The organism is Bradyrhizobium sp. T-1 (assembly GCF_053592855.1).
The window spans coordinates 4,779,683-4,834,932 of sequence record NZ_CM132115.1 but is presented as its reverse complement, the minus strand read 5'-3'; the positions used below and the strand labels follow the sequence as shown (position 1 = coordinate 4,834,932).

The 55,250-nt window shown below is 64.3% G+C and carries 58 protein-coding genes and 1 pseudogene (3 of these 59 only partly in view); 37 read left to right on the top strand and 22 right to left on the bottom strand.

The window, feature by feature from the left end; genetic code table 11:
• A protein-coding gene (locus tag ACWAT4_RS23510) for a hypothetical protein (RefSeq protein ID WP_212299323.1) crosses the window boundary here: on the bottom strand, positions 1-521 show its 5' portion. 28 nt of this gene lie to the left of the window's left edge; 521 of the gene's 549 nt are visible here — the first part of the coding sequence; the start codon lies at positions 519-521; its stop codon lies beyond the left edge, outside the window.
• 246 nt (positions 522-767) lie between these two features.
• Here ACWAT4_RS23510 and ACWAT4_RS23505 point away from each other — a divergent pair, with 246 nt between their 5' ends.
• From ACWAT4_RS23505 to ACWAT4_RS23480, 6 genes are all read left to right on the top strand, one after another.
• Positions 768-1,952, top strand: coding sequence for a serine hydrolase domain-containing protein (locus tag ACWAT4_RS23505; RefSeq protein ID WP_449728166.1), 1,185 nt, complete (start codon positions 768-770; stop codon positions 1,950-1,952).
• Between the two features lie 95 nt (positions 1,953-2,047).
• On the top strand, positions 2,048-2,257 hold the full coding sequence (locus tag ACWAT4_RS23500) for a YgaP family membrane protein (RefSeq protein WP_212299325.1): 210 nt from the start codon (positions 2,048-2,050) through the stop codon (positions 2,255-2,257).
• Complete coding sequence (locus tag ACWAT4_RS23495; RefSeq protein WP_449728165.1) at positions 2,254-2,775, top strand: RNA polymerase sigma factor; 522 nt, start codon at positions 2,254-2,256, stop codon at positions 2,773-2,775. Before ACWAT4_RS23500 ends, ACWAT4_RS23495 begins: the two co-directional genes overlap by 4 nt.
• Before the next feature lie 3 nt (positions 2,776-2,778).
• Positions 2,779-3,126 carry a carboxymuconolactone decarboxylase family protein gene (locus tag ACWAT4_RS23490; protein ID WP_212427967.1) on the top strand — a complete coding sequence of 116 codons (348 nt, stop codon included), beginning with the start codon at positions 2,779-2,781 and terminating at the stop codon, positions 3,124-3,126.
• Between the two features lie 31 nt (positions 3,127-3,157).
• Positions 3,158-3,823, top strand: a complete 666-nt coding sequence (locus ACWAT4_RS23485) for a DUF429 domain-containing protein (RefSeq protein WP_449728164.1) — start codon at positions 3,158-3,160, stop codon at positions 3,821-3,823.
• Positions 3,824-4,193: 370 nt separating this feature from the next.
• Positions 4,194-4,898 (top strand): glutathione S-transferase family protein, encoded by a 705-nt coding sequence (locus tag ACWAT4_RS23480; RefSeq protein WP_212299329.1) that lies wholly within the window; start codon positions 4,194-4,196, stop codon positions 4,896-4,898.
• Between the two features lie 2 nt (positions 4,899-4,900).
• Here ACWAT4_RS23480 and ACWAT4_RS23475 read toward each other — a convergent pair whose 3' ends face one another.
• From ACWAT4_RS23475 to ACWAT4_RS23465, 3 genes are all read right to left on the bottom strand, one after another.
• A complete protein-coding gene (locus tag ACWAT4_RS23475) occupies positions 4,901-5,683 on the bottom strand; it encodes a sulfite exporter TauE/SafE family protein (protein WP_449728163.1) in 783 nt (260 codons plus the stop codon).
• 3 nt (positions 5,684-5,686) lie between these two features.
• Positions 5,687-6,319, bottom strand: a complete 633-nt coding sequence (locus ACWAT4_RS23470) for a TetR/AcrR family transcriptional regulator (RefSeq protein ID WP_212427971.1) — start codon at positions 6,317-6,319, stop codon at positions 5,687-5,689.
• 185 nt (positions 6,320-6,504) lie between these two features.
• Positions 6,505-6,876, bottom strand: coding sequence for a tRNA-binding protein (locus ACWAT4_RS23465; RefSeq protein ID WP_212427972.1), 372 nt, complete (start codon positions 6,874-6,876; stop codon positions 6,505-6,507).
• A gap of 100 nt (positions 6,877-6,976) precedes the next feature.
• Here ACWAT4_RS23465 and ACWAT4_RS23460 point away from each other — a divergent pair, with 100 nt between their 5' ends.
• Entirely contained in the window at positions 6,977-7,342 is a 366-nt protein-coding gene (locus ACWAT4_RS23460; RefSeq protein WP_449728162.1) for an ArsC family reductase, read from the top strand.
• 7 nt (positions 7,343-7,349) lie between these two features.
• Here the strand turns inward: ACWAT4_RS23460 and ACWAT4_RS23455 are convergent, their stop codons facing one another.
• Positions 7,350-8,000, bottom strand: coding sequence for a hypothetical protein (locus tag ACWAT4_RS23455; protein WP_449728161.1), 651 nt, complete (start codon positions 7,998-8,000; stop codon positions 7,350-7,352).
• Between the two features lie 338 nt (positions 8,001-8,338).
• On the opposite strand from ACWAT4_RS23455, the gene ACWAT4_RS23450 reads away from it, so the two are divergent.
• The 7 genes from ACWAT4_RS23450 to ACWAT4_RS23420 all read left to right on the top strand — a co-directional run bounded on the left by ACWAT4_RS23450 (position 8,339) and on the right by ACWAT4_RS23420 (position 14,935).
• The gene (locus ACWAT4_RS23450) at positions 8,339-9,094 is read left to right on the top strand and encodes an ABC transporter ATP-binding protein (RefSeq protein ID WP_212299335.1); all 756 of its coding nucleotides are present in this window, start codon (positions 8,339-8,341) and stop codon (positions 9,092-9,094) included.
• The gene (locus ACWAT4_RS23445) at positions 9,087-9,833 is read left to right on the top strand and encodes an ABC transporter ATP-binding protein (RefSeq protein ID WP_212427975.1); all 747 of its coding nucleotides are present in this window, start codon (positions 9,087-9,089) and stop codon (positions 9,831-9,833) included. The genes ACWAT4_RS23450 and ACWAT4_RS23445 overlap by 8 nt, the downstream gene beginning before the upstream one ends.
• A 61-nt stretch (positions 9,834-9,894) precedes the next feature.
• Positions 9,895-11,115 carry an ABC transporter substrate-binding protein gene (locus tag ACWAT4_RS23440; RefSeq protein ID WP_212427976.1) on the top strand — a complete coding sequence of 407 codons (1,221 nt, stop codon included), beginning with the start codon at positions 9,895-9,897 and terminating at the stop codon, positions 11,113-11,115.
• A gap of 166 nt (positions 11,116-11,281) precedes the next feature.
• Positions 11,282-12,145 (top strand): branched-chain amino acid ABC transporter permease, encoded by an 864-nt coding sequence (locus tag ACWAT4_RS23435; RefSeq protein WP_027557529.1) that lies wholly within the window; start codon positions 11,282-11,284, stop codon positions 12,143-12,145.
• Between the two features lies 1 nt (position 12,146).
• Positions 12,147-13,115: a branched-chain amino acid ABC transporter permease gene (locus ACWAT4_RS23430; protein WP_212299338.1), complete on the top strand. Its 969-nt coding sequence runs from the start codon at positions 12,147-12,149 to the stop codon at positions 13,113-13,115.
• 157 nt (positions 13,116-13,272) lie between these two features.
• Entirely contained in the window at positions 13,273-13,917 is a 645-nt protein-coding gene (locus ACWAT4_RS23425; protein WP_212299339.1) for a DUF47 domain-containing protein, read from the top strand.
• A gap of 13 nt (positions 13,918-13,930) precedes the next feature.
• Positions 13,931-14,935, top strand: coding sequence for an inorganic phosphate transporter (locus ACWAT4_RS23420; protein ID WP_449728160.1), 1,005 nt, complete (start codon positions 13,931-13,933; stop codon positions 14,933-14,935).
• Here the strand turns inward: ACWAT4_RS23420 and sugE are convergent.
• On the bottom strand, positions 14,928-15,242 hold the full coding sequence (gene sugE, locus ACWAT4_RS23415; RefSeq protein WP_212299341.1) for a quaternary ammonium compound efflux SMR transporter SugE: 315 nt from the start codon (positions 15,240-15,242) through the stop codon (positions 14,928-14,930). The two genes, ACWAT4_RS23420 and sugE, sit on opposite strands and share 8 nt — an antisense overlap.
• Positions 15,243-15,414: 172 nt before the next feature.
• Between sugE and ACWAT4_RS23410 the strand changes: the two genes are divergently transcribed.
• The 8 genes from ACWAT4_RS23410 (at position 15,415) to ACWAT4_RS23375 (ending at position 24,160) form a co-directional block, all read left to right on the top strand.
• A complete protein-coding gene (locus ACWAT4_RS23410; protein WP_212299342.1) occupies positions 15,415-17,034 on the top strand; it encodes a peptide chain release factor 3 in 1,620 nt (539 codons plus the stop codon).
• Positions 17,035-17,137: 103 nt separating this feature from the next.
• Complete coding sequence (locus tag ACWAT4_RS23405) at positions 17,138-17,716, top strand: hypothetical protein (RefSeq protein WP_212427977.1); 579 nt, start codon at positions 17,138-17,140, stop codon at positions 17,714-17,716.
• A gap of 71 nt (positions 17,717-17,787) precedes the next feature.
• Positions 17,788-18,372: an NnrU family protein gene (locus tag ACWAT4_RS23400; protein WP_212299344.1), complete on the top strand. Its 585-nt coding sequence runs from the start codon at positions 17,788-17,790 to the stop codon at positions 18,370-18,372.
• A gap of 73 nt (positions 18,373-18,445) precedes the next feature.
• Positions 18,446-20,041 carry a class I adenylate-forming enzyme family protein gene (locus ACWAT4_RS23395; RefSeq protein ID WP_449728159.1) on the top strand — a complete coding sequence of 532 codons (1,596 nt, stop codon included), beginning with the start codon at positions 18,446-18,448 and terminating at the stop codon, positions 20,039-20,041.
• Between the two features lie 170 nt (positions 20,042-20,211).
• Positions 20,212-20,865 (top strand): tetratricopeptide repeat protein, encoded by a 654-nt coding sequence (locus tag ACWAT4_RS23390; protein ID WP_212443720.1) that lies wholly within the window; start codon positions 20,212-20,214, stop codon positions 20,863-20,865.
• A 60-nt stretch (positions 20,866-20,925) separates the two neighbouring features.
• Positions 20,926-21,480 (top strand): hypothetical protein, encoded by a 555-nt coding sequence (locus ACWAT4_RS23385; RefSeq protein ID WP_449728158.1) that lies wholly within the window; start codon positions 20,926-20,928, stop codon positions 21,478-21,480.
• 50 nt (positions 21,481-21,530) lie between these two features.
• Entirely contained in the window at positions 21,531-22,913 is a 1,383-nt protein-coding gene (der, locus tag ACWAT4_RS23380) for a ribosome biogenesis GTPase Der (protein WP_449728157.1), read from the top strand.
• Entirely contained in the window at positions 22,910-24,160 is a 1,251-nt protein-coding gene (locus ACWAT4_RS23375; protein ID WP_449728156.1) for a TCR/Tet family MFS transporter, read from the top strand. Before der ends, ACWAT4_RS23375 begins: the two co-directional genes overlap by 4 nt.
• A 69-nt stretch (positions 24,161-24,229) precedes the next feature.
• Here ACWAT4_RS23375 and ACWAT4_RS23370 read toward each other — a convergent pair whose 3' ends face one another.
• The 5 genes from ACWAT4_RS23370 to radA all read right to left on the bottom strand — a co-directional run bounded on the left by ACWAT4_RS23370 (position 24,230) and on the right by radA (position 30,375).
• Positions 24,230-25,459, bottom strand: a complete 1,230-nt coding sequence (locus ACWAT4_RS23370; protein WP_212299350.1) for an ABC transporter substrate-binding protein — start codon at positions 25,457-25,459, stop codon at positions 24,230-24,232.
• A gap of 221 nt (positions 25,460-25,680) precedes the next feature.
• The gene (locus ACWAT4_RS23365) at positions 25,681-26,421 is read right to left on the bottom strand and encodes an SDR family NAD(P)-dependent oxidoreductase (protein WP_449728155.1); all 741 of its coding nucleotides are present in this window, start codon (positions 26,419-26,421) and stop codon (positions 25,681-25,683) included.
• Between the two features lie 166 nt (positions 26,422-26,587).
• On the bottom strand, positions 26,588-28,099 hold the full coding sequence (gene purF, locus ACWAT4_RS23360) for an amidophosphoribosyltransferase (RefSeq protein WP_212299352.1): 1,512 nt from the start codon (positions 28,097-28,099) through the stop codon (positions 26,588-26,590).
• A 29-nt stretch (positions 28,100-28,128) separates the two neighbouring features.
• Positions 28,129-28,758 carry a CvpA family protein gene (locus tag ACWAT4_RS23355; protein ID WP_027535210.1) on the bottom strand — a complete coding sequence of 210 codons (630 nt, stop codon included), beginning with the start codon at positions 28,756-28,758 and terminating at the stop codon, positions 28,129-28,131.
• Between the two features lie 168 nt (positions 28,759-28,926).
• Entirely contained in the window at positions 28,927-30,375 is a 1,449-nt protein-coding gene (gene radA, locus ACWAT4_RS23350) for a DNA repair protein RadA (protein WP_212299353.1), read from the bottom strand.
• Between the two features lie 202 nt (positions 30,376-30,577).
• On the opposite strand from radA, the gene ACWAT4_RS23345 reads away from it, so the two are divergent.
• Both ACWAT4_RS23345 and ACWAT4_RS23340 read left to right on the top strand, forming a co-directional pair.
• Complete coding sequence (locus tag ACWAT4_RS23345) at positions 30,578-31,735, top strand: ABC transporter substrate-binding protein (RefSeq protein WP_212443716.1); 1,158 nt, start codon at positions 30,578-30,580, stop codon at positions 31,733-31,735.
• Complete coding sequence (locus tag ACWAT4_RS23340) at positions 31,735-33,789, top strand: putative bifunctional diguanylate cyclase/phosphodiesterase (RefSeq protein WP_449731249.1); 2,055 nt, start codon at positions 31,735-31,737, stop codon at positions 33,787-33,789. The genes ACWAT4_RS23345 and ACWAT4_RS23340 overlap by 1 nt, the downstream gene beginning before the upstream one ends.
• A gap of 3 nt (positions 33,790-33,792) precedes the next feature.
• On the opposite strand, the gene ACWAT4_RS23335 is transcribed toward ACWAT4_RS23340, so the two are convergent.
• Positions 33,793-34,518, bottom strand: coding sequence for a sulfite exporter TauE/SafE family protein (locus ACWAT4_RS23335; RefSeq protein WP_212443715.1), 726 nt, complete (start codon positions 34,516-34,518; stop codon positions 33,793-33,795).
• Positions 34,519-34,775: 257 nt separating this feature from the next.
• Between ACWAT4_RS23335 and ACWAT4_RS23330 the strand changes: the two genes are divergently transcribed.
• Complete coding sequence (locus tag ACWAT4_RS23330; protein ID WP_212299356.1) at positions 34,776-35,144, top strand: GFA family protein; 369 nt, start codon at positions 34,776-34,778, stop codon at positions 35,142-35,144.
• A 43-nt stretch (positions 35,145-35,187) separates the two neighbouring features.
• Here ACWAT4_RS23330 and ACWAT4_RS23325 read toward each other — a convergent pair whose 3' ends face one another.
• Positions 35,188-35,958, bottom strand: a complete 771-nt coding sequence (locus ACWAT4_RS23325) for an exodeoxyribonuclease III (RefSeq protein WP_212299357.1) — start codon at positions 35,956-35,958, stop codon at positions 35,188-35,190.
• A gap of 38 nt (positions 35,959-35,996) precedes the next feature.
• On the opposite strand from ACWAT4_RS23325, the gene ACWAT4_RS23320 reads away from it, so the two are divergent.
• A complete protein-coding gene (locus ACWAT4_RS23320; RefSeq protein WP_212427989.1) occupies positions 35,997-36,218 on the top strand; it encodes a cysteine rich repeat-containing protein in 222 nt (73 codons plus the stop codon).
• A 12-nt stretch (positions 36,219-36,230) separates the two neighbouring features.
• Here the strand turns inward: ACWAT4_RS23320 and alr are convergent, their stop codons facing one another.
• The 3 genes from alr to ACWAT4_RS23305 form a co-directional block, all read right to left on the bottom strand.
• The gene (gene alr / locus ACWAT4_RS23315) at positions 36,231-37,490 is read right to left on the bottom strand and encodes an alanine racemase (protein ID WP_449728154.1); all 1,260 of its coding nucleotides are present in this window, start codon (positions 37,488-37,490) and stop codon (positions 36,231-36,233) included.
• Between the two features lie 64 nt (positions 37,491-37,554).
• Complete coding sequence (locus ACWAT4_RS23310) at positions 37,555-39,066, bottom strand: replicative DNA helicase (RefSeq protein WP_212299360.1); 1,512 nt, start codon at positions 39,064-39,066, stop codon at positions 37,555-37,557.
• A 751-nt stretch (positions 39,067-39,817) separates the two neighbouring features.
• The gene (locus ACWAT4_RS23305; RefSeq protein ID WP_212299361.1) at positions 39,818-41,068 is read right to left on the bottom strand and encodes an SAM-dependent methyltransferase; all 1,251 of its coding nucleotides are present in this window, start codon (positions 41,066-41,068) and stop codon (positions 39,818-39,820) included.
• 273 nt (positions 41,069-41,341) lie between these two features.
• On the opposite strand from ACWAT4_RS23305, the gene ACWAT4_RS23300 reads away from it, so the two are divergent.
• Together ACWAT4_RS23300 and ACWAT4_RS23295 are read left to right on the top strand one after the other, a co-directional pair.
• Positions 41,342-42,349, top strand: coding sequence for a hypothetical protein (locus tag ACWAT4_RS23300; protein ID WP_449728153.1), 1,008 nt, complete (start codon positions 41,342-41,344; stop codon positions 42,347-42,349).
• A gap of 4 nt (positions 42,350-42,353) precedes the next feature.
• Positions 42,354-42,563 (top strand): annotated as a pseudogene (locus tag ACWAT4_RS23295) (hotdog family protein); the annotation flags it as partial.
• Positions 42,564-42,600: 37 nt separating this feature from the next.
• Here ACWAT4_RS23295 and rplI read toward each other — a convergent pair.
• The 5 genes from rplI to rpsF all read right to left on the bottom strand — a co-directional run bounded on the left by rplI (position 42,601) and on the right by rpsF (position 46,187).
• Positions 42,601-43,200, bottom strand: a complete 600-nt coding sequence (gene rplI / locus ACWAT4_RS23290) for a 50S ribosomal protein L9 (protein ID WP_449728152.1) — start codon at positions 43,198-43,200, stop codon at positions 42,601-42,603.
• Between the two features lie 48 nt (positions 43,201-43,248).
• Positions 43,249-44,217, bottom strand: a complete 969-nt coding sequence (locus tag ACWAT4_RS23285; RefSeq protein ID WP_212299365.1) for a DUF2232 domain-containing protein — start codon at positions 44,215-44,217, stop codon at positions 43,249-43,251.
• Positions 44,218-44,499: 282 nt separating this feature from the next.
• On the bottom strand, positions 44,500-45,162 hold the full coding sequence (locus ACWAT4_RS23280; protein WP_449728151.1) for a PEP-CTERM sorting domain-containing protein: 663 nt from the start codon (positions 45,160-45,162) through the stop codon (positions 44,500-44,502).
• 285 nt (positions 45,163-45,447) lie between these two features.
• Positions 45,448-45,687: a 30S ribosomal protein S18 gene (gene rpsR / locus ACWAT4_RS23275; protein ID WP_007592020.1), complete on the bottom strand. Its 240-nt coding sequence runs from the start codon at positions 45,685-45,687 to the stop codon at positions 45,448-45,450.
• 5 nt (positions 45,688-45,692) lie between these two features.
• Positions 45,693-46,187, bottom strand: coding sequence for a 30S ribosomal protein S6 (rpsF, locus tag ACWAT4_RS23270; protein ID WP_057757987.1), 495 nt, complete (start codon positions 46,185-46,187; stop codon positions 45,693-45,695).
• A gap of 334 nt (positions 46,188-46,521) precedes the next feature.
• Here rpsF and ACWAT4_RS23265 point away from each other — a divergent pair, with 334 nt between their 5' ends.
• From ACWAT4_RS23265 to gmk, 9 genes are all read left to right on the top strand, one after another.
• Entirely contained in the window at positions 46,522-47,226 is a 705-nt protein-coding gene (locus ACWAT4_RS23265) for a TetR/AcrR family transcriptional regulator C-terminal domain-containing protein (RefSeq protein WP_449728150.1), read from the top strand.
• A 3-nt stretch (positions 47,227-47,229) separates the two neighbouring features.
• Positions 47,230-48,255, top strand: a complete 1,026-nt coding sequence (locus ACWAT4_RS23260) for a fatty acid desaturase family protein (protein ID WP_212299370.1) — start codon at positions 47,230-47,232, stop codon at positions 48,253-48,255.
• A 329-nt stretch (positions 48,256-48,584) separates the two neighbouring features.
• On the top strand, positions 48,585-49,544 hold the full coding sequence (gene fabD / locus ACWAT4_RS23255; RefSeq protein ID WP_212299371.1) for an ACP S-malonyltransferase: 960 nt from the start codon (positions 48,585-48,587) through the stop codon (positions 49,542-49,544).
• 12 nt (positions 49,545-49,556) lie between these two features.
• Entirely contained in the window at positions 49,557-50,294 is a 738-nt protein-coding gene (gene fabG / locus ACWAT4_RS23250) for a 3-oxoacyl-[acyl-carrier-protein] reductase (RefSeq protein ID WP_212299372.1), read from the top strand.
• Positions 50,295-50,604: 310 nt separating this feature from the next.
• Positions 50,605-50,844 (top strand): acyl carrier protein, encoded by a 240-nt coding sequence (locus ACWAT4_RS23245; protein WP_008130699.1) that lies wholly within the window; start codon positions 50,605-50,607, stop codon positions 50,842-50,844.
• A gap of 108 nt (positions 50,845-50,952) precedes the next feature.
• Positions 50,953-52,218, top strand: a complete 1,266-nt coding sequence (fabF, locus tag ACWAT4_RS23240; RefSeq protein ID WP_212299373.1) for a beta-ketoacyl-ACP synthase II — start codon at positions 50,953-50,955, stop codon at positions 52,216-52,218.
• A gap of 124 nt (positions 52,219-52,342) precedes the next feature.
• Entirely contained in the window at positions 52,343-53,617 is a 1,275-nt protein-coding gene (gene mltG / locus ACWAT4_RS23235) for an endolytic transglycosylase MltG (RefSeq protein ID WP_212443703.1), read from the top strand.
• 138 nt (positions 53,618-53,755) lie between these two features.
• The gene (locus ACWAT4_RS23230; protein WP_449731248.1) at positions 53,756-54,643 is read left to right on the top strand and encodes a YicC/YloC family endoribonuclease; all 888 of its coding nucleotides are present in this window, start codon (positions 53,756-53,758) and stop codon (positions 54,641-54,643) included.
• Positions 54,644-54,646: 3 nt separating this feature from the next.
• On the top strand, positions 54,647-55,250 hold the 5' portion of the coding sequence (gene gmk, locus ACWAT4_RS23225) for a guanylate kinase (protein WP_212299376.1). 56 nt of this gene lie beyond the right edge of the window; only the first 604 of its 660 coding nucleotides appear in the window; the start codon lies at positions 54,647-54,649; its stop codon lies beyond the right edge, outside the window.
• Positions 55,239-55,250 carry the 3' portion of a hypothetical protein gene (locus tag ACWAT4_RS23220; protein ID WP_212427999.1) on the bottom strand. The gene runs 1,224 nt beyond the window's last position, so 12 of the gene's 1,236 nt are visible here — the last part of the coding sequence; its start codon lies beyond the right edge, outside the window; the stop codon is at positions 55,239-55,241. The genes gmk and ACWAT4_RS23220 overlap by 68 nt on opposite strands.

The following is a 55,250-nucleotide window of genomic DNA, read 5'->3' as shown; positions in this document are numbered from 1 at the left end:
CTCGACGCGTTGGAGGCCGCCGAGTTGCCGCTGGAGCCATAGGAGGTCGACTGGCTGGTCGCGTTCTGGAGCAGCGCGATCAGCTCCTTCATCAGCTCTGCGGTGGTGGCCGAAGACGAGCTGGAGGAGGAATCCGACGAAGAGGTCGAGTCCGTGCTGCTCGTGCTGGAGCTGTCACTGCCATCGGGCGGGGGCGGCGGTCCGCCGGCGCTGCCGGAGAAGGTGTTGGCGAACACATTCTTCAGCTCGCTTGCCTGGTCGCTGGTCAGCTTGCCGCTCGACACCTCGTTCTGGATGAGGTCGTCGACCTTGGATTGCATCTCGTCGGCCGAGGGCGGCGACGAGGAGGTCGCGCTCGATGCGCCGCTCTTGAGTGAGGAATCGATGTCGTCGAGCGCCGACGAGAGCGCGGATTCGTCACTCGAAGAGATGGTGCCCGCCGAGACTTCCTTGGTGAGCTCGCTCTTGAGGCGGTCGAGCGGGGAGTAGGAATTGGTGGTCGTTGCAGAGATCGAGGTCATTGCCGGTCACTCCTGGTGAGGGTGAAGATACGCTGAACATGGCTGTGAGGCTAAAGGTCGCGCGCTTAACGAGGTCTTGCCGCGGGGATTGCTGGCGTTTTCGTTGTGTTGCTCGCACGGGTGCGAACATGCAGCGAAACAAAAAAGCGGCAGGTGCCTGTGCGGATCGAGGCTCGCACGAACGGGCTTTCACGCCGCCGATTCGTTGCTATATCCGTGGCAACCAATTGGGAGAGGGGCCTGTTTATGGACGTCAGAACGCCAGATTTTTCCGCCGTGCGGACAGCGATGCAACGCTACGTCGATCAGGAGATCATTCCTGGCGTGTCCTGGGCCGTGCTGCGGGGGCGCGAGGTGGTCGATCAGCAATGCGTCGGCTTCGCCGACCGCGAGGCCAAGACGGCGCTCCGGCCGGACCATATCTTTCGTGCCTTCTCCAACACCAAGATATTCGTCACGTCTGCGATCATGCTGCTGGTCGAGGAAGGCCTTATCGGGCTCGATGACCCCATCGAGAAATTCCTGCCGCAACTCGGCAATCGCCAGGTGCTGAAGCAGGGCGCTTCGAGCCTTGCTGATGTCGAGCCGGCGAAAAGCCCGATCACAATCCGGCAGCTTCTGACCCATACATCGGGCCTCAGCTACGGCATCTTCGATCCCGGCACGGTGCTGTTCAAAGGCTACAACGACGCGCGCGTGCTCAATCCGTTGACGCCGCTGACCGACATGATCGACAAGCTCGCCGATCTGCCGCTGTCATATCATCCCGGCACGTCCTGGGAATATTCGGTGGCGACCGATGTGCTCGGCCGCGTGGTGGAGGTCGTCTCGGGCAAGCCGCTCGACGCCTTCTTCAAGGTGCGGATCTTCGATCCGCTCGGCATGACCGATACCGGCTTCTCCGTGCCTGAAGCGCAGCAGGGCAGGCTGGTCGCGCATTACACCGGCGCCGACGTGCTCGATCCGATGAAGCCTGGCCTCACCCGCGCGGACAATCTGCCTTTTCCGCAGGCCTATCGGCGGCCGTTCCCGCGACTGTCGGGCGGCGGTGGGCTGGTGTCGACCTTGCCGGACATGCTTGCTCTGGTGCGTGCGCTGCTGCCTGGCCCGGACGCGCTGCTGAAGCCGGAGACGCTGCGGCAGATGATGACGAACCAATTGCCGGCGGGCCAGACCATCCGCTTCGCCAATCTCGGCCCGATGCCGGGCAAGGGCTTTGGCCTAGGCGGCGCCGTCACCTTCGCGCCGACGCAGTTCGATCCCCCGAATTCCACCGGCGAATTCCAGTGGGGCGGCCTGGCCGGCACCCATTGGTGGATCTGCCCCGAGGCCAATACGGCGGGCGTCCTGATGGCCCAGCGCCATCTGGGCTTCTGGAATCCGTTCTTCTTCGAGTTCAAGCGCCTGGCCTACCAGGCGGTCGGAAGCTGAGCGCGAAGAAATTGCGCGTCCTGGCGAATCCTTTTGCGCCGTCGCGCCCTCTTGGTGGTCGAGGCATTCCGCCTCGGCCCATCTCGGAGGATGCGATGGCATTTTACAGGAAGAATATCGGCGGCTGGCACCAGGCGGTGCGGGTTGCGTCAGGGATCGCCGTGGCGATTGCGGCGTTCGTCTATCTGACCGGTGCGCCGGCATGGCTGGTCGCGTTCGGCGGTGCAGGTTTCGCGCTGACCGGCCTCGTCGGCTATTGTCCGATGTGCGCGATGGCCGGCATTGGCAGGGGAGATGTGTCGTGAGCGCGGCCGCAATCTCCCCAAACCTGTTTGAGGCTGCGCGGCTCGGCGATCCCCAGGCCATAGCCCGCCTGCTCGAGACGGCGCAGCCCGATATCCGCCGCTACGCTCGCGCGACGTGCCGCAGTTCGGCGGATGCCGAGGATGCGGCGCAAGAGGCGCTGTGGATCCTGTTCCGGCATGTCGGCACGATCCGCTCGCTATTGGCATTTTCGTCCTGGCTGTTCAGCGTGGTCCGTCGTGAATGCCTGCGGCTCGCGCGCAAGGCGGGCCTCGCCCCGTCGGTCGATGAGAGCGAGGCGGAGGCCGTGCTGCTGTTGCGGCCAGAGGCCGATCTGCGGCTCGACGTCGCCGCAGCCTTCGAAGCGCTGCCGGCGCATTACCGCGATGTCGCGCTGATGCGCGACGTCAAGGAGATGACCATCGACGAAATCGCCGACGCGATCGGCGCGACGCGACAGACCGTGAAAGCGCGTCTGCATCGCGCCCGCGCCCTGATGCGCGAATATCTGACGAGGTGAGTCATGGCCGATTACCAAAACCCGGACGATCTGAAATCGGTCCCGGCCTTCGTCGCGCTCGCGCCGGTCGAAGCCAACGCATTCCTGGCGTTCAACCGCGCGGTCGAGCGCAAGGACGGGCTGATCCCAGCAAAATATCGCGAGCTGATCTCGCTCGCGGTCGCGCTCACCACGCAATGTGCCTATTGCCTCGACGTGCATACGGCGCAGGCGGCGAAAGCCGGCGCGACGCGCGAGGAGGTGGCAGAAGCCGCACTGATTGCAGCGGCGGTGCGCGCCGGCGGCACGCTCGGCCATGCGCTGCTGGCGCAGCGGCTGTTTGATCGACATCGGGGTGAGGGTGCAGGGTGAACAAGCGCTGGCAGGGGGCGGGACCGGGCATGTGAAAACCTATCTCGGTCTCGACGGATTTCGTTTCGGCTGGGTTGCCGCGTGGATCGATGAGCGCGGCGATCATGGGTTCGACTATTCGCCAGGGCTGACGCGCCTGCTCGCGATTCCGCATGCGCGCGCGATGATCGACATGCCGATCGGGTTGCAGCCGAGCGGCTATCGCGCGTGCGACCTGCGGGCGCGCGAATTGGTGGGCCCCGCCGTATTCCTCGGGGCTCGCCGCGACCTCTGGACGTTTCCCGACATGGCGGCCGCCAATCGCCATTACTGGAAGCACGAAGGCAAGGGCAGGGGCGTCTCGGCGCAACTCTGGAATATCAGGGACAAGATCAGGGAGGTGGACGAGATCATGACGCCGGAGCGCCAGGCGACAATCGGCGAAGCACATCCGGAATTGATCTTCCGGAATCTCGCCAGCGGAGTCCGACTGGCGAAGAAGACCTCGGCGGAAGGTCGCGAGCAGCGCATCGCACTGCTGGCGCAGCGCGGCTTCACGCGCTTGCCGGAATGGCTGACGCAGCGCCACGGCACCGGCATCGGTCGCGACGATCTCATCGATGCCTGCGCATGTGCGATTGCGGCGCGGGACAGCACGCAGCGCGTCGGCGATAATGAGATCGATCCGCGCGGTCTGCGGATGGAGATCAACTACTGAGACGTTCGGATGGTGGATCTCAAGTCTGGGAAAAACAGGCAATTTATTTGAACCCAGCAGGAACTGGCCGTGGTCGGTCCGCGTTCCCTATGCGAACCGAAATTGAGAGAAGCTCGTACTACGATGTATGATGCCAGTCAGTTAGCGACCGCGATGCTCACACTCGTTTTCGCCGGGGCGTTGTTCGTCACCGGGCAGTCCTTCATCGAGCAGCGCGTCCAGCACGATGTGCTCTATGCCACCAGTCATCTGCTGCGGCCATTATGACCGGATTTCGCGGCTGAATATTGATGTGACGACGTCCCGGCCTTGCGCCATGTCCCGGCTCGCCTAGATTAGGCGGACTCTCACGCAAGCAGCCGGGGTTCCGATGTCTGATCTGTCCGCCTTTCCCATCACCAAGCGCTGGCCTGCCAAGCATCCGGAATTGCTTCAGCTCTATTCGCTGCCGACGCCGAACGGCGTCAAGGTCTCCATCATGCTGGAGGAGATCGGACTGCCTTACGAGGTTCATCTGGTCGATTTCGGCAAAGACGATCAGAAGACGCCGGAATTTCTCTCGCTCAATCCCAACGGCAAGATTCCGGCGATCCTCGATCCCAACGGCCCCGGCGGCAGGCCGCTGGCGCTGTTCGAGTCGGGCGCGATCCTGCAATATCTCGCGGAGAAGACCGGCAAGCTGCTGCCGCAGGACGCGGCGCGGCGCTACCAGACCATCCAGTGGGTGCACTTCCAGATGGGCGGCATCGGGCCGATGTTCGGACAGGTCGGCTTCTTCCACAAATTCGCCGGCAAGGATTTTGAGGACAAGCGCCCGCTGGAGCGTTACGTGGGCGAGTCCAAGCGTCTGCTCGGCGTGATGGACGCGCATCTTTCAGGCCGGCAGTGGTTCATGGATGACGATTACACCATTGCCGACATCTCCATGCTCGGCTGGGTGCGCAACCTCGTCGGCTTCTACGGCGCGGGCGATCTCGTTGCATTCGGCCAGTTCAAATCGGTCGGTGCCTGGCTCGAACGCGGCCTGGCGCGGCCGGCCGTGGAGCGCGGATTGAACATTCCGAAGCGTCCGTGAAACTAGCTCAGCGCCTTGTAGCTCATGTAGAGCGCCATAAGCGCGACGAGCCCGATCATGCTCCGGCGTAGTGCCACTTTGCTGACGCCGTTGGCCGCGCGGGCGCCGAGATCGGTGCCGATCCAGAGGCCGGCAACGATGCCGAGGATGGCCGGCCGGCCGACCATCAATCCCTTGCTCCAGTAGATCCAGGCAGCCGGAACGTTGGTCGGGACGACCGAGAAGATCAGGCTGACGAGTTGCGCCTGATGTTGCGGCACGCGGAGTCCGACGGCGAGGCCGACCGTGATCGCGAGCCCGCCGCCGATGCCCATGAAGCCGGAGGAAAAGCCCGCGAGCACGCCGATGAGGAGCAGGGGGAGCCAGGGAAGTTGGTCGCGTTCACCGGTCCCGCTGCCGCCGTCCTTGCGGTCACGGCGCAGGATCAAAAGCGCGATCAGCGCGACGAGATAGGCGACATAGGTCCATTGCAGGACCAGATCGGAGACGGCGGCCGCGGCATAACCGCCGCCCGCGCCGCCGATCAGAAATCCGATGCCGATCCAGACGATCCATGACAGCGGGCTACGATTGCCGTTCTGCCAGTAGCGGCGCACGCCGGCGAGGCCGGTCGGTGGAATCTGCGTGATCAGCGACGTGCCCTGGGCGACGTGTTGCTCTGCGCCGAGCAGCAATACGCTGAAGATGACGAGGCCGCCGCCGGGGCTCGTTCCCATGAAGCCCGAGGTCAATCCACTGACGAGACCGACGCCGGCACCAGCAAGAAGGTCGTACATCCCCGACATCGGTCACGCCCGCGTTCGTCGCTTGATGTGCGGCTTGGCGGTGCGAAAGCCGTCGATCACGGCGTCGACTGCCGCCATGCAGCCGGCGATGTCAAAATCCTCGCCCCAGCATTTCTGGAGCACAAAGCCCTGGAAGGTTGCGATGAGCACGCGCGCGATTGCATCCGCGCCGAGGTCGCGCTTGATCAGGCCGTCGTGCTGGCCACGCTCGACCAGGGTCGCGATCAGGGCCCGCGGCATGTCGATGCCTTCAACCACGCTGCTGCGGACACGGTGGTTGCGCAGCGCTTCGGCCCAGCCGTGAATGCCGACGCGGCGCCGCGCTTCGCCCGCGGGATCGGTGAGCCATTGCGCGTAGACGCGCACCAGCGCGTGCAGTCCCTCGATCGCATCTCCGGAGCCTTGTGCGACCGAGTTGAGAACGGCCTCGCGACGATGCCTGTCGTCGGCGAGCGCCTCGATCAGATCGTCCTTGCTCTGGAAGTAGAGGTAGACCGCGCCGTGGCTCAGGCCCGATCGCTTGACGATATCGGCCATGCCGGTCTGGTGAAATCCGTCTTCGGAGAAGCAGGCGAGGGCCGCCTCGAGGATCTGCTGCCGCCGGTCTTCACGCTTCTGGTCGCTGATCTTGGGCATCCGTCCCGTCCGTAAATAACTGACAGATCGATCGTTTTGGTTGGTGGCCGCAGGAACGTTAGGAAGGCGGTTTATAAAAAACGATCAGTCAGTCAGTTTTATCCGTAAAGGATGATCGTGGTCAAGTCCGGAGGATTTGACCGAGGAGGCTGGACGCTGAGGGGCCGGTGGGAGAAGAGCCGCCGCTAGAACAGCCGCCCGCCGTTCGGCACCGGCTTGCTCGGCTGCATCAGCACGACCTTGCCGTCGGCGTCAGGAAAGCCGAGCGTCAGCACCTCGGAGACCACGGGTCCGATCTGGCGCGGCGGGAAATTGACGACGGCAGCGACCTGCTGTCCCACCAGCGTCTCGAGCGGATGGTTCTCGGTGATCTGCGCCGAACTCTTGCGCACGCCGATGGCCGGGCCGAAGTCGATCCACAGCCGCCAGGCCGGCTTGCGCGCCTCGGGAAAGGGCTTGGCGTCGATGACGGTGCCGACGCGGATATCGACTGCGAGGAACGTGCTGAAGTCGATGGTCGGCGAGGCGGATGCGGCGGGATCGTGGGTGACGTGCATGGTGTGTCCGTTCGGAAGATGTCGAAAGCGTCGTTCGCAACATTGTCGCGCGATGTGGGGTTGCGTACAACGCGAGGGGACGTAAAACGCGAGGACCGGCTTGCCCAACACCATCTACGGCATCAAGAACTGCGACACCATGAAGAAGGCCCGCGCCTGGCTCGACGCCCATGGCGTTGCCTACGAGTTCCACGATTACAAGGCCGCTGGCGTGGAGAAGGACAAGCTCAAGCAATGGAGCGACAAGCTCGGCTGGGAGACCTTGCTCAATCGCGCCGGCACGACCTTCAAGAAACTGCCGGATGCCGACAAGGAAGGCTTGACCGAGAAGAAGGCGCTGTCGCTGATGCTAGCGCAACCATCGATGATCAAGCGGCCGGTGCTCGAAATCGGCGGCAAGCTCCTGGTTGGCTTCAAGCCCGACATTTACGACAAGGAAGTCGGCGCCGAAGCGCGCAAGGGCTGATCAAGAGCTAGTTCAGCTCGATGATCTCGGGCGGGACCTCGGGACCGCCGGACTGATCGGCGAATTCGACGATTTCGGCGGCGGCAATGCGGCCAGGGGCGCGGTGAAACAGGTCGCGGTCGATCACCACGCGCAGTTTCGGCCGCGGCAGCGCGTCACTTCCGCGCAGCAGATTCTTGATCTCGAAGCCGCCATCCTCGCAGAACGTCTTGAGCGAAGCGATGACGTGGCTGACCTTGTCGTCGGTCAGGAACGGCAGCAGCAGCCGTTCATAGGCGACGACGCGACCGTAGATGTCGTCGACATCGGCAACGCTGTAGACCGGAAGGCCGCGCGCCACGCATTCGTGGTAGATCGGCATCACGAATGGCGCGAGAAGCGGCCCGACATAATCCTCCAGCAGAACGCCCTTGCCGGTATGGCCATAGGCGCGCGAGATTCGCGTGCCCTCGCTCTGGATGGTCAGGCGCGGCGTCGGCGCCGAATTGTCCACGGTGTAATAGATGAGATCGGACAGCTCTTCCTCGAGTCGCGCAGGCTGATATTCCCAGATCGCCGGCGCGGTCTGCTGGCGCGCATAAAGTCGCAGCCACGTGTTGAGCAGGTCACGCTGCTTGATCGACTTGATGGCGGAGGGAGCGGCGCTGGCGAAATCCAAAACAATATCCCGACGAATGAAACGCGCGCATGATCTCGCTTGCGGTAAAATTTTTGATGAAGGCTGGCGCGCGGGACCAAAGACCGTTAACGACGACTTGATGACCGGTGTTTTGCGAACCGGGAGGCCGGCAGGCGACATCACAAAGCCTCCAACTAAGGGAGCATAAGACTCCCGGCCAAAGGCCTGACCTGCTCAGCTTTCCGCCTTGCCTAACCCCCGTCACCTCCGGCATATTCCGCGCCCGGAGGCGGCGTTCCGGGACAGGCTCCAAAGCCTCGGAAAGCCGAAGGAAACAAGGATAGCCGCGCGCATTGCGCGGGCAGGGGGAATTCTGTTTGGCCGATGAGTTCATTCTCGAAACGGAAGGCTTGACCAAGGAGTTCGCGGGCTTCTTTGCCGTCCGCGACGTTGCGCTCAAGGTTCGCCGTGGCAGTATCCACGCGTTGATCGGGCCGAACGGTGCCGGCAAGACGACGTGCTTCAATCTTCTGACCAAGTTCCTCAAACCGTCTGCCGGAAAAATCCTGTACAAGGGACAGGACATCACCGCGATGGCGCCAGCTGACGTGGCGCGCCTGGGACTGGTGCGTTCATTCCAGATTTCGGCGGTATTTCCGCACATGACTGCACTGGAGAATGTCCGCGTAGCGCTCCAGCGCCAGCACGGCAGCTCCTTCGATTTCTGGCGCTCCAAGTCGGTGCTGAATCAATTCAACGAACGCGCGCGCGAGTTGTTGAACGATGTGGGTCTCAGCGAGTTCGCCAACACGCCGGCGGTCGAGATGGCCTATGGGCGCAAGCGCGCGCTCGAGATCGCAACCACGCTCGCGCTCGATCCGGAGATGATGCTGCTGGACGAGCCGATGGCCGGCATGGGCCACGAGGACATCGACAAGATCGCGGCGCTGATCAAGCGCATCTCGGCAAAATACACAATCCTGATGGTCGAGCATAATCTGAGCGTGGTGGCCAACCTCTCCGACATCATCACCGTGCTCACGCGCGGGCAGGTGCTTGCGCAGGGCCACTACAGCGAACTCACCAAGGACGAGCGCGTCAAGGAAGCCTATCTGGGAGCGGGTCATGCCTGAGACTGCAATGACCGAGGCGCCAGTGAAGGCCGCATCCGGCGGCAACATTCTCCAGGTTCGCAACTTGGAGGCCTGGTACGGCGAGTCCCACATCCTGCACGGGATCAATTTCGACGTGAATGCGGGCGAGGTCGTCACGCTGCTGGGCCGCAACGGCGCCGGCAAGACGACCACGCTGAAATCGATCATGGGCATCATCGGCAAACGCGCCGGCTCGATCAAATTCAACAACCAGGAGATCATTCGCGCGACCTCCGACAAGATCGCGCGGATGGGTATTGCGTTCTGCCCGGAGGAGCGCGGAATCTTCTCCAGTCTCGACGTGCGGGAGAACCTGTTGCTGCCGCCGGTGGTGCGCGCAGGCGGATTGCCGCTCGAGCAGATCTTCGACCTGTTTCCGAACCTGAAGGAACGCCTCAACAGCCAGGGCACCAAGCTCTCCGGCGGTGAGCAGCAGATGCTCGCGATCGCGCGAATCCTGCGCACGGGCGCGAGCTTCCTGATGCTTGACGAGCCGACCGAAGGTCTGGCGCCTGTCATCATTCAGCAGATCGGCCACACCATAGCGCGACTCAAGAAGGAGGGCTTCACGATCCTCCTTGTCGAGCAGAACTTCCGTTTCGCATCCACCGTCGCCGATCGCTATTACGTCGTCGAGCACGGCAAGATCATCGACGGATTTGCCAATGCGGAGCTTGCCGCCAACATGGACAAGCTTCACACCTATCTCGGCGTCTAGTGCGGCCCAAAGTGGGGCGGACAAGAGCGACGGCGAAGAGAGAATTTACGAGGGAAGTCACATGAAAAAGTCGATTGCATCGTTGTTGCTCGGCACGGCGTTGGCCGTGACCACCGCTGGCGCCGGCTTCGCACAGGACAAGACCGTCAAGATCGGCGCGTTGTCCGACCAGTCCGGCCTCTATGCCGACCTCGGCGGTCCCGGCTCGACGCTCGCCGCCCAGATGGCCGTCGAGGATTCCGGCCTCGCGGGCAAGGGCTGGAAGATCGACATCATCTCCGGCGACCACCAGAACAAGCCGGACATCGGCACCGCGATTGCGCGGCAGTGGTTCGACGTCGACAAGGTCGACCTCATCGTCGACGTGCCGAACTCCGGCGTGGCGCTCGCCGTCAACAACGTCGTCAAGGAAAAGAACGGCGTCTACATCAATTCGGGCGCGGCGACCTCGGACCTCACCAACGCGCAGTGCTCGCCCAACACCGTGCACTGGACCTATGACACCTACATGCTGGCCCACACCACCGGTCAGGCGCTCGTGAAGGCCGGTGGCGACACCTGGTTCTTCCTGACTGCCGACTATGCCTTCGGCGCAGCGCTCGAGCGCGACACCACGGCGGTGATCACGGCCAATGGCGGCAAGGTGGTTGGCGGCGTCAAGCATCCGCTGAATACGCCGGACTTCTCGTCCTTCCTGCTGCAGGCGCAGGCCTCCAAGGCCAAGATCATCGGTCTTGCCAATGCCGGCGGCGACACCACCAACACCATCAAGCAGGCAGCCGAGTTCGGTATCGTCAAGGGCGGCCAGAAGCTCGCCGCGCTTCTGCTGTTCCTCACCGACGTCAAGGCGATCGGTCTGGAAACCGCGCAAGGCCTGAACTTCACCGAGACGTTCTACTGGGACATGAACGACCAGACCCGGGCCTTCTCCAAGCGCTTTGCGGAGAAGATGAAGAACAGCGCGCCGCCGACCATGGTTCAGGCGGGCGTCTATGCGGGCGTGCGCCACTATCTCAAGGCGCTGGAAGCGCTGGGCGGCAATCCGCATGACGGTCTCAAGGTCGTCGAGAAGATGAAGTCGATGCCGACGGAAGACGATCTGTTCGGCAAGGGCGAGATCCAGCCCAATGGCCGCACCATTCACAACGCCTATCTGTTCGAGGTGAAGAAGCCTTCCGAGTCCAAGGGACCGTGGGACTTCTACAAGCTCGTCGGCACGGTGCCGGGCGACCAGGCCTTCACGCCGCTGTCCGAAAGCAAGTGCGCGCTGCTCAAGAAGTAAGACCAACAGCCCGCCGGCGGCGAGCCGGCGGGCGCTCCAAAGCGTTTTCGAGCGAAGTGGATACCGGTTCGCGTAAAGAAGACGCGTCAGAACAACGAGCCCCGTTCCGATTCCATCGGAGCGGAAATGGCTCTAGGGAACGCCGAAGGGACTGGGTGCTGGATCGATGCAGGCTCTCTACGCACAGCTACTGGTGGGATTGATCAACGGCTCGTTCTACGCGCTGCTCAGTCTCGGGCTTGCCGTGATCTTCGGCATGCTCAACATCATCAATTTCGCCCATGGCGCGCTCTACATGATGGGCGCCTTCGTCGCCTATTTCCTGCTGAACCTCGGCGGCATCAACTACTGGTGGGCGCTGCTGCTGGCGCCGATCATCGTCGGCATCTTCGGCATGATCCTGGAGCGGACCATGCTGCAATGGCTGACCGGGCTCGACCATCTCTACGGACTGCTGCTGACCTTCGGCATCGCGCTGATCGTGCAGGGCGTGTTCCAGAACTATTTCGGCTCCTCCGGCCTGCCTTACGCCATTCCGGACCAGCTCAAGGGCGGCATGAATCTCGGCTTCATGTTCTTGCCCGTCTACCGCGGCTGGGTCGTCATCTTCTCGCTGGTGGTGTGCCTGGCGACCTGGTTCCTGATCGAGAAGACCCGGCTCGGCGCCTATTTGCGCGCCGCCACTGAAAATCCGACGCTGGTGCGTGCCTTCGGCATCAACGTGCCGCGGATGATCACGCTCACCTACGGCCTCGGCGTCGGTCTTGCCGCGCTCGCGGGCGTGCTCTCGGCGCCGATCAACCAGGTCCGGCCGCTGATGGGCGCCGACCTCATCATCGTCGTGTTCGCGGTGGTCGTGATCGGCGGCATGGGCTCGATCATGGGCTCCATCATCACCGGCTTCGCGCTGGGCGTGATCGAGGGCCTGACCAAGTATTTCTACCCCGAGGCCTCCAACACCGTCGTCTTTGTGCTGATGGTGCTGGTGCTCTTGGTGAAGCCAACGGGATTGACGGGAAGGGCAGCCTGAGATGACAGCCTTGACGGACGACACGCTGCCGATGAGCCCGCGCGCGATGCGTGACGAGATGATCGCCTTCGTGGTGATGGCGCTGCTGCTGGCGTCGGTGCCCTTTACCGGGGTCTATCCGTTCTTCGTGATGCAGGCGCTGTGCTTTGCGCTGCTCGCCTGCGCCTTCAATCTCCTGATCGGCTATGGCGGCCTGTTGTCGTTCGGCCACGCGATGTTCATGGGCACCGCCGGCTATTGCAGCGCGCACGCGCTGAAGGTGTGGGGGCTGCCGCCCGAGCTCGGCATCCTCGTCGGCATCGCCGCGGCATTCGGGCTGTCGCTCATCACCGGCTACATCTCGATCCGCCGCCAGGGCATCTATTTTTCGATGATCACGCTGGCGCTGTCGCAGCTCCTGTATTTCATCTACCTCCAGGCGCCGTTCACCCATGGCGAGGACGGCATCCAGGGCATTCCGCAGGGGCACATGTTCGGCGTGCTCGATCTGTCCAAGCCGACGGTGCTCTATTACGTCGTGCTGGCCGGCTTCCTCGCGGGCTTCCTGCTGATCTACCGCATCATCAACTCGCCGTTCGGCGAGGTTCTGAAGTCGATCCGCGAGAACGAGCCGCGCGCGATCTCGCTCGGTTACCGCACCGACCAGTACAAGTTCCTGGCATTTGTGCTGTCCGGAACGCTGGCCGGCTTTGCCGGTGCGCTGAAGGTATTCGTGGCGCAGAACGCCTCGCTCACCGACGTGCACTGGTCGATGTCGGGCGAAGTGGTGCTGATGACATTGGTCGGCGGCCTCGGCACCATCTTCGGTCCCGTGGTCGGCGCCTTCGTGATCATCGCCATGCAGCAATATCTGGCGGGCTTCGGTCAGTGGGTGACGGTGATCCAGGGCTCGATCTTCGTGATCTGCGTGCTCACCTTCCGCCGTGGCGTCATCGGCGAAATCGCGCATTACTTCCGGCGATCGCTTTAAGCGATTGATATCGCAGAAGATTTATTGCCGACCGAATCCGGTGGATGATCCGGCGCCGCGGGCGCGAGTTTGCACGCGCGCGGAGCCAAAATGGTCTATGACGGTTTCGTGACGGCTCATTCGGGCCGGGTCATTTCCAACCGGTAGACTTATTCCCATGATGCGTTGGTTTCGCGCTTTCCTGCCCAAGGAAGAACGGTTCTTCGACCTGTTCGACCGCCATGCCCAGACCGTGATCCAGGGCGCGATCGCGCTTCAGGGGGTGCTGAACGGCGGCGAGGAGACGCCGGTCTATTGCCAGCGCGTCAGCCAGTTCGAGAACGATGCCGACAACATCACGCGCGAGGTGCTGACGGCGGTGCGGCGCACCTTCATCACGCCGTTCGACCGCGGCGACATCAAGAACCTCATCACCTCGCTCGACGATGCCATCGACCAGATGCAGCAGACGGCGAAAGCCGTGATGCTGTTCGAGGTCCGCACCTTCGAGCCGCCGATGCGCGAAATCGGCGCGCTTCTGATCGAATGCGCCAATCTGGTCGGACGTGCGCTGCCCTTGATGCAGGCGATCGGCCCGAACGTTGCGATGCTGACCGCGATCACGGAGGAACTGACCAAGCTCGAGGGCCGTGTCGACGATCTCCACGACATCGGTCTGAAGGAGCTGTTCCTCAAGCACCGCAACGGCAGCGCGATGGATTTCATCGTCGGCGTCGAGATCTACGATCACCTTGAAAAGGTGGCCGATCGCTTCGACGACGTCGCGAACGAGATCAACAGCATCGTCATCGAGCAAGTTTAGGCAGGGCCGGGCCGTGGATGCTGCGTTGGGTCTTCCCATCCTGGTCGGACTGATCGCCGTAGCGCTGCTGTTCGACTTCCTGAACGGCTTGCACGACGCCGCCAATTCGATCGCGACCATCGTCTCGACCCGGGTGCTGCGACCGCAATTCGCAGTGATCTGGGCTGCGTTCTTCAATTTCGTCGCGTTCATGGTGTTTGGGCTTCACGTCGCCCAGACCATCGGCACCGGCATCATCGATCCCGCGATCGTCGATGCCCAGGTGATCTTCGCGGCGCTGGTCGGCGCCATCATCTGGAATCTCGTGACCTGGGCACTGGGCATTCCGTCGTCGTCCTCGCATGCGCTGATCGGCGGCCTCGTCGGCGGCGGCATGGCCAAGGCCGGAATATCGGCGGCGGTCTGGAGCGGACTGACCAAGGCGGTTCTGGCGATCGTGCTCTCGCCGCTGGTCGGCTTCCTGCTTGCGATGATGCTGGTCGCGATCGTGTCCTGGGCCTCGGTGCGCTCGACACCGTTCGCCGTCGATCGCGCCTTCCGCATCCTGCAATTCGCCTCCGCCTCGCTTTATTCGCTCGGCCACGGCGGCAACGACGCGCAGAAGACCATGGGCATCATCGCCGTGCTGCTCTATTCGCAGGGCCATCTCGGCGGCGAATTCACGGTGCCGTTCTGGGTGGTGCTGTCGTGCCAGGCGGCGATGGCGCTGGGCACGCTGATGGGCGGCTGGCGCATCGTTCGCACCATGGGCCTGCGCATCACCAAGCTGACGCCGATGCAGGGGTTCTGCGCCGAGACGGGGGGCGCAGCGACCCTGTTCATGGCGACCTTTCTCGGCGTTCCCGTCTCGACCACGCATACCATCACCGGTGCCATCGTCGGCGTCGGTGCGGCCCGTCGCGTTTCGGCGGTGCGCTGGAACGTGGCGAGCTCGATCGTCTATGCCTGGGTGATCACGATCCCGGCCTCGGCCATCGTCGCGGCGCTGAGCTGGTGGGCCGTGCAGATCTTCAAGTAACGAGCTTCAGCCCGACGATGCCGGCCACGATCAGCCCGATACTGGCGAGGCGGAGCGCCGTGGCGGGCTCGCCGAACAGCATGATGCCCAGCGTCGCAGTGCCGACCGCCCCGATGCCGGTCCAGACTGCATAGGCCGTTCCGACGGGCAACGACTTGAGGGCAAGTCCAAGCAGGATGACGCTGCCGGCCATGGCCGCCAGCGTGATGGCGGAGGGAACCAGCTTGCTGAAGCCTTCGGTGTATTTCAGGCCGATCGCCCAGGTGATCTCGAGAAGCCCGGCGACGAACAGGATGCTCCAGGCCATGACGACCCTCCATTCAAGGCAGGGCCGTCCCCGCGAGGCCAATATGCTGACAAGCAGGGAGGTCGTCCTCCCCAAAGACCTACTAGAAGCCCGATATGGGGCTGGCTGAAGGGCTCCGCAATCACCAAATGAGGCTTGATTGGGCCCATTTTCCCTGCCAAACGCTCCCGCCATGTCCGACATCGCCACCACAGCCGACTCGCCGGCCCGTTCCCCGCTTGCCACCGAAGTGGCGCGCCGACGCACCTTTGCGATCATCTCGCACCCGGACGCCGGCAAGACCACGCTGACCGAGAAGCTGCTGCTGTTCGGCGGCGCCATCAACCTGGCCGGCCAGGTCAAGGCCAAGGGCGAGCGGCGCAACACGCGTTCGGACTGGATGAAGATCGAGCGCGAACGCGGCATCTCGGTCGTGACCTCGGTGATGACCTTCGAGTTCGAGGGCCTCGTCTTCAACCTGCTGGACACGCCGGGCCACGAGGACTTTTCGGAAGACACCTACCGCACGCTCACGGCGGTCGATTCCGCCGTCATGGTGATCGACGCCGCCAAGGGCATCGAAGCGCGAACCCGCAAGCTGTTCGAGGTCTGTCGCCTCCGCGACATCCCGATCATCACGTTCATCAACAAGATGGATCGCGAGAGTCGCGATGTTTTCGAGCTGCTCGACGAGATCGAGAAGACGCTGGCGCTCGACACCACGCCGATGACCTGGCCGGTCGGCCGCGGTCGCGACTTCCTCGGCACCTACGACGTCGTCAATGGCGGCGTGCGCCTGCTGGAAGGCGGCGGCGCCAAGACCGGAGCCGCGCAGCAGATCGAGATCGAGGAGCTGGCCAAGCTCAACGCCAATCTCGACGTCGGAGCGGTAAAGGACGAGCTCGAGCTCGTGACCGAGGCCTCAAAGCCGTTCGAGCTCGAGGCGTTTCGGGAGGGGCATCTGACGCCGGTCTATTTCGGCAGCGCGCTGCGCAATTTTGGCGTCGGCGACCTCTTGGAGGGCCTTGGCAGGTTTGCGCCCGAGCCGCGCGCGCAGGACAGCGATCAGCGCAAGGTCGAAGCCACCGATCCGCGCATGAGCGCCTTCGTTTTCAAGATCCAGGCCAACATGGATCCGAACCACCGCGACCGCATTGCGTTCGCGCGCCTCTGCTCCGGCAAGCTCAGCCGCGGCATGAAGGCGAAGCTGGTGCGCACCGGCAAGAGCATGCCGCTGTCGAGCCCGCAATTCTTCTTTGCCCAGGACCGTTCGGTCGCGGACGAAGCCTTTGCCGGCGACGTCGTCGGCATCCCCAATCACGGCACGCTGCGGATCGGCGACACGCTGACCGAAGGCGAGGATTTCAATTTCGTCGGCGTGCCGAGCTTCGCGCCGGAAATCGTCCGCCGTGTTCGTCTTACCGACGCGATGAAGGCGAAAAAGCTCAAGGAAGCACTTCAGCAGATGTCGGAAGAGGGCGTCGTTCAGGTGTTCCGTCCGCGCGACGGAGCGCCGGCGCTGGTCGGCGTGGTCGGCGCGCTGCAGCTCGACGTGCTCAAGGCGCGGCTCGAGGCGGAATATTCGCTGCCGGTCGAGTTCGAGGTGAGCGAGTTCCAGCTCGCGCGCTGGGTCTCCTCGGAGGATCGCAAGAAGCTCGATACTTTCATCGCCGCCAACACCTCCAGCATCGCCGACGACGTCGATGGCGATCCCGTGTATCTGGCCCGAAACGAATTCTACCTCGGCTACACCAGGGAACGCGCCGAGGGCATCGAGTTCACCAACGTCAAGGACGTCAAGAAGAAGGGGTAGCGCGCTCCCCGGCTGTTCGAGCGCGAGCATGTGAACGGCGGTGGGCTTGACGCTATCGCGGCCGGTGCCACGTTTCCCTCACGTGACATCGCGAGTCCGAAGCATGTGGCGCTGCATTCTCGTTCTCATACTGTTGGCGATCTCGACGCTCGCCGCCGACGCGCAGCGGCGCCAGATCAATCCGATCCCGTTTGCGCATGAGCCGTGCAGCGTTCTCGATAGCCGGCCCTGCACGCCGTCCTATTGCAGTCCGCTCGAGCCCGGCCCCTGTATTCCCGAGATCGATTATCCCTACGGACAGAACCTCCAGCTCACGGTCGAGAGCGTGCCGGCTGAAGCTGACCGGGCCAAATACCAGAAGCCAGACCACGATCTCGATACGATCGGCGATCTCTTCGCCGAGCTGCGCACCTGCTGGTCGCCGCCGTCGGACAATGCGCGGACGGGAATGCAGATGTCGGTGCGCTTCAGTTTCAACAAGGCAGGGGGCCTGATCGGCCCGCCGCGCCTGACATACGCGACTGCGGGCATCCCTGTTGATACCCGCACAGCCTACCTTGATGCGATCAATTCATCGCTGAAGGCGTGCCTGCCTCTGAAATTCACCAGCGGACTCGGCGGTGCGGTCGCCGGGCGGCCGATCGCGATCCGCTATGTCGATAACCGCGAGACCGGCAAGTAGCGCATCAGTTGCGACCGGCGGCCAATCGATGATACGCCATACCCGGGGGCGCTGCATGAGGGGAGGATGTCGTGGGTCTGCTGGTCATGATCCTGGGGCTGGTGCTGTTTTTCGCCGCCCATGTATTTACAACGAAACGTGATGCGCGCGCGCAGGCGATCGCGCGGCTGGGCGAGGGGACCTACAAGATCCTCTATTCGGTCGTCTCGCTTGCGGGACTGGCGCTGATCGTCTGGGGCTTTGGCCATTACCGCGCGACCGGCTGGATCGATGTCTGGTATCCGCCGAAAGCGATGAAGCACATCACGGTCGCGCTAATGCTGCCTGCCGTGATCCTGGTGGTCGCGTCCTATCTGCGCGGCCGCATCTATGCGACGCTGAAGCATCCCATGCTCGCCGGCGTCAAGCTGTGGGCCGCGGCGCATCTGCTCGCCAATGGTGATCTCGGCTCCATCATCCTGTTCGGCTCGTTCCTGGGCTGGGGCGTATATGACCGCATTTCGCTGAAGCATCGCAAGGACGCCGGCGGCCCGCCGATTCCGGTGGGCGGTGTCACCAACGATCTGATCGCGGTTGCGGTCGGCATCGTCGCCTATCTGGCGCTGGCGTTCGCGTTCCATCCTGTCGTGATCGGTGTTCCCGTGATGGGCGGCTAGCCGATCGGCGCAAGACTTCACCTCGATGCCGATGCGCGGAAGGTGACAAGAGCAACAAGACAAGGACCCTCCGATGGACTGGTCGCAATCTCAGATTCCGCCGATGCGGTTCGAGGCGCGTTTTGGTGATCGGGTGGTCCCGGTCTTCGCCGATCGGCCGGCAAGTCTCTGGGCGATGATCTCGGAGGCTGTCGTGCGCAACGGCGATGGCGAAGCGCTCGTCTGCGGCAATGTCCGGCTGAGCTGGCGGCAGGCCGTGGAGCAGGCCGCGCGGATTGCATCGGGCTTTCGCAAGCTCGGCCTGCAACGCGGTGATCGCGTCGCGATGCTGCTCGGTAACCGCATCGAGTTTCCGCTGCTGCTGTTCGCAGCCGCGCATGAGGGGCTGGTCACGGTGCTGCTCAGCACACGCCAGCAGAAGCCGGAGATCGCCTATGTGCTCAGCGATTGCGGTGCCAAAATCCTGATCCACGAAGCGGCGCTCGCCGAGCGGCTGCCCGATGCGCAGGATGTGCCTGACGTGGTCCATCGCATCGCCATCGACGGCGATCCGGCTCTGTCGCGCTTCGCGGTGCTCGCCGACAACGCGCCGGCCCCCGTGCCGGTCGACGTGGGCGAGGAGGACACCGCAATGATCCTCTACACCTCGGGCACCACAGGCAAGCCAAAGGGCGCGATGCTCGCCCATTGCAACATCGTGCATTCCTCGATGGTGTTCGTGTCCTGCCTGAAATTGACGGCAGCCGACCGCTCGATTGCAGCCGTTCCGCTCGGTCACGTCACCGGCGCCGTCGCCAACATCACGACCATGATCCGCTGCGCTGGCGCGCTGATCATCATGCCGGAGTTCAAGGCGGCCGATTATCTCAATCTCGCCGTGCGCGAGCGCGTCACCTACACGGTGATGGTGCCGGCGATGTATAATCTTTGCCTGCTGCAGCCGGATTTCGACAGCTATGATCTATCGAGCTGGCGCATCGGCGGTTTCGGCGGCGCGCCGATGCCGGTTGCGACCATCGAGAAGCTCAAGGCGACGATCCCAGGCCTCAAGCTTGCGAACTGCTACGGCGCGACCGAGACGACGTCACCGTCGACGATCATGCCGGGCGATCTGACGGAGAGCCATATCGACAGCGTCGGCCTGCCATGTCCGGGCGCGCGCATCGTTGCGATGGGGACGAACGGGCGCGAGCTGCCGCCCGGCGACATCGGCGAGCTCTGGATCCAGAGCGCCTCCGTCATCAAGGGCTACTGGAACAACGCGAAAGCGACGGCCGAGAGCTTTACCGCAGGCTTCTGGCATTCCGGCGATCTCGGCTCGGTCGATGCCGAAGGGTTCGTCCGCGTGTTCGACCGGCAGAAGGACATGATCAACCGCGGCGGCCTCAAGATCTATTCGGCCGAGGTCGAGGCCGTGCTGGCCGGTCATCCCGCCGTGGTCGAGAGCGCGATCATCGCAAAGCCGTGCCCGGTGCTCGGCGAGCGCGTCCATGCCGTCGTGGTCACGCGGATGCAGGTCGGCAGCGACGATCTGCGGGCCTGGTGCGCCGAGCGGCTGTCCGACTACAAGGTCCCGGAGACGATGACGGTTACCGCCGAGCCGCTGCCGCGCAATGCCAATGGCAAGGTGGTGAAGCGGCAGCTGCGGGAGCTGCTGGTCGGGGCCTGACTCGGGTCGGTGGGGCACCGGGATATCCCGGATCGCGCGTTAACGCCTTGATCGGGCTTGCTTTGCCTTGCCACCGCCATATCGATAGGGTATCGCCGCCGCGACGTGGGGACGGGCTTTTGACGCGCACACTCTGGCGCGGCTCCCGGCCGGGCATGGGATTAGCTTAAGTGTCTGAATTATTTGACGAAGTCGACGAGGAAGTACGTCGGGAACAGCTCAAGAAGCTGTGGGACAAATATTCGCTCTACTTCATCGCCCTGATGGTGCTGATCGTGGCGGCCGTGGGCGGCTGGCGCGGTTACCAGTATCTGGAGGCCAAGAAGGCCGCCGAGGCCGGAGCGACCTTCGAGAAGGCCGTTGAGCTGTCGGAGCAGGGCAAGCACGCCGAGGCCGAGACGGCGTTCGCCGATCTGGCCGCCAAGGCTCCGTCTGGCTATCGCACCCTGGCGCGGCTCCGCGCTGCGGCCGAGGTGTCGGCCCGCGATCCCAAAGCAGCGGCCAAGATGTATGACGACATCGCCGCCGACAGCGGCGTCGGCAGTGAGTGGCGGGATCTCGCCAAGGTTCGCGCCGCCAGTCTGCTGGTGGACAGTGCGAGCTACGCCGACATCCAGCAGCGGCTGGAAACGTCTGCCGAACCCAAATCGACCTTTCGGCACAGCGCGCGCGAGATGCTGGCGCTGTCGGCCTGGCGCAACAACGACATGAGCGCGGCCCGCAAATGGCTCGACGCGATCGCCGAGGATGGCGAAACGCCGCCGGGCCTGCGCTCGCGCGCCGAGGCGCTGCAGGCTTTGCTGCCGCCCGTCGCCAAGAGCTGAAGTTGAGAGCAACTGAAGCTTGAGAGCTGACGGCCCCGAGAGCTGAGACGAGATACCGATATGCGCCGTACGCCACGTTTGATCGCAGCTGCCGTCCTGATCGCCTTTACGGGCCTCCTGGGCGGCTGCTCCAGCGGCGGATTCGATCCGAGCGATCTGCTCGACTTCCTCGACACCAAGAAGAAGCTGCCGGGCGACCGCAAGCCGGTCTTCCCCGAGGGCGTGCCGGGTCTCGAGCAGGGCGTGCCGAAGGACATGTACAAGGGCGCGCAGCAGGATCCGAACGCGCCCGCCGTCGCAGCGTTGCCGGCCGAGCCACCGCCCGCTGAGGCGGCCAAACCGTCGAAATCCGCCAAGGGCAAGAAGAGCAAGCAGCCGGCCGCGGCCGCTGTTGCACCTGCTGAGGCGCCGTCGGGCGAGGTCGACGGCGAGGCGCAGCCCGAGGCGGCGCCAGCTCAGGCCGCTCCGCCGCCCAAGCACAAGATCGTCCGCAAGCGCACCACCGCACCGCCGCCGGACCAGCAACCCGCACAGCAGCCGGCACAGACCACCCAGCAACAGCAGACGCAGGGCGCCTTCCCGGCGCCGATGCCCAGCGGCAGTTTCTCGCGCTGATATTTTTCACTGAATTGACAGGCGCTACCTCGACGGCGCACGAATGACCAATGTCCTTTACGATTGCCATTATCGGCCGGCCCAATGTCGGCAAGTCGACGCTGTTCAACCGCCTGGTCGGACAGAAGCTCGCGCTTGTCGACGATCTGCCCGGCGTCACCCGCGACCGCCGCGAGGGTGAAGCCAGGCTCGGCGATCTCGAATTCACCATCATCGATACCGCCGGTCTCGACGAGGGCGCCAAGGGCTCGCTGACCGCGCGCATGCAGGAGCAGACCGAGACTGCGATCGCGCAGGCCGATGCGCTGTTCTTCGTGATCGATGCCCGCATCGGCCTCACGCCGACCGATCGCGCCTTCGCCGATTTCGCCCGCAAGGCCAACAAGCCGGTGCTGCTGATCGCCAACAAGAGCGAAGGCAAGCATGGCGATGCCGGCGCGATGGAATCCTTTGCGCTCGGCCTTGGCGATCCCATCCAGGTCTCCGCCGAGCATGGCGAGGGCATGGGCGAGCTCTACGACGCGCTCGCCAAGCTGATGCCGGCGCCCGTCGAGGAGGATGAGGCCGAGGACGACGAGCCGCTCACCGAGGAAGAGGCCGCAACGCGCCCGATCCGGGTCGCCATCGTCGGCCGTCCCAATGCCGGCAAGTCGACGCTGATCAACCATCTGCTCGGCGAGGAGCGCCTGCTGACGAGCCCGGAGGCCGGGACCACGCGCGATTCCATCGCGGTCGAGATCAACTGGAAGGGCCGCGATTTTCGCGTGTTCGACACCGCAGGTCTTCGCCGCCGCTCGCGCATCGAGGAGAAGCTAGAAAAGCTCTCCGTCGCCGATGCGCTACGCGCGGTGCGCTTTGCCGAAGTCGTCGTGATGATGATGGACTCGCAGAACCGCTTCGAGGAGCAGGATCTGCGCATCACCGACCTGATCGAGCGCGAGGGCCGCGCGGTCGTGCTCGCCGTCAATAAATGGGATCTGATGGAGACCAAGGGCGGCGGCGCGATCTCGACGCTGCGTCGCGACGCCGACCATTGGCTGCCGCAGCTCAAGGGCGTGCCGATCGTCGCCGTCTCCGGTCTGATGGGCGAGGGCATCGATCGCCTGATGCAGGCGATCCAGGATGCCTATGCGCTCTGGAACAGGCGCGTGCCGACCTCCGCACTCAATCGCTGGTTCGAGCAGGCGATCCAGGCCAATCCGCCGCCCGCGGTCTCCGGCCGCCGGCTGAAGCTGAACTACATCACCCAGACCAAGGCGCGCCCGCCGAGCTTCGTGTTGTTCTGCTCGCGCGCGGACGCGGTGCCGCAGTCTTACCTGCGCTACCTCGTCAATTCGATGCGCGAGGCCTTCGACCTGCCGGGCACGCCGGTGCGCATCACCCTGCGCGAGAAGGCCAACCCATTCGCCCACAAGCGCAAGCGGCCGTCGTGAGCGGCGAGGCCGGCGAGGCGATAGCGCAGAGCGCAGCGCCGGTCCGGCGCGGGGCGGTTGCCTTCATCTTCGTCACCATCCTGCTCGACATGCTCGCGCTCGGCGTGATCATGCCGATCCTGCCCAAGCTGATCGAGAGCTTTGTCGGCAACGACACCGCGCATGCGGCGCGCATCTTCGGCCTGTTCGGCACCGCCTGGGCGCTGATGCAATTCGTGTTCTCGCCGCTGCTCGGCGCGCTGTCGGATCGCTTCGGACGGCGGCCGGTGGTGCTGCTGTCGAATTTCGGGCTTGCCGCCGACTACGTGCTGATGGCGCTCGCGCCGTCGCTGACCTGGCTGTTCGTCGGCCGTGTGATCTCCGGCATCACCTCGGCCAGCATCTCGACCGCCTTTGCCTATATCGCCGACATCACGCCGCCGGAGCGGCGGGCGGCGGTGTTCGGTAAAATTGGCGCGGCCTTCGGCGCCGGATTCATCCTCGGCCCGGCGCTGGGCGGCCTGCTCGGTGACATCGATCCGCGACTGCCGTTCTGGGCGTCGGCAGCCCTGAGCTTTGCCAATGCGATCTACGGCCTGCTGATCCTGCCGGAATCGCTGGCGTCGGAAAAGCGCGCGGCGTTCCGCTGGATCAGCGCCAATCCGGTCGGCGCGGTGCATCTGTTGCGGTCCAATGCAGAGCTGACGGCGCTGTCGGTCGTCAATTTCATCGCGCAGGTCGCACATGTCGTGCTGCCCTCGACATTCGTGCTCTATGCCACCTATCGCTATGGCTGGGATTCGAAGACCGTTGGATTGACTCTCGCGATGGTCGGCGTCTGCACCATGGTGGTGCAGGGGCTCGCGATCAGCCCGATCGTGCGCCTGCTTGGCGAGCGCGGAGCCCTGTTGCTGGGATTGTGCTGTGGCGCCGTCGGATTTGTGATCTTCGGCAGCGCGCCGACCGGACCGCTGTTCTGGCTCGGCATTCCCGTGATGTCGCTGTGGGGAATCTCGGGCGCCGCACTCCAGTCGCTGATGACGCGGCTGGTCGCTCCCGATCAGCAGGGCCAGTTGCAGGGCGCGACTGGAAGCGTACAGAGCGTGTCGCAGCTCGTAGGCCCGTTCCTGTTCACGCTGACATTTTCATATTTTATCGGCAGCAGCGCGCCGCTGCATTTGCCCGGCGCGCCGTTCTTGCTGGCCGCAGCCTTGATGGTGGTGTGCGTGGCCATCGCGGTGCGGGTGTTGGCGACGGCGAAGACGTGAACGTTTTCGTCATGGCCGGGCTTGTCCCGGCCATGAACGTCGAGGAGATAGTGTACGATCGCTACGCGGTCACTTCTTCACCAGCGGGCACTCGCTGTCCTTGAGCGGCCTGGCGGCATCTTCCGCCGGAATGTTCGCGACCAGCTTGTAATAGTCCCACGGTCCCTTCGACTCCTCCGGCTTCTTCACCTCGAACAGATAGGCCGGGATGATGCGGCGGCCGTCCTCGCGGAGCGGGCCCTTGCCGAACAGCGGATCGTCGGTCGGGATTTCCTTCATCTTGGCAACGACCTTGGCGCCGTCATGCGGATTGCCACCGAGCGCCTCGAGCGCCTTGAGGTAATGGATTACGCCGGCATAATTGCCGGCCTGGGTCATCGACGGCATCGCCTTGTTGGCGGTCCTTTCCTGGAAGCGCTTCGACCAGGCACGGGTGTTGTCGTTCAGGTCCCAGTAGAAGGATTCGGTGAAGGTCAGGCCGTGCGCGGTCTTGAGACCGAGCGAGTGGACGTCGTTGATGAAGAGCAGCAGAGCGGCGAGCTTCTGGCCGCCCTCGACGATGCCGAACTCGGCCGCCTGCTTGATCGAATTGGTGGTGTCGCCGCCGGCGTTGGCAAGCCCGACGATCTTGGCTTTCGAGTTCTGTGCCTGGAGCAGGAAGGACGAGAAATCGGAGGTGTTGAGCGGATGCTTGACGCCGCCGAGCACCTTGCCGCCATTCGCGGTGACGACCGCGCTGGTGTCGCGCTCGAGCGCGGCGCCGAAGGCATAGTCGGCCGTCAGGAAGAACCAGCTGTTGCCGCCGGCCTTGGTCAGCGCCTTGCCGGTGCCGTTGGCCAGCATGTAGGTGTCGTAGGTGTAGGAGATGGTATTGGCGTTGCAGGCCTTGCCGGTGAGATCGGCGCTGGCGCCGCCATTGTTGAGCAGGACGACGTTCTTTTCCTTGGCGACGTTGCTGACCGCCAGCGCCACGCCGGAGTTCGGCGTGTCGGTGATCATGTCGACCTTCTGGGTGTCGATCCACTGCCGCGCGATGTTGACGCCGACATCAGGCTTGTTCTGGTGATCGCCGCTGACGACCTCGATCTTCCAGCCCTTGGCAGCCAGACCGGAATCCTCCACCGCCATCTTGACCGCCACCACGGAGCCGGGACCCCCGATGTCGGCGTAGAGGCTGGACATGTCGTTGAGCACGCCGATCGTGACGGTCTTGTCCTGGGCGGAAGCAGATGATGCAATCCCGAGAGCGGCGGCACAGGCCAGAAAGGCCGCAGAGCGGCGCGCGAACATCGTCGTCATAAAAGGTTTCCTCCATTGTCAAATATGCGGACGGCTCTCTTGCGGAGCCTTGTTCCAGCTGATGGCTGTACCGTGTCCCGCAGGCCCCGGCAATGCGCCTAAAGCCGGATGACGCTGCGTCCTCGCGTCACCCGGTTAACTTTTGGAAAAAATGCGTTGAGGCGCTATTTCAGCGCGTCCGAGGTCAGCTTGAATATCTGGGCGCTTGCCGGTCGAGGCGATCACTCCGGCGCACGGAAGCTCATCAGCGTGCGCGTCTTGTAGTCGTAGAACTTGCCCGTCTCGGTCCAGTCGGGCGCGCACATCGGGACGATGAATTCGGCAACCTGCTCGGGCGTGTCGAGCGTCGCCGGGTCTTCGCCCGGCATCAGCGTTGCGCGCATGCGGGTGCGGACCGGACCCGGGTTGAACAGGTTGACGCGCAGCTTGGTGTTCGCGGTCTCCTGCGCCCAGGCGCGGGCCAGCGTCTCCAGCGCGGCCTTGGAGGCGGCGTAGGGGCTGACATAGGCGGTCGCCTTGTTGGCGGCGCCCGAGGTGATGAATACGGCGCGCCCCGCATCGGACTGCTTCAGCAGCGGCTCCATGCAGCGGATCAGCTGGAAGTTCGCAGAGACGTTGACGGCCATGACGTCGTTGAAGGTCTTCAGCTCGATATGGCCGACCGGCGAGGAGGGGCCGAGCACGCCGGCATTGCCGACGAGGATGTCGAGCTTGCCGTAGCGCTCGTGCAGGCCGGCGCCAAGCCGCGCGATGCCGTCGGAATCGGTGAGGTTGAGCGGCACCAGCGTGGCGCTGCCGCCCAGTTTCCTGATCTCGTCGTCGAGCTCCTCGAGGCCGCCTTGCGTGCGCGCGGTGGCAACGATATGCGCGCCGGCCTTCGCCAGCGCGAGGGCCGTGGCAAAACCGATGCCGCGCGAGGCGCCGGTGACGAGAGCGATGCGGTTGGCGAGAGGTTTGGTCATCGGAAGGCTCTATCCAGCGTCGTCCCGGCGAAGGCCGGGACCCATACGCCGTGACCGTCATGATCGACGAAGATGGTCGTTGCAACCTTCTTCACACCACAGGGAGCTGTGGCTATGGGTCCCGGCACCCGTGCGCAATTGCGCACTAGGCCGGGACGACGAGAGCTTAGCTCGCTTCCGCCAGCAGCGACAGCTGCCGCGGTTGCGGCTCGGTCTGGGTCTGGTCGGTGAGGTGGGTCGGATAGGCGCCGGTGAAGCAGTGATCCGCAAACTTCGGATTGGCGGGGTCGCGGCCGGGCTCGCCCATCGCGCGGTACATGCCGTCGATCGACAGGAAGGCGAGCGAGTCGGCGCCGATGAGCTCGCGCATTTCCTCCAGCGAATGCGTCGCGGCCAGCAGGCCGCCGCGGTCGGGCAGGTCGATGCCGTAGTAGTCGGGATAGAGGATCGGCGGCGAGGCGAGGCGGAAGTGCACTTCCTTGGCGCCGGCATCGCGCATCATGCGCACGATCTTCTTCGACGTGGTGCCGCGCACCAGCGAGTCGTCGATCAGGATGATCCGCTTGCCCTCGATCGCAGCGCGGTTGGCCGAGTGCTTCATGCGCACGCCGGATTCGCGGATCGCCTGCGTCGGCTGGATGAAGGTGCGGCCGACATAGTGGTTGCGGATGATGCCGAGCTCGAACGGCACGCCGGAATGCTGGCTGTAGCCGATCGCGGCGGGCACGCCGGAATCCGGCACCGGCACCACGACGTCGATCGGCACATGGCTCTCGCGCGCGAGCTGCGCGCCGAAGGCCTTGCGCACCTCGTAGACCGAGCGGCCGTGGACGATGGAATCCGGACGGGAGAAATAGATGTACTCGAAGATGCAGGGGCGCGGCGCCATCGGCGGGAACGGCTTGTGGATGTCCTGGCCGTTCTCGTCGAACACGATGACTTCGCCGGGTTCGATGTCGCGCACGAAGCGCGCGCCGATGATGTCGAGCGCGCAGGTCTCCGACGTCAGGATCGGGCAGCCGTCGAGCTCGCCGAGCACGAGCGGGCGGATGCCGCGCGGATCGCGCGCGCCGACCAGCTTCTTGTTGGTGAGCGAGACCAGCGCATAGGCGCCTTCGATCTCGCGCAGCGCGTCGATATAGCGCTCGATGAAGCGGCTGCGCCTGGAGCGCGCCACCAGGTGCAGGATCACCTCGGTGTCGGACGTCGACTGCATCATCGCGCCGTTCTTGACGAGCTCGCGGCGCAGGGTCAGGCCGTTGGAGAGGTTGCCATTGTGAGCGACCGCGAGGCCGCCGGCATTGAGCTCGGCGAACAGCGGCTGCACGTTGCGCAGGATGGTGGCGCCGGTCGTGGCGTAGCGGACGTGGCCGACCGCCATGCTGCCGGGCAAACGGTCGATCACCTCGCGGCGGGAGAAGGTGTCGCCGACGAGGCCGAGGCGGCGTTCGGAGTGAAAGCGGCTACCGTCATAGGAGACGATGCCGGCGGCTTCCTGGCCGCGGTGTTGAAGGGCGTGGAGGCCGAGCGCCGTGATGGCCGCGGCGTCCGGGTGTCCGTAGATGCCGAATACGCCGCATTCCTCGCGGACCGTATCTCCCTCCAGGTCGTCCTGAAGCTCTAGCGCGGCGGAGCCGAGATCGAGTTCAAATTGGGCGTCCTGGTCAGGGTGTCGCATCTCGTCCGCGCCTCTCTTTAGGGCTAAAATCAACGCGCCGCAGGTTTCTCGATCAGCTTCTTCAGGCTGTCACGAGCAGGTTTACTGTACCCGTCGCCACTGCCCGAAGGCTGCTGCTCGGTATCAGCTTGATCATCATCTGGTTTGTTTTTCTTGAATCTCTTCAAGATGGTGTTCTCGGGGTCATCCGGCAAGAGGGACATCAGCCAATCCCCGGTTCCCTGGAGCACCACGCGGGATTTGGCCCCCGTGACCCAGTCCGGGCGCTGCTTGTCCGGCACCAGCCAAGTGAAGAACAGGAACGCGACCACGACGATCAAAAGCCCGCGAGCCAGCCCAAACAGGAAGCCGAGGGTGCGGTCCAGCGCGCCGATGCGCGAATCCAGGATCATGTCGGAGATGCGGACCGTGATCACGGAAACCACGACCAGGGTGCCGACGAACACGCCGGCGACCACGACCACGCTCGCGACCGTATCGTTGTTGAAATAGGTCTTGGCGGTCGGCAGCAGCTTGGAGAACGAATACAGCGTCACGATCGCTGCGGTGCCCCAGGCCGCGATCGAGAGGATTTCGCGCATGAAGCCGCGGACCATGGCAAGCAGGCCCGAGATCAGCATCACACCGAGCAGGATCAGATCGAGGAGTGTTACTGGCATCGGCTGGTCTGGTCCGCTCGTACTCTCAAAGGGTGCTCAGCGAATCGGTGTTTGGCCGCCGTCCTAAGTGACGGGCAGACGGTGCTTCCGGCAAGGCCGTAACCACGCAATCCCATGCTGCTTTTGTGACGGCTGTATAGCGGCGGGGGCGCTGGACGTCACCTCCGGCTACCCCTCTCCACGGCGGAATCTTGCCGGTGTGGCATTTTTCTCCGCTGGCGAGCTCGAGTCGCCGCGGCGGGAGCCCTTGGCGGCGATTTCAGCGACCAGAGTCGTGAGGCTGTTGACCGCGTTCAAGGTCAGTCCGGCATCACCGCCGGCATCTCCTCCACGGGCCGATTCGGGCAGCACGGCGCGCTTGAAACCGAGTTTTGCCGCTTCCTTGAGCCGCGCCGGGGTCTGCGCCACCGGGCGGATGACGCCGGAGAGCGAAATCTCACCGAAATAGACCGCATCGGTGGGTAACTGCGCATTAACCAGGGAGGACACCAGCGCGGCCGCGGCGGCCATGTCGGCTGCCGGCTCGTGGATGCGCAGGCCGCCCGCAACATTCAGATAGACGTCGTGGCCGGACAGCTTGACGCCGCAATGCGCCTCCAGCACCGCCAGCACCATCGAAAGCCGGCTCTGGTCCCAGCCGACCACGGCCCGGCGCGGGGTGCCGAGCGAGGTCGGGGCCACCAGCGCCTGCAATTCGACCAGAACGGGCCGTGTGCCCTCGATGCCCGCAAAGACTGCGGTGCCGGGCGTGCCAAGGTCGCGCTCGGACAGGAACAGCTCCGACGGGTTGGTGACTTCGCGCAGGCCGAGGCCGGTCATCTCGAACACGCCGATCTCGTCGGTCGGACCAAAACGGTTCTTCACGGCGCGCAGGATGCGAAATTGCTGCGAGCCTTCGCCTTCGAACGACATCACGGCATCGACCATGTGCTCGACGACACGGGGGCCCGCAATCTGGCCGTCCTTGGTGACGTGGCCGACGAGGATGATGGCGGCACCCGTCTTCTTGGCAAAACGGATGAGCGCCTGTGCCGAGGCGCGCACCTGCGTGACCGTGCCGGGGGCCGATTCCACCGTGTCGGTCCACATGGTCTGGATCGAGTCGATGACGATCAGCCGGGGGACGGCGCCTTCCGACAAGGTCGAGACGATGTCCTCGACCGAGGTCTCGGCGGCGAGCTGCACCGGCGCATCCGACAGTCCGAGCCGCTCGGCACGCAGCCGCACCTGAGCGATGGCTTCTTCGCCGGAGATGTAGACGATGCGGTGGCCGGCGCGCGCCATCATGCTGGTTGCCTGCGTCAGCAGCGTCGACTTGCCGATGCCGGGATCGCCGCCGACCAGCAGCACCGAGCCGCGGACGAAGCCGCCGCCGGTGACGCGATCGAGCTCGGTCATGCCCGACGACATGCGCGGCGCATCCGGGCTCTTGCCGGCAAGGCTCTCCAGCGCAAACGTCCGGCCCTTGCGCTTGGAGCGGATCGAGACCGGCACGCTGCCGCTGGTATCTTCCTCGGCCAGCGTATTCCACTCGCCGCAGGACTCGCACTTGCCCTGCCAGCGGTTATAGGCCGCGCCGCAGTTCTGACAGACGAAGGAAAGCGTGTTCTTGGCCATGGGGACAGCGAGTCGGAGGTTTCTGATGTGCTGATAGCACGGAACGGCAGGCTGCGCGGGCAGCCGTCAGCGCCCCAATTAGCGCAATTCAACGCGGCCGATACACCCTTCGTTAGCCCTACGCCGCCCCGCCGCGCCGGACTTTGCCAAATGTTAGCGGACGCAAGTCCAGTTTCGGAACCAGGACGGGGTGGCGAAACGAATGATGGCAGTCTTACGCATATTGCTCGCTGTGGGCATGGCCTTTGGCGTTCTCGCACCAGCCGGTCGCGTGATTGCGGCCGATGCAAAGCCGCTCAATATCGTCTTCGTGAACCCGGGCAAGACCGGTGAGGTCTACTGGGACATGGTGGCGCAGACCATGCAGGCCGCCGGCCGCAAGCTCAATGCCAATGTCGAGGTGCTGACCAGCGAACGCAACTACCGCACGATGCAGGAGCTTGGCCTCGGCGTGGTCGCTCGGCCCGACAAGCCCGATTTCCTCATTCTCTCGAACGAGGAGTCCGCCGCCGTTCCGATCCTGGAGGCGGCCGAGGCCGCGGGCGTCAAGACGCTTCTGCTGTCGAACACGTTGATCGGCGAGGATGCGGTGCGTCTCGGACCGCCGCGCCGGACGCTCAAGAACTGGCTCGGCGACATCACGACCGATCTGACGACCGCGGGCGCGCGGATGGCGAATGCGCTGATTGGCGCGGCGCGCAACGAAAAATGGCAAAGCCCGGACGGCAAGATTCATCTGCTCGGGATCGGTGGTGACGAGATCACGCCGGCCTCGATCGCCCGTAATGCCGGCCTCCAGCTCGCGGTCGCGGCGGCGCCCGACGTCGTCGTGGACCGGATGCTGTTCGCGAACTGGACACAATCGGAAGCCGAGCAGGTCGCGGCCAATTATCTCAGCTGGGCGCAGCGCAAGGGCATTCGTCCCGCAGGGATCTGGGCTGGCAACGATCCGATGGCGCTGGGCGCGCTCAAGGCCGTCGCGGCCGCCGGCATCACACCCGGCGAGAGCATCCAGGTGGTCGGCCTCAACTGGTCGGAGGACGCGCTACGCGAAATCAAAGCCGGTCGTCTGCTCCTGACCGATGGCGGTCATTTCCTGCTCGGCGGCTGGTCGATCGTGCTGCTGCGCGACTATGCCGACGGATGCGACTTTGCAGCGGGCTCGCCGCATGTCGAGGTCAAGACGTCGGCGATCACGCGCGACAATCTCGGCTCCGTCGCCGGGCTGATCAAGAGCCGGGCCTTCGACCGGATCGACTTCGCGCGGTTCAGGGCCAAACCAGGGCGTTGCGGCCAATACGACTTCTCGGTGGACACGCTGATCTCATCGTTGTCGCCCCCAAGCAGCGCCGGTGAATGATGCGGCACGGTGACGGGATGAACGGCCCGACGAAGCCTGCGCCATCGCGCTCGGTCGTCCGTGCGATGATCTGGGCCACCGTGCCCGTTCTGCTGCTGGTGCAACTGCTCGCATCCGCCGGCGTCGAGGTCTCGAGCTTCTGGTCGCAGATCAGGCAGCTCGATGCCCGCATTGCGCGCGTCGCTGAGAGCCGCGCCGAATTGATCGCCGAGCCGCTCTGGAAGATGCGCTATGACCAGGTCACGGGGGTGCTCAACGAGGTGATGCACGACGAGACCATCGTGGCCGCCGCCGTCTACGATGACACGGGCGCCGTGATCGCCCGCGTGGTGGCACGGCCCTCGGTGCAGGCTCTTACCGAGGTCTCGCGTCCGGTCGCCTACAGCAACGGCAACATCGCCGTTCAGGCCGGCCGCATCGTGATCGCCTATTCCTACGCGACGCTCTATGCGGACACCGGCAGCAGGCTGGGACTGCTTCTGGTCGTCGGCCTGCTCGGGACGCTCGCGACCATGATCGCGATGCGGATCTCTGCCAACATCTTCATCGGCAGGCCGCTGGCCGCAATGATGTCGGCGATCCAGCGCAGCAAGCAGGACGGCCGCGCCTATCCGGCCGACGTCAAATCGTCGAACGAATTCGGCCAGCTGGCGAGCGCCTTCAACGCGATGCAGCATACGACCTCAGGTGCGCTCGACCGGCTCGGGCACATGGCTTCGCACGATCCGCTCACCGGGCTGCCCAACCGCCGCTCACTGTCCGAACGCCTGGTGACCTTGAGCCGCGATGCCGGCTCGCCGGACGCGCTGATTGCGTTCTGCTTCATCGATCTCGACGATTTCAAGGGCATCAACGACACCTTCGGCCACGATGCCGGCGACAAGTTCCTGGTTCATATCTCCGAGCGGCTTCGTGGCATGGTCGAATGGGAGGATTGGGTCGCGCGGCTCGGCGGTGACGAGTTCGTGGTCATTCGCCCGGAAGTCAGCAATGAAGTGGCCGCGCAAGTCTTCGCTCGGCAATTGCTGGAGGCGATTTCCGCGCCGATCCTGCTCCATGACAAGCAGGTCGTGCCGCGTGCCAGTATCGGGCTTGCCGTGCGCCGTGCCGGTGATCCTGAGCTGTCGCATTTGCCGGCGCTGGCTGACATCGCGCTCTACCACGCCAAGAGCAAGGCGCCCGGCACGGTTGCTGTGCTGGACGAAGCGCTCCAGCGCGACTATCGCCGGCGCAGGGATCTCGAACTCGCCATTCCCGCGGGCTTCTCGGAGCGGCAATTCGAGGTCTGGTATCAAAGCCAGGTCGACATGATGACCCAGGACGTCATCGGTCTGGAGGCGCTCATTCGTTGGCGTCACCCCGAGCATGGTGTGATCAGCCCCGGCGAATTCCTGCCGCTGATCGAACGCAGCGGCAACAACGCGCGCCTGACACGCTACGTGCTGACCGATGCCTGCCGCGCGCTGCAGCAACTCGCCACTGCAGGCAGGCCTCAGATCCGGATCGCGATCAATCTGCCGCCGTCCGAGCTGGCCGATCATTCGTTCGCTGCCGAGTTGCGCGAGACGTGCGAGCGGTTCGGCATCGCCGCCTCGTCGCTCGAACTCGAGATCACCGAGGGGTCGCTGATCAACAATATCGCCAGCGCATCCGATACGCTGCGCCGGTTGCGGCGCCTCGGCGCCACCATCGCGCTCGACGATTTCGGCACGGGCTACAGCTCACTCGCGCATTTGCGGCGCTTTCCCCTCGACAAGGTCAAGATCGACAAGGCGTTCATCCACGAAATTCCCGATAGTGCCGAGGACAAGGCGATCGTCGGCGTCATCGCCTCGCTCGCGGGCACGCTCGGACTGACGTTGGTCGCGGAAGGCATCGAGCGCGCCGAGCAGGCGCGGGCCATGCGCGAGATGGGTGTGAGGCTCGGCCAGGGCTTCCTGTATCACAGGCCGCAGCCGCTCGATGCGGTGTTGCGCGGGCTTGCCGAAGCCGGCGCTGGCGAAGAGCGCGTGCTGGCCGACAGCCCGTCGATTGCGCCGGAATTCGCCGCCTGAGTGCTACGGCTGCGTCGCGTTCCAGAGCATCGAGAGGCCGGCCGCGATCATGATCGCGTCCATCACCAGGCGAAACATCTCCGGCTTCAGGTGCATCACGAAGCGCTTGGCGACGAAGGCGCCGGCCATCAGGGAGGAGCCCGCGATCAGGCCTTTGATGAAGACGTCCAGCGTCAGCGCGCCGAAGCGCTCGAACGTCACTGATTTTGCGAAGTAGAGGCCAAGAGAGGCGGCGGCTTCGGTCGCGAGGAAGGCGCCCTTGGAGAGGCCGTAGAACAGGAACAGCGGCACGCTGAGCGGCCCGGTCGAGACCACGATGCCGGTGAGATAGCCGATGACCGCACCGCCGATTGCGAGATGCCAGAGATTGGCCTGGAGGTCGTGCCGTGCCAGCCAATGCCGCACCGGCACCATCGCGATCAGGAAGACGCCGATAGCGAGATCGACCGCGTGCGAGGGCAGGGCGAGCAGCGTCCGCGCGCCCAGCACCGCAGCCGGGATGCCCGTGACCGAATAGGCTGCGCACGCCCGCCAGTCGACCTCGCGCCACCACGCCAGAATCCGCGAAAAGTTCGCCATCACGGAGGCGACCGCCATGATCGGCACGGCCTCTTTCGGTCCGTAGGCATAGACCAGCACCGGCATCAGCATGATCGACGAGCCTGTGCCGACGATGCCGGAAATGGTGCCTGCGATCAGGCCGACGCTGAGGACGAAGAGGAAGGCCAAGAGGTGGGCTCCGGGAAATTGACGGGTTCCCGATCAGTGCTCGCTGCGCACGGGAGTTCGTCCACGAGACATCCTGCCAGTGTTTTGCCCGACAAGTCAAACAAAATTTCGGAATAACAGCAGTCTGCTGATCTGGCGGGAGCTGGCTACTGTGCATGGGGTTGTTTTTCATGATTTTTCTTGGTGCCGCACTGCTGACAGCATGTTGGCAGCAGGGGCGGGCTATGACCGCCCCCTGACAAAACAGGGAGTGGGTTATGCCGGTCGAGGCAAGCTGTCATTGTGGTGAGACGGTGTTCGAGGTGACGGAGGCGCCTTCAAGCGTGACGCGCTGCACCTGCTCGCTCTGCGCCAAGCGCGGCGCGCTGTGGGCCTATTACACGCCGGCGCAGTTTCGCCTGCTGTCACCCGCCGATAATGTCGCGACCTATCTCTGGGGCAGCCGCACCGTCAAGCATCATTTCTGCGCGAGCTGCGGCTGCGGGACGTTCTCGGAATCGCCGGACTGGTCGACCGGAAAACCCGATTTCGAGAAGCCCAAGGTCGGTGTCAATGCACGCCTGTTCGACGATTTCGATCTCGACGCGGTGCCGGTGAACGTGATCGACGGCAAGAACTTGTGGTGAGCACGATCGGCTCTGCTGCATTTCGGACATCACGGCACCCGGCTTATCTCAACACCACCCAGGCCGGCGCATGATCGCTCGCGCCGTCCTCGCCGCGAATCCTCTTGTCGACATCGGCCTTCGCCAGGCGTGAGACGAGGGCAGGGCTCAGCAGCAGATGATCGAGCCGCAGCCCCGCATCGCGCGGCCAGCGGTTCCGCTTGTAATCCCAGAACGTGTAGATGCGCTTGTCTCCGTGCGTCTCGCGGATCGCGTCGCACCAGCCTTGTTCGATGAGTGACGCAAACGCCGCGCGGCTCTTCGGCTGGATCAAGGCATCCTTGTCCCACGAGCGCGTCGGATAGATGTCGATCTCCGTTGGTGCGACGTTGTAGTCGCCGGCGAGCACCACGGGCAGATCCTGCTTGATGAAGGTTTTGGCGTGGCGCTTCAGTCGCGCAAACCAGTCGAGCTTGTAGTCAAATTTCGGCCCGGGCTGCGGATTGCCGTTCGGCAGGTAAATGCTCGTGACGATGACGCCGCGCACGGCGGCCTCGATGTAGCGCGCCTCGTGGTCATCGGGGCGTCCCGGCAGGCGGTCGCGCGTCAGCACGGGCTCGGCGTCGCGGGCGAGGATAGCGACGCCGTTCCAGGTCTTCTGTCCGCGCCACACTGCGCCGTAGCCGGCCTTTTCGATCGCGGCTGCCGGAAATTCGCCATCACTTGCCTTCAATTCCTGAAGCGCGACAACATCGGGCTTCGCCGCGCGCATCCATGCGAGCAGATTGGGCAGACGGCGGTTGATGTTGTTGATGTTGAATGTCGCAATCTTCATGTAGAGCTACCGGCTCCTGCCTCGTACCCGGAGATACAATGTCCAAACTGAGCTTTGCCGCTATTGCGTTCGCCGTCGCGTTCTCCGGGGCCGCTTCCGCACAATCGGCCGATCCGCGCGGTGCGTGCAAGGCGGACTATGACAAATTCTGCGCCGGCATCGCGCCGGGCGGCGGCCGTATCGTCGCCTGTCTTAACGGCAAGCGCGACCAGCTCAGCGCGACCTGCAAGGCGGCGCTGGATAGCAGGCAGAAGAAATAAGCGGTGCGTCTGTCAGCTCGGCAGCGGCGGCGGGGCCGACGGCTGCTCGATCGTTGGCGGTGAGAGCGGCTGCTCGGCCGCTTGTGCGGGCTCGGGCTTCGCCAGCGGCTCGACCACGTTGCCGCCCTTGTAGACGCGGGCGTAGCGGTGACCGAGGCTGGTGAGCACCTCGTAACCGATCGTGCCGAAATGATGCGCGAGTTCGTCGACGGTGATGCCCTCGCCGAGCAGCGTCACCATGTGGCCGCGCCGCGCCGCGTTCGGTGGCAGATCGGTGATGTCGATCGCGATCAAATCCATCGAGACGCGGCCCGCGACCGGGCAGCGCTTGCCGGCAACGATCACCTCGGCACCACGGGTGCCGTCGTTGGAGCTGGCGGCGCGGAAATAGCCATCGGCATAGCCAACCGCAATGATCGCGAGCTTCGTTGGCCGCCGCGCCGTCCAGGTGCCGCCGTAGCCGACGGTTTCGCCGCGCTCGATGCTGCGGATCTGCACGATGCGCGCCTTCAGGTCGACGACCTGTTGCATCGGGTTGTCAGCCTCCGGCGTCGGATTGACGCCATAGAGCGCGGCACCCGGCCGTACCAGATCGAACTGGAAGGGCGCACCGAGGAAGATGCCTGACGAATTGGCCAGCGCTGCCGGCACGCCGGAGAATTCGCTGGCGATGCCGCGGAAGGCTGCAAGCTGCTTGGCGTTGACGGGGCTGTTGAGCTGCTCGGCCGAGACCAGATGGCTCATCACCAGCGTGATGCCGTGATCGCCGGCATTGATGCGGGGGATGATCGCCTGCGCCTCCGCAAGTGTGAGCCCGAGCCGGTTCATGCCGGTGTCGATGTGGATCGCGGCGCCGCCGGACCAGCCGGTGCGGCGGCAGAACACGTCCCATTCGGCGAGTTCATTGAGGTCGCCGATCACGGGACGGCAGTTGATCTTGGCGTAGTGCTCGCCGGTGTTCTGGAAATAGCCGCCGAGAACGTAGATCGTGGCATCCGGCACCGCCCCGCGGGCGGTGCGCGCCTCCTCGATGGTGGCGACGAAGAAGGTCTTGCAGCCGGCCTTGTTCAGCGCGTGCGCGACCTCGGCAGTGCCGCAGCCATAGGCGTCGGCCTTGATCACCGCCGAGCACTCAGCCGGCACCGCCGTTTTCTCGAGCCTGCGCCAGTTGGCGATGATGGCGTCGAGATCGACGGTGAGCACGCCGCCGTAGGCTGCGAGCGCGGCAGCCTGATTGGCCTCCGCGGAGAGGAGGCCGGATTGCGGGGGCATGTTTGGGTCGGACGCCATTGTCATGGCGCCGTTTTACGCAAGAGGCAGGCCGGGTTCAAGAAACTCAGTAGTCGTTGCCGCTGCGTGCCGGCAGCTGACTGTCCGGCGCGAGGTCGCCGAACCGCGTGACCGAGGCTTCGAACGCCAGATCGACGGTGCCGGTCGGGCCGTGGCGCTGCTTGCCGATGATGACCTCGGCCTTTCCGTGCGCAAGACTCATGTCAAGCTGCCACTTCTCGTGCTCGGGCGTGCCTGGACGGGGCTCCTTCATCGCGAGGTAGTATTCCTCGCGATACACGAACAGCACGACGTCGGCGTCCTGCTCGATAGAGCCGGATTCACGCAAGTCTGAAAGCTGCGGCCGTTTGTCGTCGCGGGATTCGACCTGACGCGAGAGCTGAGACAGCGCGATCACGGGAACGTTGAGTTCCTTGGCAAGCGCCTTCAGGCTGGTCGTGATCTCCGTGATTTCCTGCACGCGGCTGTCGCTGGAGCGCTTACCCGAGCCCGAGAGCAGCTGGATGTAGTCGATCACGAGCAGATCGAGGCCCTTCTGACGCTTGAGCCGGCGCGCGCGCGCCATCAATTGCGCGATCGACAGGCCGCCGGTCGCGTCGACATAGAAGGGCAGCGACTGCAGCTCGATCGAGACCTCCCGGATCTTGTCGAAATCGGCTTCCGAGATACCGCCGCGGCGGATGTGGGAGGAGGGAACGCCGGTGCGCTCGGCCACGATACGCGTGGCGAGCTGGTCGGCCGACATTTCGCAGGAGAAGAAGCCGATGACGCCGCCATTGGCGGCCTTGGTGGTGCCGTCGGCCTGGAGTTCCGGAACGTAGGCTCGTGCGACGTTGTAGGCGATGTTGGTCGCAAGCGAGGTCTTGCCCATGCCGGGACGGCCCGCGACGATGATGAGATCGGAGTGCTGCAGGCCACCCATCTTGGTGTCGAGGTCGCGCATGCCCGTCGAGATGCCGGACAGCTTGCCGTCGCGCTGGAACGCCTTTGCCGCGAGATCGACCGCGACCGCCAGTGCCTGCGAGAACTTCTGGAAGCCGCCGTCATAGCGACCGGATTCGGCAAGCTCGTAGAGCCGGCGCTCGGCGTCCTCGATCTGCGCCCGCGGTGCGAAGTCGACAGGGGCGTCATAGGCGACGTTGACCATGTCCTCGCCGATGCCGATGAGGTCCCGCCGCAGCGCAAGATCGTAGATGGTACGCCCATAATCCTGCGCGTTGATAATGGTGGTGGCTTCGGCTGCGAGCCGCGCAAGATACTGGCCGATGGTCATGCCGCCGACGTCGGTATCCGCAGGCAGGAACGTCTTCAGCGTCACGGGCGTGGCGATCTTGCCCATCCGGATCAGGCTGCCGGCGGTCTCGTAGATCGTCTGGTGCAGCGGCTCGAAATAGTGCTTCGGCTCCAGGAAGTCGGAGACCCGGTAGAAGGCATCATTGTTGACTAGGATCGCGCCCAGAAGGCTCTGTTCCGCCTCGATGTTGTGCGGCGCGCTCCGATAGGCGGGGGTTCCCGGTTCGGGAGCAAGTTTGAGGACGTTCGAATCAGTCAGGGCCATGGTCGAGCGATAGCAATTTTCTGGGGCGGATGCGGGGCCGGGATAAAGCGCCGCCTCAGTCCAAAGCGGAAGCAAAAGCTCGTCGCTATCAACCGATCTTAAAAGCGGTGGATGATTAGCAGCCGCAGCATGCGCCGCGCTTGACGGATTTTTGCGGAACTCGAGCCAAAGTGGCCGCGATCGCGCCACGGAAAAATCCGGATGCGGTGAACCTAATGAATTGCCGTGCAGACCTATTTAAGAGCGTGCGACAGGACGCACTGGCGCACCAAGTGCGGGTTCAGACCAGCAGGAGGTAGACCAGCGCCACCAGGGCCGCGCCGACGCCGGTGGCGATCAGCGCGTAATCGGTGCGGAGGTCGTCCTGCACGTCGAATGAGGTTTGGGTCTCTTTGCTCATGGCGACGGTCTAAGGCAGGCCCGTCGAGAGGAATGTGAACCAGATCACATCTCCCCGGATTCTTTCGGGAGTAGGACAGGGAACAGGCGGTGGAGCCGGGGATTGTCTCCAGCGACCCGCCAACAGGGAACGAGGCAAGCGATGCGGCCAGAACGGCAGCGCCAGATTTGGCGAAGCGAGGCAGGCAGGCGGCTTTGGTTGTCCGGGCTGATCGCGGCCATGGAGCACGCCGAACAGCCTGAAATCCGGCGTCAGCCGGTCGCACCCGAAACCCTCGCGGGATTGCGCGCCCAGCTAGCGTTACCGGCGTCTTTCCGGGTATCGCCGATTTCGACCCTGCGTCATTAGGATTCATTCACCAGCGAGTTTCAGCTTCGGCTTGGCACCGCTCTCGAGGGCGCGCAGCCGGGCTTCTTCACCTGCAATATAATCGCGGGTCATGGGGACCACACCCTGGCGGCGCGCGAGCTGAACCTGGAAGTTCATCATGTCCTGCTTGCGGAACGTCATCTCGCAGGCGGCGAGATAAAATTCCCACATCAGCGCGAAGCGCTCGTCGTACAGCTGCACGGCTTCCTCCCGGCGCGCCATGAAGCGTTCCCGCCAGGCCTTGAGCGTCTCTGCATAATGCAGGCGCAGAATCTCGATGTCGCAGACCAACAGCCCGGCGCGCTCGATCGCGGGCAGCACCTCCGACAGCGACGGGATGTAGCCGCCGGGGAAGATGTACTTGGCGATCCATGGATTGGTCGAATCCGGGCCCTGCGAACGGCCAATCGAGTGCAGCAGCATAACGCCGTCCTTGCTGAGCAGTTCGGCGCAGCGCTGGAAATACGTGTCGTAGAACCTGGCTCCGACATGCTCGAACATGCCGACCGAGACGATGCGGTCGAAGGGGCCGTCGATGTCGCGATAGTCCTGCAGCAGGAAACGTGCCTGTCGCGCCAGACCCTTTTCGGCGGCGCGCGCGTTCGCAACCTGCAACTGCTCCGTCGACAACGTCACGCCGGTGACGTCGGCGCCGGCGATCTCGGCGAGATAGAGGCCGAGCCCGCCCCAACCCGAGCCGATGTCGAGCAGGCGCTGGCCGCTTCTGACCAGCAGCTTTGCAGCGACGTGCCGCTTCTTGGCGAGTTGCGCGTCGTCGAGCGTGGCGTCCTGCGTCTCGAAATAGGCGCAGCTATATTGCTTGTCGGCGTCGAGAAAGAGCGAATAGAGCCTCGCATCGAGGTCGTAATGATGCGCGACATTGTTGCGTGAGCGTATTCGCGGATTGAACTGCTTCAGGTGGCGGGTGAGATAGCGCAGGTGCCACCACGGCCTTGCCCAATGCGGCAACAGGTCGGCTTGATCGAGCAGGATCGCGAGGGCATCAGCTACGCTGCCGCGCTGGACGACGAACTCGCCATTCATATAGGCCTCGCCAAGCCCAAGCTCGGGATTGATGAGGACTCTCCTTTGTGCGTCGGCCGTGACGAAGCGGACTTCCACCGGCTCACCCGAGCCGTCGCCGACGCTGAATTTCAATCCTCCCGCCGTGGTGACCGTCATCGACCCGCGGCGGATGAATTGAGACAAGAACCTACGCAACAAGCGGTCCATAGACACCAACCTCTCGAGCGAACCCGAAAAGATGCGACTACCCGGCCGTCACACCGACGCATGGAGTGTACAATGGTTCCCATGCGTTCGCATGTAAATCTAGGCAGCCTATTCCCGTCCGGCTATTGCATTGTGTTCAAAGCCGATATTCGAAAATCGCGTGTTCACATGCTTGATGAGTGCGCTTCCATTCGCAGCGCAATCGGCTAAAAGGTGACCGCCGCCGCGCCGGGTGCCGGCCGTATCTGTCGGAATTCAATGGAGATGATGGGAATGTCGAGCCGAGCGCTCAGTCTCGCCACGGTGCTGTTTCTGATTGGCTTCGGCGCCTCCGATGCCGTCCTGGCGCAGGCGACGAACCTCGAGGCCGGCAAGGCCCCATCCCAGATCTTCGCGCAGACCTGCAACGCCTGCCACAAGAGCCCGCGGGGGCTCTTGAAAACGGTCGCGCCGGGCTCGCTGCCCGGCTTCCTGCGTCAGCATTACACCACCAGCTCCGACATGGCCGGCGTGCTGGCCTCCTACCTCATTTCCAACGGTGCTACCGACGCCCGCTACCAGTCCAAGGATGGCGGCAAGGACAAGAAGGACGGCGCCAGGGAGAAGGACGCCAACACGAATCCTGGGCAGCCGCCTGAGCACCAGGGGCGCCGCCAGCGCTCGCAGGAGGCTGCCAAGCCGGAGGGCGAGGGCGCTGCGAATCCGGCGGCTGAGGGTCGTCAGAAGCGCGCCGCGCGGCCGAGCGAGGAGGGCAAGGAAGGCGCGAAGCCTGAGGCCACCACCGAGCAGCCGTCTGCGGGCCGCAAGGGTAAGCGGCTGAGCAAGCGCGGCAAGCCGGAGACCGAAGACGCAGCCCCGCCGAAGGTTGAGCCCAAGGTCGATTCCAAGGTCGAGCCCAAGACTGAGCCCAAGACTGAACCGAAGACCGATACCAAGGCAGAACCGAAGAACGAGAGTGCCAAGGTCGATGCCGGTCGTGACGAGTCCAAGCCCGCCGAGAGGCCGGCGGAAGCCAGGCCTGAGAGCGCCAAGGTCGAGCCGGGGAGCAGCGACACGCCGGCTTTGCGCCCGGATCCGGTGCCGCAGGTAACGCCGGCCCCGGCGGCCTCCGCCAAGCCGGTCGAGAAGCCGGCTGAACCGGCTGCGCCGAAGCCGACGGAAGCGGCCGTTGCCAAACCGGCCGAGCCGGCTGCCAAGCCGGCTGAGCCCGCACCCGCCGCGGCGCCGTCGCCAGCACCCGCCGAGTCCTCCGGTCCGCCGGCTCCTCCGATCTCGCGATAAGCAGAAATACAAGCTCAATCTGCTGTCGCTGGCGGTTGGCGACAAGCTGATCTGTCGTGCCAGGGTGATCAAGCCGGGCCGTCAGGTCTCCGTGGTCGCGGCCGACATGTTCTGCGTCAGCAACGGTGTCGAGAAGCACACGGCAACGGCGCTCGCCTCGATTGCGATGCTGAGCGAGGATGTCGGCGCAAAAACGAAAAGCCCGGCTGCCTGAGGCAGCCGGGCTTCGCAGCCTTGCATGAATGCGAGGCTTACTTCTCGGTCTCGTCCGAAGCCGGAGCAACGTCGTCGTGCTGGGCTTCCGGATCGAAGAATTCGCCGGCGGCGGCGATCGCCTCGGCGGCCGCGTCGCGGTCCTCGTTGCGGGTGGAGATGTCCTCGCCGCGGTTGATGCGCTCGGCCTCGTCCTGGCTGCGCGCAACCGTCACGGTGACCTCGACCTCGACCTCGGGATGAACCGCGACGGTGATCGAGTGCTTGCCGATGGTCTTGATCGGCGCATCGAGCTGCACCTGCGGACGGGCGAGCGACACGCCGTCGGCCTCGAAAGCAGCAACCACGTCACGCACCGTGACCGAGCCGAACAGCTGGCCGGCTTCAGACGCCTGACGGATCACGATGATGTTCTTGCCCTCGATCTTCTCGGCGACCTTGGACGCCTCGCCCTTCGAGGCAAGATTGCGAGCTTCGAGATCGGCCTTCATGCCGTCGTACTTGGCGCGGTTGTCGGCGGTGGCGCGCAGCGCCTTGCCGCGCTTGAGCAGGAAATTGCGGGCATAGCCGTCGCGAACCTTCACGACTTCGCCCATCTGGCCGAGCTTGCTCACGCGTTCCAGCAAAATGACTTCCATATTCGTTCTCCTTTGAGATGCTCTGGGTTTTCAGTTTTCGGGTTGGACTTAAGATATCGGCAATGGCGGCGGTTGCCGGTTGCGCAGGAAGCGCTCGCGGAAGCCGAACACGGCGTCCGCGAGCCCAAGGCCGGTCAGCAGGACAAGGCTCACGCTGAACATGAGGATGATGACGTAGGTGGCAGCGAGCCAGAACGCGCGATTGGCGAGGTCGCGCGTGATGGTGTGCAGAACGGCAAGGCCGATCAGCGCATAGGCCATCATCAAGACGGTCGTGACGACGACCGCGAGCAGGCCGGTCATTCCGCCGAAGAAGCTGAAGGCAAGCGCGACGCAGAGTGCCACGAGGGTCATTGGCGGCAAGCTGGTGCCGCTGAGGTCCGGCCAGGGCCGATGCAGCCGCCCTGAGACAGCCGCGACCTTGGCAGCAAGCCAGAGATTCAAGGTCAGGGTCGCCATCTGCGATGCGGCTACCAGAACCGGAATGACTGCCACCATCAAGCCGACAACGGGATCACTCTCGGTAACGGTCGTCTCACTCACCAGTGAAAGAACCTTGGCGAAGCCGCGGCGCATCGCCTCGCTAATGGCCGGCGCATCGCTTCCTAGCGAAAACAGAGATCCAGCGGTCAGCAGCGTGGCCAGCGCTGCAATCCAGAGCAGGATGCGTCCAAGCGGATACCATTCGACCTGCAGCGGCGCCGCATCGCTGCCTGCGACGCCGTCAGCCGCTGGCCTTCCCAGCATGGCGAGATGGCCAAGCCACCAGGCCGGCAGCGCGAACGCAAGACCGTAACCGAGGGCGAGGGGCGGGCTGAGCGCCGTGGCGATAAGGAGCGTTGCGACAAGGCCGGCAATCGCGCCGCAGAGCGGTCCCCAGGCGATCGCGGCAAGCATCAGGGGCAGAGGAGCGAGGTAAACCAGGACGAGCGAGATCGGCGCCCCTGACGCCATCGAGGCGAACATCAGGGCCGACGCGGCGCCGGCGATCAGGGCTATCAGTCCAAATACCATCATCAGCTGTCCCGCTCCCTTCGAGCGGTTAGAGCGAGACCAGCGGAAACGCTAGTATTATCAGAAGTTTATGCAGGTCGATCAATGCTATGTAGCAGAGACCGCAGCAGAAACCTCAGCTCGCTCAGCCCTGCGAACTACCTCTCGGCAGTCGCAAACGATTGAGGCTCCCAACGGGAGCCCCAAACCAATGCCGGCCTTCTATCCATTTTCGGCCGGATATTCAACGCCCCAATTTGATGGGCGGCGTCGTGCGGGTCGTCGAAGGTTCCCGGCTTGACGTGATCAGGCTGCGCCCAACGCTGAGCTCCTGCGGCGATGGAGGAGAAAACCGAAACCACAAAACCCGAGCATCATCATGGCCCAGGTCGACGGCTCCGGCACCGCGCTTGCGAACTGGATGTCGATCAGACCGGCCGAGCCGGCCGGAAATCCGACCCCTGCCAGGTTGACCGAGACCGAGTTGGCCGTGAAGGCGATATCGGAATCGGTCAAACCGGTTACGTTGCTGTTTGAATCCACGAACGCTGAGATGATCGGCGACAGTCCATTGGGACCCGAAATGTTGAATCCGTTGAACGGATAGACGCTCAGCCCCACGCCTTTCGGATAGTCGGCTATCGGGTAGTAGTAGCTGATCTGCACCTCATCGGGTCCAATCCCGACGACCGAGAACGTCGCCGGAAATTTGTTGGCGAACGTGCTGAGGTGCTGTGACCCGTCGGCAACAAAGGTGATTGGGCTGCCCGGGAATACATCTCCGTAATTCGGAAAGTAATAATTGAAGGTCAGGGTTTGGTTGTTCCAGGTCGAGGCCGTGGACGGTGACGCAGAGACGTTCACCAGCATAGCCGACATGAACAACGCCGTTGCCGCGTGCTTCAACGAGGCAAGCGTGAGAATCCTGGTCGCGAAAATCCTCACGTCATCTAAAAATACGGTGCGCATTCTGCCTCCATTCAATTTGGTCGGATCAGCAAGATGCGCAGTATTTTATCGTTGCAATTCCTGTCAATTGCGCGGCGCGCCAGAAGTATTGCTTTCCGCGCCGCAAGTCGCGAGGCGCATGCGAAGCGACGCGGGCCTCGGATGCGGGATCCGAGATCCCGACAAAATTCTGTTCGGGCAAACCTCCAAAAGAAAAGCCGCCCCGAGGGCGGCTCTCCAATTCAAATCTCGCCAATGCAGAGCAGGCAACCGGCGGCTCGACAGCCGCCGGTCGAATTGGTCCTGTCAGCGAATGACGTAGGGCAGCAGGCCCAGGAAGCGCGCGCGCTTGATGGCGCGGGCGAGCTCACGCTGCTTCTTCGCGGACACCGCGGTGATGCGGCTCGGCACGATCTTGCCGCGCTCGGAGACGTAACGCATCAGGAGCTTGGAGTCCTTGTAGTCGATCTTCGGCGCATTGGCTCCCGTGAACGGGCAGCTCTTGCGGCGACGGAAAAACGGGCGGCGTGCACCAGCTTCAGCCATTGTTCTTACTCCCCATCCGTCGTTTCAGCTTCGTCGCGCGGGCGGCGCGGGCCGCGATCGCCGCGGAAGCCGCCGTCACGATCACCGCCGCGGAAACCGCCTTCGCGGTCACCACGGAAACCACCTTCGCGCTCACCGCGGAAGCCGCCGCCACGGTCGTCACGCTCGCGATCGCGGTCGGCCTTGCGCATCATCGCGGACGGGCCTTCCTCGAGCTCTTCGACGCGAACGCTGAGATAGCGGATCACGTCCTCGCTGATGCGCTCCTGGCGCTCGATCTCGGCGATCGCCGCGGACGGCGCGTCGATGTTGAGCAGCACGAAGTGCGCCTTGCGATTCTTGTTCATGCGGTAGGTGAGGGAGCGAACGCCCCAATTCTCGGTCTTGGTGACCTTGCCGCCGAGACCCTCGACGATGCCGGTCATCTGCGCAGTCAGTTCTTCGACCTGCTGCGTGCTCGCGTCTTGGCGCGCGAGAAAAACATGCTCATAGAGAGCCATTGTCGTCCTTTCCTCGTGTTAGCGCATCGCCCGGCGTCAAGCCCTTAAGAGACCTTCGGAAAGGACTCTGGGATTAAGCTCAGAAGGCGGAAACACGGGACGACGGGCCGACTGGCCCTGCCACACCAAAATCACGAATGACTTGCTGAGACCGTCCGTTCAGCTCCCGGCCGGGGTCTGCGGATGCGCGCGTTATACGGATTTTGGCCGGCTTGGCAAGGTTTGCCGCCGCGCTTTCGTCCCGGTGCGGGCTGGCGACCGGTCCTCCCTTACCATATTCGGCTTGATCCATTTGTTTGTATATCATACAAATAAGTCAGGGAGAGAGGATCCGATGGTGGAAAAGTCGGCTCAGGAACCGCTTGAGGCGGCGGGTGACCCCAAGCATGCGGCGCGGGCGACTCGCTCGGCCGGCCGCAAGATGCGTTCCCTGCTGCTGGATGCCGCGAGCCCGTTATTTCGGGAGCGGGGGCTGTCGGGCACCGCGATCACGGACATCGCAGCCGCCGCCGACGCATTCCCGAGCCAGATCACCTATTACTTCCGCACCAAGGAAGCCCTGTTCGTCGAATGCGCCTGCCGCGATCTCCTGTATCTGGCGCGCGCGACCGAGCAGGCGGCGCTGAAGGCGCGCACGCCGCGCGAGTACACCCACGCTTTGGCCGAGACCGTGACCGCGAGCGATTCGATCGCTTTCTTCGCCGAGGCATTGACGCTGACGCGGCGGCGCCAGGATCTCGCGCCGCTGGTCGAGCGCACCATCGAACGCCTGCACGGTGAAGGCGCGCGCGCCTATGCGGGCCAAGTGGCGCGCCATGGCTGGCGCTCGCTGCGCGCGCCCGACGAAAGCTCGCGGCGGTTCTGGGCCGTCGCCATCGGCGTCATGCTCGAAGGCTACGCCATGGGGCGTTCGCCCGAGGCGTTGTGTGCCGAGATGCTGCGTGTGCTCGGCGAGCAGGCGAAATCCGCCGGCGACACCGCGCGCCTCCGTCTCGTCGATGAACGCGATGCATCAAGCCATTCGAACGAGGAGGGGTAGGTCATGACGGCGCTTCGCATGCGTGCTCGCGATTTCCTCACCGACGATCAACTCGCTGACGTGCGCCAGCGCGTGACCTGGAAGGGTGTCGCGATGATCGCGCACGCCTGGGCACTGATCATTGGCGCGATCGCGCTCGTCGCGTGGTGGCCCAATCCGATCACGTATATTTTTGCCGTCGCTGTCATCGGCTCGCGCCAGCTTGGACTTGCGATCCTCATGCATGACGGCGCCCATGGCTGTCTGTCCGCTGACGAGAAGACCAATCTGGCCCTCAGCCAATGGCTCTGTGCCTATCCGCTCTTTGCCGAGACGCGCAGCTATCGGCGCTACCACCTGCAGCACCATGCGCGCACCCAGCAGGAGGACGACCCTGACCTGGTGCTGTCGGCGCCGTTTCCGATCACGAGGCTCAGCTATCGCCGCAAGTTCATTCGCGACATCACCGGGCAGACCGGCTACCAGCAGCGCAAGGCGCAATTGCTCAACGCGCTTGGACCGAAGGACTGGTCGTGGCGGCAGCGCGCCGCGCATTTCTGGGACAAGCTCGGCCCGCAATGCCTCGTCAACGCCGCGATGTTTGCCGCGTGCGCGGCGGCCGGCGCGTGGTGGGCTTATCCGTTGCTATGGCTGGTGCCGCTGCTCACCTGGATGATGGTCATCACCCGCATCCGCAACATCGCCGAGCACGCCGTCGTCCCTGACAGCAGCGATCCCTTGCGCAACACGCGCACCACGCACGCCAACTTTCTCGAGCGTCTCTTCATCGCGCCGTATTACGTGAACTACCACCTCGAACATCATCTGCTGTTCTACGTGCCCTGCTACAATCTGCCGAAGGTGCATCGCCTGCTGAGCGAGAGCCGCCATGCCGGCCGGATGGAGGTCCAGACGAGCTACGCTGCGGTGCTGCGGCTCGCGACCGCAAAACCCGATCGGGATGACCGTCCGGGCCAGCTCGTGAACAGCGCGCGTCGCGCGCAGGCCGGGGCCGAGGTCGGTGCGGATCAGAAGGCCGGCGGGTTTTGAGGCGGACAGGCGCTCGCGCCTCGTTTTCCGCTCGTCGTCCCCGGGGCGCGCGAAGCGCGAGCCCGGGCCCCATAACCACAGGCAGTCGTGGCTCCGGGGATTCGTAGTTGCAGCGTCGCGCCACAACTGCATCCTGGGGATATGGATCCCCGCCTTCGCGGGATGACACCAGGTACCGGGCGGGTGTTACCCCATCTCGGCTTGACATTTTTGGCCTAGACGGGTCTACGGCCCCTTTCGGAGCATGGTCGGGAACCAAGGCGCGGGCCGGAACGTAATCGGCTGCCGGGTTCTCGAAGCACACGGCTCGAGCGATCCAGGGAGCGCCGATGACGGCAGCATTCACATTTCCGGGGCAGGGTTCCCAGGCGGTTGGCATGGGCAAGGCCCTGGCGGACGCCTTTCCGGTGGCACGCGCCGTGTTCGACGAGGTCGATGCCGCGCTTGGGGAGAAGCTGACGGCCACGATCTGGGATGGCCCGGCCGAAACCCTTCAGCTCACCGAAAACGCCCAGCCGGCCTTGATGGCGGTGTCTGTGGCCACCCTGCGCGTGCTGGAAGCTGAAGCCGGATTTTCCGTGGAGCGGGATGCGGCTTTCGTGGCGGGCCACTCGCTCGGCGAATATTCGGCGCTGGCCGCGGCCGGTAGCCTGACGATCTCCGACACCGCGCGCCTGCTTCGCACCCGCGGTCTCGCAATGCAGAAAGCCGTGCCCGTCGGCGCCGGCGCCATGGCCGCGCTGCTTGGCCTCGATTACGACGCGGCCATGGAGGTCGCCAAGGAGGCGGCGCAGGGTCAAGTCTGCCAGGCTGCCAACGACAATGGTGGCGGACAAGTGGTCGTCTCCGGCGACAAGGCCGCGGTCGACCGCGCCGTCGAGATCGCCAAGACCAAGGGCGCCAAGCGCGCGATGCTGCTGCCGGTGTCCGCACCGTTCCATTGCCAGCTGATGCAGCCCGCGGCGGATGCAATGGCCGAAGCGCTATCCAAGGTCACGATCAAGGCGCCGGCCGCGCCTTTGGTGTCGAACGTGCTGGCAAGCGCCATCACCGATCCCGACGAAATCCGCCGCCGCCTGGTCGAGCAGGTTACGGGGACGGTGCGCTGGCGCGAGTCGGTTGCCTATATGGCGGGGCAGGGCGTCACCCGTTTCTTCGAGATCGGCGCGGGCAAGGTGCTGACGGGTTTAGTCAAGCGCATTGCCGACGGCGCCGTCGGCGTGTCAGTCGGCGGTCCGAACGATATTGCCGCCGCGAAGGATGCGTTGGCCGCTGCGAAGCAGGGCTAGAGGAGTTTTTCAATGTTCGATCTGACTGGCAAAAAGGCGCTCGTCACCGGCGCGACCGGCGGCATCGGCGGTGCCATTGCGCAGGCGCTGCATGCGCAGGGCGCGACCGTTTCGATCTCGGGAACGCGCAAGGAAGTGCTGGACGAGCTTGCCGGCAAGCTCGGCGAGCGCACCCATGTGCTGCCCTGCAATCTCTCCAAGGCTGATGAGGTCGAGGCGCTGGTGCCGGCTGCGGAAGCGGCAATGGGCCAGGTCGACATTCTCATCGCCAACGCCGGCATCACGCGTGACAATCTGTTCGTTCAGCTGCGTGACGAGGACTGGGACGAGGTCATCAACGTCAATCTGACCGCGACATTCCGCCTGGCGCGAGCCGCCACCAAATTGATGATGCGCAAGCGCTTCGGCCGTATCATCGCCATTACCTCGGTGGTCGGCGTTACCGGCAATCCCGGGCAGGGCAATTACACCGCGTCGAAGGCCGGCCTGATCGGCATGATCAAGACGCTCGGCGCCGAGTATGCCAAGCGCGGCGTCACGGCCAATTGCATCGCACCCGGCTTCATCAAGACGCCGATGACGGATGCGCTCAACGACAAGCAGCGCGAGACGATTCTGACCAAGGTTCCGGCCAACCGCCTGGGGACGCCCGAGGACATTGCGGCAGCTGCCGTCTACCTGAGTTCGAACGAAGCAGCCTATGTCACTGGCCAGACCATCCACGTCAACGGTGGCATGGCCATGATCTGATACCTCGTTCCGCACTGCCCACATGGGCGGGGCCAGATGCGGCAAACGGCCGTTTCCGGAGCGAATTGAGGCGTGTAGTCAAGGCAATTGAAGTATGATAACCGGGCGCTCAACGGATGGGCAAAGAACGCCATTGCAGGTTTTTGAAACCCTGTATATTGGCGATGCGGAGCCTTGGCCGTCGTTCGCCGGGCCTCCATCGATTAAGGTGGGGCCAAATCAAAGTTCGTAAGCGAAGGCAGTCAACGACCACGACGGCTCGTATCGTCCCGGGGGGTCGGGTCTACAGGGAACAACACGAGGTTATGCAATGAGTGACATTGGCGAACGGGTTAAGAAGATCGTGGTCGAACACCTTGGTGTTGAACCCGAGAAGGTTGTCGACGCAGCGAGCTTCATCGACGACCTCGGCGCCGACAGTCTGGACACCGTCGAGCTGGTGATGGCGTTCGAAGAAGAATTCGGGTGCGAGATTCCGGACGACGCCGCTGAGACGATTCTCACCGTCGGCGACGCCACGAAGTTTCTCGAGAAGAACGCGAAGAGCTAAGGCTCTTCATTTTCGCGGGGACAACATTGAAACCGGACGGGCCGCTTCCCAGCGGTCAGCCGGTTTCTTGTTATTGGCCGTGAATCTTTCGATGCGGAGTTTTCGGATATGAGGCGGGTTGTCGTCACTGGTCTCGGTATGGTGTCGCCACTCGGCTGCGGCGTCGAGCCGACCTGGAAACGCATCCTCAACGGCGAAAGCGGTGCGCGCAGGATCGAGAGCTTCGATGTCTCCGATCTGCAGACCAAATACGCCTGCACCGTCGTGCGTGGCGACGGCAGCAACGACACCTTCAATCCCGACAAGTGGATGGAGCCGAAGGACCAGCGCAAGGTCGACGACTTCATCATCTTCGGCATGGCCGCGGCCGGCCAGGCGCTCGACGATGCCAACTGGCATCCCGAGACCGAAGAGGACAAATGCGCGACCGGCACCATGATCGGGTCCGGCATCGGCGGCCTCAACGGCATTGCCGACACCGCCATTCTCCTGAAGGAGCGCGGCCCGCGCCGGGTGTCGCCGTTCTTCATTCCCGGCCGCCTGATCAATCTTGCCTCCGGCTACGTCTCGATCGCGCACGGCCTCAAGGGGCCGAACCATTCGGTGGTGACGGCTTGCTCGACCGGCGCTCACGCGGTCGGTGATGCCGCCCGCCTGATCGCGCTCGGCGATGCCGACGTGATGGTCGCCGGCGGCGCCGAGTCGCCGATCAGCCGCATCGGCATTGCCGGCTTCAACGCCGCGCGCGCGCTGTCGACCGGCTTCAACGACACGCCCGAGAAGGCCTCGCGCCCCTATGACAAGGATCGCGACGGTTTCGTGATGGGCGAGGGCGCCGGCGTCCTCGTGCTCGAAGAGCTCGAGCATGCGCAGCGCCGCGGGGCCAGGATTTACGCCGAGGTGATCGGCTATGGCCTGTCGGGTGACGCCTATCACATTACATCGCCGTCGCCCGACGGCGATGGCGGCTTCCGCAGCATGTCGGCCGCGCTCAAGCGCGCCGGCCTGGCGGCATCCGACCTCGACTACATCAACGCGCACGGCACCTCGACGCCGCTCGGCGACGAGATCGAGCTCGGTGCGGTGGAGCGCCTGCTCGGCAATGCCGCCTCCAAGGTCGCGATGTCCTCGACCAAATCGTCGACCGGCCACCTGCTCGGTGCGGCCGGCGCGATCGAGGCGATCTTCGCCATCCTCGCGATTCGCGATAATGTCGTTCCGCCAACCATCAATTTGGATACACCGTCGGTGGAGACCGCGATCGATCTCGTGCCGCATAAGGCGAAGAAGCGTGACGTGAACGTCGCGTTGTCGAATTCTTTTGGTTTCGGCGGTACCAATGCGTCGGTGATCGTCCGGCGTCTGGCCCAATAGTTTGTATTTGCGACGAATCCACCGTTTTGCCGTATTCGGCGATAGTCATGTCTGTGGGCGCGTGCATTGGCTCGGCAAGCGATTGTCAGGCTGCGATTGAACCGGCAGGATTCAGGTTGCTTCGATGAGTGAAAGGCCGCCCATTTCGCCCCGGAGTCCGCGGGCAGCGCTCGAGCCCGAGCAGGTCCCGCCGCCGCCGAAGCGTTCGGAGCGGGCGCGCAACCCCTTCGTCGTGGTCGGCAACGCCATCATCACCCTGCTGTTGATCGCCATGCTCGGTGCCGGTGGCGCCTATTATTACGGCCGGCAGGTGCTCGAGGCACCGGGACCGTTGAAGGAAGACAAGATCGTCAACATCCCGCAGCGCGCCGGCAAGCGTGACATCGCCGAGACCCTGAACAAGGAAAGCGTGACCGATGTCAATCCGTGGGTGTTCATCGCCGCGGTGGCCGCGCTGAAGGCGAGCTCGGACCTGAAGCCGGGTGAATATTCGTTCCAGAAGAACGCCTCCTTGCGCGACGTCATCGCCACCATCGTCGAGGGCAAGGTGGTGCAGCACGCCGTCACGATTCCGGAAGGGCTGACCTCCGAGCAGATCGTGGCGCGGTTGTCCGACAACGACATCTTCACCGGCAGCGTGCGCGAGCTGCCGCGCGAGGGCACGCTGCTGCCCGAGACCTACAAGTTCCCGCGCGGGACCCCGCGCGACCAGGTGATCCAGCGCATGCAGCAGGCACACAAGCGCGTGCTCGCGGAGATCTGGGAGCGCCGCAGCCAGGACCTGCCGGTCAAGACGCCGGAGCAGCTGGAGACGCTCGCCTCGATCGTCGAGAAGGAGACCGGCAAGCCGGACGAGCGCAGCCGGGTCGCTGCCGTGTTCGTCAATCGTCTCAAGCAGAAGATCAAGCTGCAGTCCGATCCGACCATCATCTACGGCCTCGTCGGCGGCAAGGGCACACTGGGGCGCCCGATCAAGCGCAGCGAGATCACGCAGCCGTCGCCCTACAACACCTATGTGATCGAGGGCCTGCCGCCGGGCCCGATCTCCAATCCTGGCCGCGCCTCGCTGGAGGCCGCCGCCAATCCGGCCCGCACCCGCGACCTCTATTTCGTCGCCGACGGCTCCGGCGGGCATGCCTTCACCGAGACCTACGACGCGCACCAGAAGAACGTCGCCAAGCTGCGCGCGATGGAGAAGCAGATCCAGAACGATACGGTCGAGCCGGCCGACGACGCGCAGGCGCCGGCCGCCGCAGCGCCCGCGGCCGCAGACACGGCGCCGACCGCAACCACGCCAGCCCGGCCGACCCAGCAGAAGAAGCCGCCGGCGCGGCCCGGCAATCCCGCCCCCGCCCGGCAGGGCGCGGTGCAGCCGTCGCCGCCGGTGATCCAGCGCTAGGCGTGGTCCGGCCTCAGGCCCGGTGCAGAGCAGACCTGCCTGCGGACTTTGCGGATTCCACTTTCCTGCAAAATAGTCTTAAGATTCGCGTGGCCTGATGGCCTCGCGAATCCCATGTTTGTCGGAGAATTTGACCTGATGGCGCTGTCGTCCATGACCGGCTTTGCCCGAAGCCACGGCGCAAGCGGGCCGTATACGTTCGAATGGGAATTGAAGTCGGTCAACGCCAAGGGCTTTGACTTGCGGGTGCGGCTGCCGCAGGGGTTCGACGAGCTCGAGGCCCACGCCAAGAAGCGCGCCGGCGAGCTTTTGTCGCGCGGCACCGTCTACGCCAATCTCAACGTCAAGCGCGCCAATGCCGCCGCCTCTGTCCGCGTCAATGAGGACGTGCTCAACGCCGTGCTCAAGGCCGCCGCGGTGATCGCGGGTAAGGTCGACGCGGTCGCGCCGAGCATCGACGGCCTACTCGCCATCAAGGGCGTCGTCGAGGTCGCCGAGCCCGAGGGCGACGAGGAAGAGGACAAGGCCGCGCGTGCCGCGGCTGCTGACGCGTTCGACAAGGCGCTCGATGAACTTGTGGCAATGCGCAAGCGCGAGGGCACCTCGCTCGGGCAGATCCTGACCCAGCGGGTCGACGAGGTCGAGCAGCTCGCGAAGAAGGCGGAAGGCTCGCCGGGGCGCAAGCCGGAGGCGATCAAGGCGAGGCTCGCCGAGCAGATCGCCGCGCTGCTGGATACGTCCGACCGGTTCGATTCCGGCCGCCTGATGCAGGAGGCGATCCTGATCGCGACCAAGGCCGACATCCGCGAGGAGCTCGACCGTATCGCGTCGCACATCGCGCAGGCGCGCGAGCTGATCGGCAAGGGCGGCCCGATCGGCCGCAAGCTCGACTTCCTGGCGCAGGAGTTTCACCGCGAGGTCAACACCTGCTGCTCGAAGTCGAACGACATCGAGCTGACCAACACGGGGCTCGCCATGAAGAACGTGGTCGAGCAATTCCGCGAACAGGTCCAGAATCTGGAGTGATCGATGACGACGAGCGGTCACGGAACTGACGGTGTCGAGCGGCGCGGATTGATGTTCGTGCTGTCCTCGCCATCGGGCGCAGGCAAGACCACGCTGTCACGCTTGTTGATCGATCGCATGCCGGGCCTGCGCATGTCGGTGTCGGCGACCACGCGGGCGATGCGGCCCGGCGAGGTCGACGGCCGCGACTATCTGTTCGTCGACAAGCCAAAGTTCGACGCCATGGTCAAGGGCGATGAGCTCCTGGAATGGGCGACCGTGTTCGACAACAGCTACGGCACGCCGCGCAGCCCCGTCGAGGCCGCGCTATCGGCCGGTCAGGATGTGCTGTTCGATATCGACTGGCAGGGCACGCAGCAACTGCGCGAGAAGGCGCGCGCGGATGTCGTCAGCGTCTTCATCCTGCCCCCCTCAGCTGCCGATCTCGAGAAGCGCCTGCATTCGCGCGCGCAGGATTCCGACGAGGTGATCCGCAAGCGGATGAGCCGCGCCAGTCACGAGATGAGCCACTGGGCCGAGTACGACTACATCGTCATCAACCACAATGTTGACGATGCCTTCGCCGAGGTGCAGTCGATCCTGAAGGCCGAGCGCCTCAAGCGCGAGC

Coding starts and splice junctions, on each gene's coding strand:
- ACWAT4_RS23505 (WP_449728166.1), top strand. CDS start 768: ATGGACGTCAGAACGCCAGATTTTTCCGCCGTGCGGACAGCGATGCAA.
- ACWAT4_RS23500 (WP_212299325.1), top strand. CDS start 2,048: ATGGCATTTTACAGGAAGAATATCGGCGGCTGGCACCAGGCGGTGCGG.
- ACWAT4_RS23490 (WP_212427967.1), top strand. CDS start 2,779: ATGGCCGATTACCAAAACCCGGACGATCTGAAATCGGTCCCGGCCTTC.
- ACWAT4_RS23480 (WP_212299329.1), top strand. CDS start 4,194: ATGTCTGATCTGTCCGCCTTTCCCATCACCAAGCGCTGGCCTGCCAAG.
- ACWAT4_RS23475 (WP_449728163.1), bottom strand. CDS start 5,683: ATGTCGGGGATGTACGACCTTCTTGCTGGTGCCGGCGTCGGTCTCGTC.
- ACWAT4_RS23470 (WP_212427971.1), bottom strand. CDS start 6,319: ATGCCCAAGATCAGCGACCAGAAGCGTGAAGACCGGCGGCAGCAGATC.
- ACWAT4_RS23465 (WP_212427972.1), bottom strand. CDS start 6,876: ATGCACGTCACCCACGATCCCGCCGCATCCGCCTCGCCGACCATCGAC.
- ACWAT4_RS23445 (WP_212427975.1), top strand. CDS start 9,087: ATGCCTGAGACTGCAATGACCGAGGCGCCAGTGAAGGCCGCATCCGGC.
- ACWAT4_RS23440 (WP_212427976.1), top strand. CDS start 9,895: ATGAAAAAGTCGATTGCATCGTTGTTGCTCGGCACGGCGTTGGCCGTG.
- ACWAT4_RS23435 (WP_027557529.1), top strand. CDS start 11,282: ATGCAGGCTCTCTACGCACAGCTACTGGTGGGATTGATCAACGGCTCG.
- ACWAT4_RS23430 (WP_212299338.1), top strand. CDS start 12,147: ATGACAGCCTTGACGGACGACACGCTGCCGATGAGCCCGCGCGCGATG.
- ACWAT4_RS23425 (WP_212299339.1), top strand. CDS start 13,273: ATGATGCGTTGGTTTCGCGCTTTCCTGCCCAAGGAAGAACGGTTCTTC.
- sugE (WP_212299341.1), bottom strand. CDS start 15,242: ATGGCCTGGAGCATCCTGTTCGTCGCCGGGCTTCTCGAGATCACCTGG.
- ACWAT4_RS23410 (WP_212299342.1), top strand. CDS start 15,415: ATGTCCGACATCGCCACCACAGCCGACTCGCCGGCCCGTTCCCCGCTT.
- ACWAT4_RS23405 (WP_212427977.1), top strand. CDS start 17,138: ATGTGGCGCTGCATTCTCGTTCTCATACTGTTGGCGATCTCGACGCTC.
- ACWAT4_RS23395 (WP_449728159.1), top strand. CDS start 18,446: ATGGACTGGTCGCAATCTCAGATTCCGCCGATGCGGTTCGAGGCGCGT.
- ACWAT4_RS23385 (WP_449728158.1), top strand. CDS start 20,926: ATGCGCCGTACGCCACGTTTGATCGCAGCTGCCGTCCTGATCGCCTTT.
- der (WP_449728157.1), top strand. CDS start 21,531: ATGTCCTTTACGATTGCCATTATCGGCCGGCCCAATGTCGGCAAGTCG.
- ACWAT4_RS23370 (WP_212299350.1), bottom strand. CDS start 25,459: ATGACGACGATGTTCGCGCGCCGCTCTGCGGCCTTTCTGGCCTGTGCC.
- ACWAT4_RS23365 (WP_449728155.1), bottom strand. CDS start 26,421: ATGACCAAACCTCTCGCCAACCGCATCGCTCTCGTCACCGGCGCCTCG.
- purF (WP_212299352.1), bottom strand. CDS start 28,099: ATGCGACACCCTGACCAGGACGCCCAATTTGAACTCGATCTCGGCTCC.
- ACWAT4_RS23355 (WP_027535210.1), bottom strand. CDS start 28,758: ATGCCAGTAACACTCCTCGATCTGATCCTGCTCGGTGTGATGCTGATC.
- radA (WP_212299353.1), bottom strand. CDS start 30,375: ATGGCCAAGAACACGCTTTCCTTCGTCTGTCAGAACTGCGGCGCGGCC.
- ACWAT4_RS23345 (WP_212443716.1), top strand. CDS start 30,578: ATGATGGCAGTCTTACGCATATTGCTCGCTGTGGGCATGGCCTTTGGC.
- ACWAT4_RS23340 (WP_449731249.1), top strand. CDS start 31,735: ATGCGGCACGGTGACGGGATGAACGGCCCGACGAAGCCTGCGCCATCG.
- ACWAT4_RS23330 (WP_212299356.1), top strand. CDS start 34,776: ATGCCGGTCGAGGCAAGCTGTCATTGTGGTGAGACGGTGTTCGAGGTG.
- ACWAT4_RS23325 (WP_212299357.1), bottom strand. CDS start 35,958: ATGAAGATTGCGACATTCAACATCAACAACATCAACCGCCGTCTGCCC.
- ACWAT4_RS23320 (WP_212427989.1), top strand. CDS start 35,997: ATGTCCAAACTGAGCTTTGCCGCTATTGCGTTCGCCGTCGCGTTCTCC.
- alr (WP_449728154.1), bottom strand. CDS start 37,490: ATGCCCCCGCAATCCGGCCTCCTCTCCGCGGAGGCCAATCAGGCTGCC.
- ACWAT4_RS23310 (WP_212299360.1), bottom strand. CDS start 39,066: ATGGCCCTGACTGATTCGAACGTCCTCAAACTTGCTCCCGAACCGGGA.
- ACWAT4_RS23305 (WP_212299361.1), bottom strand. CDS start 41,068: ATGGACCGCTTGTTGCGTAGGTTCTTGTCTCAATTCATCCGCCGCGGG.
- ACWAT4_RS23300 (WP_449728153.1), top strand. CDS start 41,342: ATGTCGAGCCGAGCGCTCAGTCTCGCCACGGTGCTGTTTCTGATTGGC.
- rplI (WP_449728152.1), bottom strand. CDS start 43,200: ATGGAAGTCATTTTGCTGGAACGCGTGAGCAAGCTCGGCCAGATGGGC.
- ACWAT4_RS23285 (WP_212299365.1), bottom strand. CDS start 44,217: ATGATGGTATTTGGACTGATAGCCCTGATCGCCGGCGCCGCGTCGGCC.
- ACWAT4_RS23280 (WP_449728151.1), bottom strand. CDS start 45,162: ATGCGCACCGTATTTTTAGATGACGTGAGGATTTTCGCGACCAGGATT.
- rpsR (WP_007592020.1), bottom strand. CDS start 45,687: ATGGCTGAAGCTGGTGCACGCCGCCCGTTTTTCCGTCGCCGCAAGAGC.
- rpsF (WP_057757987.1), bottom strand. CDS start 46,187: ATGGCTCTCTATGAGCATGTTTTTCTCGCGCGCCAAGACGCGAGCACG.
- ACWAT4_RS23265 (WP_449728150.1), top strand. CDS start 46,522: ATGGTGGAAAAGTCGGCTCAGGAACCGCTTGAGGCGGCGGGTGACCCC.
- ACWAT4_RS23260 (WP_212299370.1), top strand. CDS start 47,230: ATGACGGCGCTTCGCATGCGTGCTCGCGATTTCCTCACCGACGATCAA.
- fabD (WP_212299371.1), top strand. CDS start 48,585: ATGACGGCAGCATTCACATTTCCGGGGCAGGGTTCCCAGGCGGTTGGC.
- fabG (WP_212299372.1), top strand. CDS start 49,557: ATGTTCGATCTGACTGGCAAAAAGGCGCTCGTCACCGGCGCGACCGGC.
- ACWAT4_RS23245 (WP_008130699.1), top strand. CDS start 50,605: ATGAGTGACATTGGCGAACGGGTTAAGAAGATCGTGGTCGAACACCTT.
- fabF (WP_212299373.1), top strand. CDS start 50,953: ATGAGGCGGGTTGTCGTCACTGGTCTCGGTATGGTGTCGCCACTCGGC.
- mltG (WP_212443703.1), top strand. CDS start 52,343: ATGAGTGAAAGGCCGCCCATTTCGCCCCGGAGTCCGCGGGCAGCGCTC.
- ACWAT4_RS23230 (WP_449731248.1), top strand. CDS start 53,756: ATGGCGCTGTCGTCCATGACCGGCTTTGCCCGAAGCCACGGCGCAAGC.